Annotated in this window: 46 protein-coding genes, 3 tRNA genes, 1 other RNA gene and 2 pseudogenes (2 of these 52 cut by a window edge); 32 read left to right on the top strand and 20 right to left on the bottom strand. The window is 55.8% G+C overall.

Annotated elements, in window-relative coordinates:
* The 6 genes from CLU84_RS13510 to CLU84_RS13485 all read left to right on the top strand — a co-directional run.
* Positions 1 to 1,156: the 3' portion of an efflux RND transporter periplasmic adaptor subunit gene (locus CLU84_RS13510; RefSeq protein ID WP_099737607.1), read on the top strand. It extends 53 nt beyond the left edge of the window; only the last 1,156 of its 1,209 coding nucleotides appear in the window; the start codon falls outside the window, past its left edge; it ends in the stop codon at positions 1,154 to 1,156.
* A gap of 4 nt (positions 1,157 to 1,160) precedes the next feature.
* Complete coding sequence (locus CLU84_RS13505; protein WP_099737606.1) at positions 1,161 to 4,250, top strand: efflux RND transporter permease subunit; 3,090 nt, start codon at positions 1,161 to 1,163, stop codon at positions 4,248 to 4,250.
* A 143-nt stretch (positions 4,251 to 4,393) separates the two neighbouring features.
* Positions 4,394 to 4,729: a P-II family nitrogen regulator gene (locus tag CLU84_RS13500; protein WP_099737605.1), complete on the top strand. Its 336-nt coding sequence runs from the start codon at positions 4,394 to 4,396 to the stop codon at positions 4,727 to 4,729.
* Positions 4,730 to 4,878: 149 nt separating this feature from the next.
* Positions 4,879 to 4,954 (top strand) — tRNA-Ala (locus CLU84_RS13495).
* Between the two features lie 46 nt (positions 4,955 to 5,000).
* Positions 5,001 to 5,076: transfer RNA gene (locus CLU84_RS13490), tRNA-Glu, on the top strand.
* Between the two features lie 48 nt (positions 5,077 to 5,124).
* Positions 5,125 to 5,201, top strand: a tRNA-Asp gene (locus CLU84_RS13485).
* Positions 5,202 to 5,319: 118 nt separating this feature from the next.
* Here the strand turns inward: CLU84_RS13485 and CLU84_RS13480 are convergent.
* Both CLU84_RS13480 and CLU84_RS13475 read right to left on the bottom strand, forming a co-directional pair.
* Positions 5,320 to 6,078 (bottom strand): 3-hydroxyacyl-CoA dehydrogenase, encoded by a 759-nt coding sequence (locus CLU84_RS13480; RefSeq protein ID WP_099737604.1) that lies wholly within the window; start codon positions 6,076 to 6,078, stop codon positions 5,320 to 5,322.
* A gap of 258 nt (positions 6,079 to 6,336) precedes the next feature.
* On the bottom strand, positions 6,337 to 6,885 hold the full coding sequence (locus CLU84_RS13475) for a phasin family protein (RefSeq protein ID WP_099737603.1): 549 nt from the start codon (positions 6,883 to 6,885) through the stop codon (positions 6,337 to 6,339).
* A gap of 371 nt (positions 6,886 to 7,256) precedes the next feature.
* On the opposite strand from CLU84_RS13475, the gene CLU84_RS13470 reads away from it, so the two are divergent.
* The 7 genes from CLU84_RS13470 to CLU84_RS13440 all read left to right on the top strand — a co-directional run bounded on the left by CLU84_RS13470 (position 7,257) and on the right by CLU84_RS13440 (position 15,505).
* Positions 7,257 to 7,736 (top strand): thioesterase family protein, encoded by a 480-nt coding sequence (locus CLU84_RS13470; RefSeq protein ID WP_233210052.1) that lies wholly within the window; start codon positions 7,257 to 7,259, stop codon positions 7,734 to 7,736.
* A gap of 230 nt (positions 7,737 to 7,966) precedes the next feature.
* On the top strand, positions 7,967 to 9,238 hold the full coding sequence (pncB, locus tag CLU84_RS13465; RefSeq protein WP_099737601.1) for a nicotinate phosphoribosyltransferase: 1,272 nt from the start codon (positions 7,967 to 7,969) through the stop codon (positions 9,236 to 9,238).
* 114 nt (positions 9,239 to 9,352) lie between these two features.
* Positions 9,353 to 10,741 (top strand): sodium:proton antiporter, encoded by a 1,389-nt coding sequence (locus tag CLU84_RS13460; protein ID WP_099737600.1) that lies wholly within the window; start codon positions 9,353 to 9,355, stop codon positions 10,739 to 10,741.
* Between the two features lie 150 nt (positions 10,742 to 10,891).
* A complete protein-coding gene (locus tag CLU84_RS13455; protein WP_099737599.1) occupies positions 10,892 to 11,884 on the top strand; it encodes a D-glycerate dehydrogenase in 993 nt (330 codons plus the stop codon).
* Between the two features lie 144 nt (positions 11,885 to 12,028).
* Positions 12,029 to 12,436, top strand: a complete 408-nt coding sequence (locus CLU84_RS13450; protein ID WP_099737598.1) for a tautomerase family protein — start codon at positions 12,029 to 12,031, stop codon at positions 12,434 to 12,436.
* 244 nt (positions 12,437 to 12,680) lie between these two features.
* Complete coding sequence (rmuC, locus tag CLU84_RS13445; RefSeq protein WP_099737597.1) at positions 12,681 to 14,315, top strand: DNA recombination protein RmuC; 1,635 nt, start codon at positions 12,681 to 12,683, stop codon at positions 14,313 to 14,315.
* Positions 14,312 to 15,505 (top strand): MFS transporter, encoded by a 1,194-nt coding sequence (locus CLU84_RS13440; RefSeq protein ID WP_099737596.1) that lies wholly within the window; start codon positions 14,312 to 14,314, stop codon positions 15,503 to 15,505. The genes rmuC and CLU84_RS13440 overlap by 4 nt, the downstream gene beginning before the upstream one ends.
* Positions 15,506 to 15,560: 55 nt before the next feature.
* On the opposite strand, the gene lapB is transcribed toward CLU84_RS13440, so the two are convergent.
* The 9 genes from lapB to gyrA form a co-directional block, all read right to left on the bottom strand.
* Positions 15,561 to 16,718: a lipopolysaccharide assembly protein LapB gene (gene lapB, locus CLU84_RS13435; protein WP_099737595.1), complete on the bottom strand. Its 1,158-nt coding sequence runs from the start codon at positions 16,716 to 16,718 to the stop codon at positions 15,561 to 15,563.
* Complete coding sequence (locus CLU84_RS13430) at positions 16,708 to 17,040, bottom strand: lipopolysaccharide assembly LapA domain-containing protein (RefSeq protein ID WP_099737594.1); 333 nt, start codon at positions 17,038 to 17,040, stop codon at positions 16,708 to 16,710. Before CLU84_RS13430 ends, lapB begins: the two co-directional genes overlap by 11 nt.
* A 111-nt stretch (positions 17,041 to 17,151) precedes the next feature.
* Positions 17,152 to 17,472: an integration host factor subunit beta gene (locus CLU84_RS13425; protein ID WP_099737593.1), complete on the bottom strand. Its 321-nt coding sequence runs from the start codon at positions 17,470 to 17,472 to the stop codon at positions 17,152 to 17,154.
* Between the two features lie 108 nt (positions 17,473 to 17,580).
* Complete coding sequence (rpsA, locus tag CLU84_RS13420; RefSeq protein ID WP_099737592.1) at positions 17,581 to 19,263, bottom strand: 30S ribosomal protein S1; 1,683 nt, start codon at positions 19,261 to 19,263, stop codon at positions 17,581 to 17,583.
* A gap of 186 nt (positions 19,264 to 19,449) precedes the next feature.
* The gene (locus tag CLU84_RS13415) at positions 19,450 to 21,483 is read right to left on the bottom strand and encodes a bifunctional 3-phosphoshikimate 1-carboxyvinyltransferase/cytidylate kinase (RefSeq protein ID WP_099737591.1); all 2,034 of its coding nucleotides are present in this window, start codon (positions 21,481 to 21,483) and stop codon (positions 19,450 to 19,452) included.
* A gap of 88 nt (positions 21,484 to 21,571) precedes the next feature.
* Complete coding sequence (locus tag CLU84_RS13410; RefSeq protein WP_099738020.1) at positions 21,572 to 22,459, bottom strand: prephenate dehydrogenase/arogenate dehydrogenase family protein; 888 nt, start codon at positions 22,457 to 22,459, stop codon at positions 21,572 to 21,574.
* A gap of 17 nt (positions 22,460 to 22,476) precedes the next feature.
* Entirely contained in the window at positions 22,477 to 23,577 is a 1,101-nt protein-coding gene (gene pheA, locus CLU84_RS13405; RefSeq protein ID WP_099737590.1) for a prephenate dehydratase, read from the bottom strand.
* Between the two features lie 137 nt (positions 23,578 to 23,714).
* A complete protein-coding gene (gene serC / locus CLU84_RS13400) occupies positions 23,715 to 24,824 on the bottom strand; it encodes a 3-phosphoserine/phosphohydroxythreonine transaminase (RefSeq protein WP_099737589.1) in 1,110 nt (369 codons plus the stop codon).
* A 112-nt stretch (positions 24,825 to 24,936) separates the two neighbouring features.
* On the bottom strand, positions 24,937 to 27,639 hold the full coding sequence (gene gyrA, locus CLU84_RS13395; RefSeq protein ID WP_099737588.1) for a DNA gyrase subunit A: 2,703 nt from the start codon (positions 27,637 to 27,639) through the stop codon (positions 24,937 to 24,939).
* Between the two features lie 229 nt (positions 27,640 to 27,868).
* Between gyrA and ompA the strand changes: the two genes are divergently transcribed.
* The 8 genes from ompA to CLU84_RS13355 all read left to right on the top strand — a co-directional run bounded on the left by ompA (position 27,869) and on the right by CLU84_RS13355 (position 34,573).
* Positions 27,869 to 28,516 carry an outer membrane protein OmpA gene (ompA, locus tag CLU84_RS13390; protein ID WP_099737587.1) on the top strand — a complete coding sequence of 216 codons (648 nt, stop codon included), beginning with the start codon at positions 27,869 to 27,871 and terminating at the stop codon, positions 28,514 to 28,516.
* Positions 28,517 to 28,598: 82 nt separating this feature from the next.
* On the top strand, positions 28,599 to 29,312 hold the full coding sequence (gene ubiG, locus CLU84_RS13385) for a bifunctional 2-polyprenyl-6-hydroxyphenol methylase/3-demethylubiquinol 3-O-methyltransferase UbiG (RefSeq protein WP_099737586.1): 714 nt from the start codon (positions 28,599 to 28,601) through the stop codon (positions 29,310 to 29,312).
* A 5-nt stretch (positions 29,313 to 29,317) separates the two neighbouring features.
* Positions 29,318 to 29,977 (top strand): HAD-IA family hydrolase, encoded by a 660-nt coding sequence (locus CLU84_RS13380; RefSeq protein ID WP_099737585.1) that lies wholly within the window; start codon positions 29,318 to 29,320, stop codon positions 29,975 to 29,977.
* A gap of 18 nt (positions 29,978 to 29,995) precedes the next feature.
* Positions 29,996 to 30,372: a transfer-messenger RNA gene (ssrA, locus tag CLU84_RS13375) on the top strand.
* Positions 30,373 to 30,577: 205 nt separating this feature from the next.
* Positions 30,578 to 31,795 (top strand): integrase arm-type DNA-binding domain-containing protein, encoded by a 1,218-nt coding sequence (locus CLU84_RS13370; protein ID WP_099737584.1) that lies wholly within the window; start codon positions 30,578 to 30,580, stop codon positions 31,793 to 31,795.
* 333 nt (positions 31,796 to 32,128) lie between these two features.
* On the top strand, positions 32,129 to 32,803 hold the full coding sequence (locus tag CLU84_RS13365) for a hypothetical protein (RefSeq protein WP_099737583.1): 675 nt from the start codon (positions 32,129 to 32,131) through the stop codon (positions 32,801 to 32,803).
* A gap of 272 nt (positions 32,804 to 33,075) precedes the next feature.
* Positions 33,076 to 33,294 carry an AlpA family transcriptional regulator gene (locus CLU84_RS13360; RefSeq protein WP_099737582.1) on the top strand — a complete coding sequence of 73 codons (219 nt, stop codon included), beginning with the start codon at positions 33,076 to 33,078 and terminating at the stop codon, positions 33,292 to 33,294.
* A 286-nt stretch (positions 33,295 to 33,580) separates the two neighbouring features.
* Positions 33,581 to 34,573 carry an inovirus-type Gp2 protein gene (locus CLU84_RS13355; protein ID WP_099737581.1) on the top strand — a complete coding sequence of 331 codons (993 nt, stop codon included), beginning with the start codon at positions 33,581 to 33,583 and terminating at the stop codon, positions 34,571 to 34,573.
* A gap of 422 nt (positions 34,574 to 34,995) precedes the next feature.
* Here CLU84_RS13355 and CLU84_RS13350 read toward each other — a convergent pair whose 3' ends face one another.
* The 3 genes and pseudogenes from CLU84_RS13350 to CLU84_RS13340 form a co-directional block, all read right to left on the bottom strand.
* Positions 34,996 to 35,373, bottom strand: a complete 378-nt coding sequence (locus tag CLU84_RS13350; protein ID WP_099737580.1) for a hypothetical protein — start codon at positions 35,371 to 35,373, stop codon at positions 34,996 to 34,998.
* Between the two features lie 62 nt (positions 35,374 to 35,435).
* Positions 35,436 to 36,368 (bottom strand): annotated as a pseudogene (locus CLU84_RS13345) (IS5 family transposase).
* Positions 36,369 to 36,394: 26 nt separating this feature from the next.
* Positions 36,395 to 36,592, bottom strand: a pseudogene (locus CLU84_RS13340) (IS3 family transposase); the annotation flags it as partial.
* Positions 36,593 to 36,901: 309 nt separating this feature from the next.
* On the opposite strand from CLU84_RS13340, the gene CLU84_RS13335 reads away from it, so the two are divergent.
* A complete protein-coding gene (locus CLU84_RS13335; RefSeq protein WP_233210050.1) occupies positions 36,902 to 38,686 on the top strand; it encodes a methyl-accepting chemotaxis protein in 1,785 nt (594 codons plus the stop codon).
* 23 nt (positions 38,687 to 38,709) lie between these two features.
* On the opposite strand, the gene CLU84_RS13330 is transcribed toward CLU84_RS13335, so the two are convergent.
* Together CLU84_RS13330 and CLU84_RS13325 are read right to left on the bottom strand one after the other, a co-directional pair.
* Positions 38,710 to 39,450 carry a response regulator gene (locus tag CLU84_RS13330; protein ID WP_099737579.1) on the bottom strand — a complete coding sequence of 247 codons (741 nt, stop codon included), beginning with the start codon at positions 39,448 to 39,450 and terminating at the stop codon, positions 38,710 to 38,712.
* Between the two features lie 2 nt (positions 39,451 to 39,452).
* On the bottom strand, positions 39,453 to 40,079 hold the full coding sequence (locus CLU84_RS13325) for a response regulator (RefSeq protein WP_099737578.1): 627 nt from the start codon (positions 40,077 to 40,079) through the stop codon (positions 39,453 to 39,455).
* Positions 40,080 to 40,153: 74 nt separating this feature from the next.
* Here CLU84_RS13325 and CLU84_RS13320 point away from each other — a divergent pair, with 74 nt between their 5' ends.
* The 10 genes from CLU84_RS13320 to CLU84_RS13280 all read left to right on the top strand — a co-directional run bounded on the left by CLU84_RS13320 (position 40,154) and on the right by CLU84_RS13280 (position 52,302).
* Positions 40,154 to 40,534, top strand: a complete 381-nt coding sequence (locus CLU84_RS13320; RefSeq protein WP_099737577.1) for a response regulator transcription factor — start codon at positions 40,154 to 40,156, stop codon at positions 40,532 to 40,534.
* 2 nt (positions 40,535 to 40,536) lie between these two features.
* A complete protein-coding gene (locus CLU84_RS13315; protein WP_099737576.1) occupies positions 40,537 to 41,298 on the top strand; it encodes an HD-GYP domain-containing protein in 762 nt (253 codons plus the stop codon).
* A gap of 98 nt (positions 41,299 to 41,396) precedes the next feature.
* Positions 41,397 to 42,116: an ABC transporter substrate-binding protein gene (locus tag CLU84_RS13310; protein WP_233210049.1), complete on the top strand. Its 720-nt coding sequence runs from the start codon at positions 41,397 to 41,399 to the stop codon at positions 42,114 to 42,116.
* Between the two features lie 8 nt (positions 42,117 to 42,124).
* Positions 42,125 to 42,970: a hypothetical protein gene (locus tag CLU84_RS22485; protein WP_233210048.1), complete on the top strand. Its 846-nt coding sequence runs from the start codon at positions 42,125 to 42,127 to the stop codon at positions 42,968 to 42,970.
* A gap of 74 nt (positions 42,971 to 43,044) precedes the next feature.
* Positions 43,045 to 44,268: a HAMP domain-containing sensor histidine kinase gene (locus CLU84_RS22480; RefSeq protein WP_233210047.1), complete on the top strand. Its 1,224-nt coding sequence runs from the start codon at positions 43,045 to 43,047 to the stop codon at positions 44,266 to 44,268.
* The gene (locus CLU84_RS13300) at positions 44,265 to 46,046 is read left to right on the top strand and encodes an ATP-binding protein (RefSeq protein WP_099737574.1); all 1,782 of its coding nucleotides are present in this window, start codon (positions 44,265 to 44,267) and stop codon (positions 46,044 to 46,046) included. The genes CLU84_RS22480 and CLU84_RS13300 overlap by 4 nt, the downstream gene beginning before the upstream one ends.
* Before the next feature lie 667 nt (positions 46,047 to 46,713).
* Positions 46,714 to 49,215 (top strand): EAL domain-containing protein, encoded by a 2,502-nt coding sequence (locus CLU84_RS13295; protein WP_099737573.1) that lies wholly within the window; start codon positions 46,714 to 46,716, stop codon positions 49,213 to 49,215.
* A 32-nt stretch (positions 49,216 to 49,247) separates the two neighbouring features.
* The gene (locus CLU84_RS13290; protein WP_099737572.1) at positions 49,248 to 50,858 is read left to right on the top strand and encodes a PAS domain-containing methyl-accepting chemotaxis protein; all 1,611 of its coding nucleotides are present in this window, start codon (positions 49,248 to 49,250) and stop codon (positions 50,856 to 50,858) included.
* A gap of 106 nt (positions 50,859 to 50,964) precedes the next feature.
* The gene (locus CLU84_RS13285) at positions 50,965 to 51,306 is read left to right on the top strand and encodes a DUF3024 domain-containing protein (protein WP_099738018.1); all 342 of its coding nucleotides are present in this window, start codon (positions 50,965 to 50,967) and stop codon (positions 51,304 to 51,306) included.
* An 84-nt stretch (positions 51,307 to 51,390) separates the two neighbouring features.
* Entirely contained in the window at positions 51,391 to 52,302 is a 912-nt protein-coding gene (locus CLU84_RS13280; protein ID WP_099737571.1) for a restriction endonuclease, read from the top strand.
* A 203-nt stretch (positions 52,303 to 52,505) separates the two neighbouring features.
* Here the strand turns inward: CLU84_RS13280 and CLU84_RS13275 are convergent, their stop codons facing one another.
* The 4 genes from CLU84_RS13275 to CLU84_RS13260 form a co-directional block, all read right to left on the bottom strand.
* Positions 52,506 to 55,511 carry a glycosyltransferase family 2 protein gene (locus CLU84_RS13275; protein ID WP_099737570.1) on the bottom strand — a complete coding sequence of 1,002 codons (3,006 nt, stop codon included), beginning with the start codon at positions 55,509 to 55,511 and terminating at the stop codon, positions 52,506 to 52,508.
* A 43-nt stretch (positions 55,512 to 55,554) separates the two neighbouring features.
* A complete protein-coding gene (locus CLU84_RS13270) occupies positions 55,555 to 56,340 on the bottom strand; it encodes a glycosyltransferase (protein WP_099737569.1) in 786 nt (261 codons plus the stop codon).
* Positions 56,337 to 57,128: a radical SAM protein gene (locus CLU84_RS13265; RefSeq protein WP_199173733.1), complete on the bottom strand. Its 792-nt coding sequence runs from the start codon at positions 57,126 to 57,128 to the stop codon at positions 56,337 to 56,339. Before CLU84_RS13265 ends, CLU84_RS13270 begins: the two co-directional genes overlap by 4 nt.
* 452 nt (positions 57,129 to 57,580) lie before the next feature.
* Positions 57,581 to 57,671 carry the end of a hypothetical protein gene (locus CLU84_RS13260; RefSeq protein ID WP_099737567.1) on the bottom strand. The gene runs 536 nt beyond the window's last position, so 91 of the gene's 627 nt are visible here — the last part of the coding sequence; the start codon falls outside the window, past its right edge; its stop codon occupies positions 57,581 to 57,583.

Raw genomic sequence — 57,671 nt, 5'->3', positions numbered from 1 at the left:
GCTGGCATTGGCTGGACTTGCCACGCTGACTTTGACGGCATGCGGCAAAGATGACTCAGCGGCTGCCGCTGTGGCAGCTGCCAATACCCAGGCTGAGCTGGACCCTATGGAAGTCAAAGTCTCTGCCGAGATGGCGACTAGCTTCAAGACGGCTGCTGTGACTCAGTCTGACGTGGCGTCTGTGCTGGAGATTTCCGGGCGCATTGAAGCCAATGAGCGCAAGGTGACCCGTATCGGTGCCGCAGTGACCGGTCGCGTGACGGATGTGTTGGCCGAAACCGGTGATCGCGTGAAGCTGGGGCAGACCCTGGCACGTGTGGCCAGCCCTGAGCTGACAACTGCCCAGCTGGCCTATATGCGCGCCAGCGCCACCGCGACACTGGCCGAGCGCTCTGCTGAGCGTGCGCGTCAACTGATTGCGGCGGATGTGATTGGTTCTGCAGAACTGCAGCGTCGCGAGTCTGAAGTGCAGATCGCTCGCGCTGAGCTACGTGCGGCGGGTGATCAGCTCAAGCTGATGGGTCTGTCATCTGATGCGTTGACGAGTCTGCGTGTGCAAGGCAGTGTGGCTCCCAATGCCGCCATTACCGCCTCCGCTTCTGGCATCGTGATTGAGCGCCAGATCAGCCAGGGGCAGGTGGCGCAGCCCGGTGATCCTTTGTTCACGGTGGCGGATCTGTCCAGCGTCTGGGTGGTGGGTGCTTTGCCTGAACAAATCGCGCGAAGCGTGAAGACTGGCCAGAACGTGCAGATTGATGTGCCTGCGCTGGGTCTGACGGTTGAAGAAGCAACGATTGCCGGCAAGATCATTTATGTGGGCGATACCGTGTCGCCCGAGACCCGAACAGTGACGATTCGTACCCAGGTCGACAACAAGGATCTGGCACTCAAGCCACAGATGCTGGCCACCATGAAGATTCAGGGTGCGATGGAGAAGACGCTGGCTATTCCTGTTTTGGCCGTTGTGCGTGAGAACGACAAGGACCACGTTTACGTGAAAAAGGCGGAGAACCACTATCGCCTGACGCCTGTGGAGCTGGGTGCTGCCAGCGGTGAGTTGCGACCTGTTATCAAGGGCCTGAGCGAAGGCACGCAGATCGTAATTGAAGGTGCTTTCCACCTGAACAACGAGCGCAAGCGCGCTGAGCTGGAGTAAGCCCATGATTGCCTCCATGATTCGTGCCGCGCTATCGCAGCGGCTGGTGGTGATTGTGCTGGCGCTGGTTGTCTGTGGATTTGGCCTGCGTGCTGCCATGAATCTGTCGGTGGATGCCTTCCCCGATGTGACCAATGTGCAAGTGCAGGTTGCCACCGAAGCGCCCGGACGCTCTCCCGAAGAAATTGAGCGTTTTGTGACTGTGCCTCTCGAAATCGCCATGACGGGCTTGCCCGGTCTGGCCGAGATGCGCTCGCTTAACAAGAGCGGTCTGTCCATCATTACGCTGGTGTTTACTGAAGCGACTGATGTTTACTTCGCACGCCAGCTGGTGACAGAGCGCCTGATCGAAGTTACACCGCGCATGCCTGAAGGCATCGTGCCGGTGCTGGGTCCTGTGTCTACCGGTCTGGGTGAGGTTTACCAGTACACGCTGGATCACCCCGATGATGGTGAGCGCGCGCTGACTCAGGAAGAGTTGACCGAGCGCCGCACCATTCAGGACTGGGTGGCGCGCCCGCTGCTGAGATCCATTCCTGGTGTGGCTGAAATCAACTCTCAGGGTGGCTACGTTAAGCAATACCAGGTGCTGGTCGATCCCGGTCGTCTGCGTCACTATGGTTTGACAGTGCGCCAGGTCGTTCAGGCTGTGGCAGATAACAACGCCAATGCCAGCGGCGGCATTCTGCCGCAGGTGACAGAGCAGTATCTGATCCGCGGCGTGGGCATGATCCGCTCGCTGGAAGATATTGGCAATATCGTGCTCAAGGAGCAGGGCGGGGTGCCTGTCTATGTGCGTGATGTGGCCAAGGTGCAGATTGATGCCGAAGTACGCCAGGGCGCGATCATCAAGGGGGGTTATACCGAAGGCGTTTCCGGCATTGTGCTGATGATGCGCGGCGGCAATGCCAAGGAAGTGGTGACCCGCGTGAAAGAGCGCGTGGACGAGATCAATACCAAAGGCATGCTGCCCGGTGGCTTGCAGATCGTCTCTTACTACGACCGTACCGATTTGGTGGACTCGGCTTTGTGGACCGTGGGCAAGGTGCTGATTGAAGGCATCTTCTTGGTGGTGATCGTGCTGTTTGTCTTCCTGGGTGATGTGCGCTCCAGTCTGATCGTTGTGGCGACGCTGATCATTACGCCGCTCACGACCTTCATCATGATGAACAAGTACGGCATCTCGGCCAACTTGATGTCGCTGGGAGGGCTGGCCATCGCCATTGGCCTGATGGTGGATGCGACCGTGGTGGTGGTGGAGAACGTCTTCCACAAACTGGGGCAGGCAGGCGATTCACGCGGTGAGCGCATTCGCACTGTGCTGTCTGCCACGGTGGAAGTGGCTACGCCCACGATCTTCGGTATCGCCATCATTATTTTGGTGTTCTTGCCGCTGATGACTCTGCAAGGCATTGAGGGCAAGATGTTTGGCCCGCTGGCGCTGACCATTGCCATGGCTCTGGCGATTTCGCTGGCCGTGTCGCTGTTCCTGTCGCCCGTGCTGTGCTCGTACTTCCTCAAGGGCGGTGCGGACCACGATACCAAATTGATTGGTTTCCTTAAACGTCACTACCTGAACCTGCTCGATGCTGCTACCGCACGCAATCGATTGACTCTGGCTGTGGCGGTGGCTCTGCTCATCGGCTCGCTGGGTTTGTTTCCCTTGCTGGGCAAGTCTTTCATGCCCACCATGAAGGAAGGGGCCTTGACGCCGCAGATCAACCGCGTGCCAAGCATTTCTCTGGATGAATCCATCCGCATGGAAATGGCTGCCATGAAGGAAGTGGCGCAGGTGGCTGGTGTGAAGTCTGTGGTGTCCAAACTAGGTCGCGGGGAATCGCCTGCTGATCCTGCCGGACCTAATGAGTCTGACCCTATCGTGCTGCTGGACCCCGAGTCTGAACGCACACAGGATGAAATCGACGAAGAGATTCGTCAGCGTCTGTCCAAGATTCCGGGCGTGCAGATTGTGCTGTCGCAGCCTATTTCTGAGCGCGTGGATGAAATGGTGACCGGCGTACGTTCGCAGCTGGCCATCAAGGTGTTTGGCGATGAGCTGAATGAACTCAAGGATGTCTCCGAGCAAGTGGCGCGTATTCTGAAAAGCGTCTCTGGTAGCACGGATATTCGTGTTGAGCGTCTGTCGGGTCAGCAAGCTTTGACGGTGGATATTGACCGCAAGGCAATTGCACGCCATGGCCTCAATGTGGCAGATGTGCAGAGCGTTCTGGAATCCGCCATTGGCGGCAAGGATGTGACCACGCTGTATGAAGGTGAGCGTCGCTACTCCGTAGTGGTGCGCTTCCCCGAGGTCTATCGAGGCTCGGCTCAGGCCATTGGCGCAACTTTGTTGACGACCTCCGCTGGCGCGCAAGTGCCGTTGAGTAGTCTGGCCAAGATTGAACTGGTGGACGGCCCTGCGCAGATCAGCCGCGAAGGCGGCAAGCGCCGCGTGGTGGTGGGTGCCAACGTGGAAGGGCGTGACCTGGCAGGTTTTGTGGCCGAGGTCGAGCAGCGTCTCGAAAAGGAAGTCAAGTTGCCTGATGGCTACTACTTCAAGTTCGGTGGCCAGTTTGAGAACATGGAGCGCGCCATGGGTACGCTGCAGGTGATCGTGCCATTGACCATCGTGGCCATCTTCTTCCTGCTATTCCTGTTGTTCAACTCCATCAAGATCGCCAGCCTGATCATTCTGGTGCTGCCATTCGCATCGATTGGTGGCCTGATCGGTTTGTTTGTCACGGGTGAGTATGTGAGCGTGCCAGCCTCCGTGGGCTTTATTGCTCTATGGGGTATTGCCGTGCTCAACGGCGTGGTGCTGGTCTCCAGCATTCGCCAGCTGCGACAGGATGGAATGGATGTGGCGCAAGCTGTGCGTGAAGGCTGTATTCAGCGATTCCGCCCGGTGATGATGACCGCGACAGTTGCATTGCTGGGTCTGGTGCCGTTCCTGTTTGCGACAGGTCCTGGTTCTGAGGTCCAGCGCCCATTGGCGATTGTGGTGATCGGTGGTCTGATTACCTCGACTCTGCTGACGCTGGTGGTGCTGCCTACGCTGTACCGCTGGTTTGATGAGAAGCCGACTGAGGCCTAAGTACCTCCTGAGGCGCTTTGCGCCTTCCCCCTCTCTTTTGGGGAGGGGGACAACAGCTTTACTGAGGCGGCCGCCCTTGTTTGCTGCTTCTTGCGTGAGGAGCGTCAGTTTTGACGCGTGAATACTAAAAGGAGAGTGAATCTATGCCGATGAAGGAAATCCGGGCCATTGTGAGGCCCAGTCGCTTAGAGCGCCTGCGCACTGCGCTGCGTGCCATTCCTAACTTTCCCGGCGTGACCATTTTCAAGGCTGAGGGCTTTACGGCTCCTGCTGCGGTGGACAAGCGCACCGTCAAGGATGAGTTGACTGACTTTTCGGACAAGCTCATGGTCTGCGTCATCGTGGATGAGTCCATGGTGGAGCCGATTCGCGAAGCCATCGTGATGGCCTGCCGCACTGGTCAGATCGGTGATGGTTTGGTCTGGACGGTGGACATTGGCGAAATGCACCGTATCCGTGATGGTGGCGCTGTGAGCTAATGCGCTTGATATGCTGAAGTGAAAAGGGATGCTTGTTGCCTCCCTTTTTTATGTTCACGATAAATTGTTGAGCGTTTCCCCTGAAGCAGTAAAAAGCCTGTGCTACAATTTTTGCATTGCAGCAGAAAAACACTTGTTTCTTTGCTTCAGGGGGTATAGCTCAGCTGGGAGAGCGCTTGCATGGCATGCAAGAGGTCATCGGTTCGATCCCGTTTACCTCCACCAAAAAGTTATTGACGGCTGATTAAAAAATCAGAATCGTTCTAGGATTGACCCTATCGTCTAGAGGCCTAGGACACTACCCTTTCACGGTAGGTACCGGGGTTCGAATCCCCGTAGGGTCGCCAAGTTTGAAGCACTGGTAGCTATACATTGTGTAGCGAAGCTTCCTGCCAGGAGTGGTAGTTCAGTTGGTTAGAATACCGGCCTGTCACGCCGGGGGTCGCGGGTTCGAGTCCCGTCCACTCCGCCAGATTTTAAAAGCCGCAATCAAAAAATGGTTGCGGCTTTTTTTCTTGTCTGGAAAGTCAATGTATGCAAGAAAAAAGCCTCGCAAGGAGGCTTTTGAGTGATGAGATGACTGGTTAGATTTATTTGGGGCCCATGCGAATAGCGCCATCAAGGCGAATCACTTCACCGTTGAGCATGTCGTTTTCAAGAATGTGCTTGACCAGCTTGGCGTAATCCTCGGGTTTGCCCAAGCGGCTGGGGAAGGGGACGCTTGCTGCCAGCGCATCTTGCACTTCTTGCGGCATGGTGAACAGCATGGGTGTGCCAAAGATGCCGGGGGCAATCGTCATATTGCGAATGCCGCTGCGGGCCAGGTCGCGGGCAATGGGTAAGGTCATACCAACGACGCCGCCTTTGGATGCGGCATAGGCTGCTTGGCCAATTTGTCCGTCATAGGCCGCTACGCTAGCGGTTGAGATTAGCACGCCGCGTTCGCCCGTGGTTTCGGGCTCGTTTTTGCTCATGGCATCAGCAGCCAGGCGAATCATGTTGAAGCTGCCGACCAGGTTGACCATGATGGTCTTGGTGTAGGTGGCAAGGTTGTGCGGGCCATTTTTCCCCACTGTTTTTTCGGCGGGTGCAATACCGGCGCAATTGACCAAGCCGACCAACTTGCCAAGACTGGTGGCTTTTTCCACCACGGCCTGGCCATCGGCTTCGTTGCTGACATCGCAGCGCAGATAGACGCCGCCGATTTCCTTGGCCACACTCTCGCCGCGCTCTGCATTCATATCGGCAATGACGACTTTGCCTCCGTTGGTCGCCAGCATGCGCGCAGTGCCTTCGCCCAAACCCGATGCGCCGCCAGTCACGATAAACACGCGATCCTGAATCTGCATGAACTGTCCCCTTTGATGTTACGTTGACGTAAACGTCAATTATGCAGAAGGCGGAAACAAATTCGAATTGCGGAAAGCGCGCATAAAAAAAAGCCCAATCATGAAGACTGGGCTTTGAAGGGATCCGTGAAACGGGGGTTTCAGGAGGATCCAAGGAGACAACTTGTGCGGATCAGCATCCATAAAGGCGCTGACCTGACATGATGACAATTATAGGGTAAACCCTTGAAAATTGCCAGTCATGCGAATAACCATGTTTTAGCGCTTGACTGCAACTGTCGACTTGACGGCTTCAGTGGCTGTCTTGGAGGCAGCGTTAAAGTTGGCTTCGGCCATGTCGGAGGCTTGCTTGACAGCCTTTTGCACGGACTCGAAAGCGTTGTTAGCGGCAGAGACAGCGCTCTTGACCAGAGCCACAGCAGATTCAGAACCTGCGGGGGCGTTTTGAGTGGTGGTGTCCAGCAAGGAGTTGAAGTTCTTACGGGCTTCGGCGGACTGGACTTCCAGTGCCTTGTTGAACTCGCTGGCAGTGTTGCTGGCGATGTCGTACAGGTGGCGGTTGTAGGAAGCAGTCTTTTCAGCCAGAGGCTGGAGAATGCTGGTTTGCAAAGTCAGCAGGGACTGGGCATCTTTCACATTCAGGACGGCTTGCGTGTGCTGAGCGGCTTCGCTCAAAGCTGCACGGGAAGCAGTAACGTTGAGTTCCACCAGCTTTTCCACGCCTTCAAAAGCTTTGCTCGTCAGGCCGAACAGGGTTTCGAGGTGAGCTTTGTGTGCGCTCAGGATTTGGTCAGGGGTCAGGGACATAGCAATTCTCCAAAATTACGAAACTAACAAGGGCATCGGACCGGAGTGAACGTCTGCTCTGACATGATCGCTAGTGGTTAACTAGTTGTATGTTGCAGTGCAGCATGGGTGCATTGTGGAAGAGTTTTTTGGGCAATGCAAGCATTAATTGTTGCGTTGCAACAAATAAATGAATGACACTTTTGTTTCTGTAAGTATTTGATTTTTAAAAACTTTGTTATGTCTGATAACTGACGCAAAAATGCATGTGCGTGCTTTTGTGCATTGAGCAAGACGTTGATGACAGTGCTTGGTAAGGACTGACTCAGGGTCAAAACAGGCGCTGTCGCCGTGGTGCTGGTGGTGTTGATACAGGTTTGCACAATGACGCAATGAATGCATCACACACAGCTGCCCAGCCCGCACGAGCCATGTCCCAGGCACGTGATTCCTATGCCGTTTTTCGTGAAATCAGCACGCGCTGGTCAGATAACGATGTTTATGGCCATGTCAACAACGTCATTTACTACAGCTGGTTTGATACGGCGGTGAATGCTTATTTGATTGAGCAGGGGGCTCTGGATATTCATGCGGGGCAGACGATTGGGCTGGTGATAGAGACTCAGTGCAATTACTTTGCTTCTCTGGCCTTTCCACAGCAGGTCGAAGCGGGTATTCGCGTGGCGCATCTCGGCAGCTCAAGCGTGCGCTATGAGGTAGGGCTGTTTGCGCAGGGTGAGGCGCAGTCCGCTGCGGCGGGACATTTTGTTCATGTCTATGTAGACAGACAGACGCGCCGACCCGCACCGTTGCCCGCCGCTTTGCGCGTGGCGCTAGAGCCTTTGCTGAGGCAAACTGATAGTCAAAAATAGAAGAATTTGATAGCTGCTTGCGCTTTTATATAAAGGGCTTGAGGGTGATTTGTAGTCAATCGATCAAACTACGGCCCAAGTTTCAGTAAAGGCGAGGCGGTTATGGCGCTGAGCAGGGCGCAGAGTGTGGAATCGCCTACACTCGGAAACCTTTGTTGAGGCTGGCGCTGCATGCGCTTTGGGCCAGCCTTGTTCTATGACTGAACGGACCGCCAGGCCCACCGTCGTCCATGATCATCACCAGCCTGCTAGATACCGACCTGTACAAATTCACGATGATGCAGGTGGTGCTGCATCAGTTTCCGGGCGCACAGGTGGAGTACCGCTTCAAGTGCCGCAACCCCGGCGTGCAATTGGCTCCCTACGTCAATGAAATCCGTGAAGAAATCCGCTCGCTGTGCAAGCTGCGCTTTCAGGATGCGGAGCTGGCCTACTTGAGTTCTCTGCGCTTTATCAAAAGCGATTTTGTGGATTTTTTGAGCCTGTTTCAGCTCAACGATAAATACATCACCGTCACGGCGCTGCCCAGTGGCGAGATTGACATCAGCATCAAGGGTCCGTGGCTGCACACGATTCTTTTTGAGATTCCGGTGCTGGCCATCGTCAACGAGGTGTATTTCCGCAATACCCAGCCCGTACCTAACTTTCTGGAAGGGCGCAAGCGCTTGGACGAGAAGATTGAGCTGCTCCAAGGGCCGGGGCTTGAGTCGCTCAAGATTGCTGATTACGGCACGCGCCGCCGCTTTTCCAAGGCCTGGCATGAAGAGGTTCTGCGCGTGCTGTGCGCAAGACTCGGTCATGCTGGCTCGCGCATCGCCGGGGCAGGCAATGCTCAGCGCAAGGGGCAGCTTGCGGGTACCAGCAATGTGCTGTACGCCATGAAGCTGGGCCTGATACCGCTGGGCACGCTGGCCCATGAGTATCTGCAGGCCTGCCAGTCACTGGGCCCGCGTCTGCGTGATAGCCAGATTTTTGGCTTTGAATCCTGGGCGCGTGAATATCGCGGGGACCTGGGCATTGCGCTGTCTGATGTCTATGGCATGTCCGCCTTTCTGCGTGACTTTGACTTGTATTTCTGCAAGCTGTTTGATGGCGCACGCCATGACAGCGGCGACCCATTTGACTGGGGTGAGCGTCTGATTGCGCATTACAAGGCCAACAAGATTGATCCGCTGAGCAAGGTGCTGATCTTCAGTGATGGGCTGACGATTCCGAAAACCATTGAGCTGTTCAAGCGCTTTAATGGCCGCTGCCAGTTAGCCTTTGGTATCGGTACCAATCTGACCAATGATCTGGGCAGCCCGCCTGAGCATGTGCCACTGCAGATCGTGGTCAAGATGACGCGCTGCAATGGTCAGCCGGTTGCCAAGCTCTCAGACACGCCTGGCAAAAGCATGTGCGATGACGAAAAATATCTGGCCTATCTGCGCCAAGTGTTCAGTATTGAGCCACCAGAAGCTGCGCAGACCATGCTGTCAATGCAGCAGGCCTTAAAAAATTGAGAAACGATGGGCGAGCGTTAAGCGCCCATAAAAAGATAGATAAGCGAGGGTGAGCGTTTGAACCACAAACTTTGGATAAATATCGCGAAGGTCACCGCGTCAACGGCGCTGGCGATGACCGCAGGTGCCGCACAGGCCGCAGAGATGGATGGCGCGGCTATGTCTGTGGCCTGGGGCATTCCGTTTGTGGGCATGCTGCTGTCAATTGCACTTTTGCCGCTGGTGGCCCCAAATTTCTGGCACCACCACTTTGGCAAGGTCACGGCGGGCTGGGCGCTGGCCTTCCTGCTGCCCTTTGCGCTGCTCTACGGCATGGGCGCCGCCGGGGTTAATCTGGCGCATGCCTTGCTGGCGGAATACCTGCCCTTTGTCATCTTGCTCACCGCGCTTTACACCGTGGCTGGCGGCATTTATGTGCGCGGCAATTTGCGTGGCTCGCCGGGGCTGAACACCGTCATCCTCGCCATTGGCGCAGTGCTGGCCAGCTTTATGGGCACGACGGGTGCCTCCATGCTGCTAATTCGCCCTTTGCTGCGCGCCAACGACAACCGCCGTCATCAGGTGCATGTGGTGGTGTTCTTCATCTTCATCGTCTCCAACGCTGGTGGCGCACTCACACCGCTGGGGGATCCGCCGCTGTTTCTGGGCTTCTTGAAGGGTGTGGACTTTTTCTGGACGGTGCGTCATATCTGGCAGCCCATGCTGTTCCTCACGCTGGCGCTGCTGGCTATCTTTTATGTGATTGACCACAAATTGATGGGCGAAAAGGGTGAGACCGATTTGCCCGATCCGACCCCCTGTGTGGATGTGACGGGTGCGCAAAGCCGTCTCGGCTTTGACGGTCGTGTGAATTTTGTTCTGCTGGGCGTGGTGGTGGTACTGGTGCTGATCAGCGGCATCTGGCGCACGCCTGTGGGCTTTGAGATTGCCGGCACCCACGTGGGTTTGCCCGGTCTGGTGCGCGATGTGGGCTTGATTGTTGTGGCCCTGCTGTCCCTCAAGATCACGCCTGCTCGCGTGCATCAGGCCAATGATTTTGGCTGGGGACCCATGCAGGAAGTGGCCAAGCTGTTTGCAGGCATCTTCCTGACCATCATCCCCGTCATTGCCATGCTCAAGGCCGGTGTGGATGGCCCGTTCGGTGCCGTTGTGCGTGCTGTGACCAATGGGGACGGTACACCTAACCCCGCCATGTACTTCTGGGCCACGGGTGTGTTGTCGTCCTTCTTGGATAACGCGCCCACTTACTTGGTGTTCTTCAACACCGCAGGTGGTGACCCTGCGCATTTGATGACCGATATGGCGCTGACGCTGGCGGCTATCTCGGCAGGCGCTGTTTTCATGGGCGCCAATACTTATATTGGCAATGCGCCCAACTTGATGGTCAAGGCTATTGCAGAAGATCGCGGCGTGAAGATGCCGGGATTTTTTGGCTACATGATCTGGTCGGTCTGCATTCTGGTGCCCCTGCTGGTGCTGATGACGCTGATCTGGTTTAAGTGATTGAATTGGCTGCCTCCCTCTGAGCGGCTTTGCCGATTCCCCCAAAGGGGGACGGTATCCCCGCTGCGGGGCGGCCCTTGCTGCCTCGCATGCGAAATGCGCCCAATATTGGTGATGCTTTCAAAAATAGATTGAAGAGGAGACCAAGTGATGAGTACCAAGTCCCGCATTCTGATTGCCCGTGCCATTTCGCCTGAGGTGGTAGAGCAGTTGAAGCAGCACTTTGACGTGCAGTCCAATCAGGACGATGTGGTGTGGACGCCTGAGGAGCTGGCTCAGCAATTGCAGGGCAAGGACGGGGTGCTGACCACCGGCTCGCAGCGTATTGATGCGCAGTTGCTCGCGGCTTGCCCGCAGCTCAAGATCGTGGCCAATATGGCGGTGGGCTACAACAACTTTGATGTGCCCGCCATGACTGCCGCAGGCGTGCAGGGTAGCAATGCTCCCGACGTGCTGACTGAGACCACGGCGGATTTTGGCTTTGCACTGCTGATGGCCACGGCGCGCCGCATTACCGAGAGCGAGCATTACCTGCGCGCAGGGCTGTGGAAGGACTGGCACTACGACCTGTTTGCGGGCGCTGAGGTGCATGGCTCTACGCTGGGCATTCTGGGAATGGGGCGTATCGGCCAGGCCATTGCCCGCCGTGCGGCCTATGGTTTTGGCATGAAGGTGATTTATCACAACCGATCACGCCTTGATACAGCCATGGAGGCGGAATGCAAGGCCGCCTATGTGAGCAAGCAAGAGCTGCTGGAACGCGCTGACCATTTGATGCTGGTGTTGCCCTTTACGCCCGAAAACCGCCACACCATTGGCGCGGCAGAGATTGCGCAGATGAAGCCCACCGCTACCCTCATCAATATTGCGCGCGGCGGTATCGTGGATGATGCGGCTCTGGCGCAGGCATTGCGTGAAAAACGCATTGCTGCGGCCGGTCTGGATGTGTTTGAGGGCGAGCCCGCCGTTCACCCCGATCTGCTCACGGTGCCCAATGTGGTGCTGACACCGCATATCGCCAGCGCCACCAAGGGCACGCGCACGGCCATGGCGGCTTTGGCGGCAGATAACCTGATCTCCTTTTTCGCCGGTAAGGGCGCGTTGACGCCGGTTAATCTGCTGGGTGGTTCGGGTCTGCACTAGGCTTGTATTAGGCCGCCTCACGTCACATCAGTTTGAGGATTGACGTATGGTCTGGCAGCCTTGCTGGATTTGATAATTTGAGCCCGCTTGCGCCGCAGCCATTGCATCAGCGCGGCGAGCTTTTATTTTCTACAGAGACAGCACATGCCTTTCATCCGCACCAGCGTCCACAAGGACACCACGCCCGCCCAGCGTCAAGCCATCGTCAACGGTATTCATCAGGCACTGATCGACGGCATCGGCATGCCTGCCGACGAGTTGTTCAACATGGTTGACGACTATGACGAGCAGAAGTTCTTCTTCAGCCGCACCTTCAACGGCTACCGGCGCTCGGATCGCGTGGTCGTGATTGAAATCACCATGCGCCGTGGCCGCAGCGACGCCATGAAACGCGCCCTGTACGCCAACATCGCCGCCAATCTGGAAAAAGACGCTGGCGTGGCACCTAGCGATGTGTTCATTTTCACGCATGAAAACGACTACTCTGATTGGTCCGTAGGTGGCGGCAAGTTCGCCATGGCCATTGCCCAGCAGGTCGGCCCAGACGCCTGAGGCTGCGGCCTGAGTCACCAAGGCGGCAGGCCGCCGCGCCACTTTTGACGGGATTGATTTCACCGGGACGGTGTGGACTGATAATTTGCAGGCGCGCGAGTGCTTGCAAACGTCAGTCTGCAGCTTCTGTGCGCACGAAAATCAATACAAATAATGGCTGTAGCGCTTATTCATAAGGCGCTGGCAGCTATTAAAACAAGAGTGCGAAAGGCGTGGCAAAACAGTGACTACGTGGTGGCTTGGGTTGGCGGCAGTGGCCGCATTGATCGTGGTCTTGCTTCTGGTGCTGCTGTGGTGGCTGCAGGGCTTGCGCCGACAGACAGAACTTGCGCTGGGCCCGGATGCCATGCGGCTGCAGGCCCAGTTGCTGCAAGGCTTGCAGGCATTGGACGTGCGGCTGCAGCAGCTGGAGCGTAGCAGCCAGAGCACGCAGCTTACAGTGGCCAAAAGCGATGGTGCGCTGGACCGCGTGACCCAGCATGTGCAGACCCAGCTGGCTCAGACCCAGCAAGATGCACTGGCCGCAAGGCGCGAGCAGGCCACGGCATTGACTGCTTTCCGTGAAGAGGTTGGGCAGCTGGCGCAGCGCTTGACGGCGGACAGCCAGCAGGCACGCACCGCATTAGAACAAAGCAGTGCCGAGCAAACGGCCCATGTGCAGCGGCGCTTTGAAGCGCTGGCCGAAACCACACGGGGCACGCTGGACTCGCTCAAGGGCGATATTCAGCAGCAGCTCACCCACATGAGCACCAATATGGGCGCTGCGCTCAAGGATCAGCTGGGCAGCAATGGCGAGCAATTGCGCCATCAGTTTGCGGTGCTGCAAGATGCGGTGAGCCAGCAACTTGGCGGATTGGCGCAAGGCCAGCAAATCTCCGCAGAGCAGTTGCGCGGCACACTGAACGAGCGCCTTGCCACCATTCAGAGCGATAACGCAACCAAGCTCGAAGAGATGCGGCGCACCGTCGATGAAAAGCTGCATGCCACGCTGGAGCAGCGATTGGGCGAGTCCTTTAAACAGGTCAGCGACCGGCTGGAGCAGGTGCACAAGGGCTTGGGAGAGATGCAGACGCTGGCCGGCAGCGTAGGCGACCTCAAGCGCGTGATGACCAATGTGAAGTCGCGCGGAACCTGGGGCGAGATGCAATTGGGCAACATCATCGATAACGTGCTCACCCCCGAGCAATACGCCAAGAACGTCAAGACCGTGCCGGGCAGCGATGAGCTGGTGGAGTTCGCCATTCGCCTGCCGGGCCGTAGCGGCGAGCAACCGGTGTGGCTGCCCATGGATGCCAAGTACCCGGTAGAGCATTACCAGCGCCTGCAGGATGCGCAGGACGGCGCAGATCGCTTGGCCATAGTGGCTGCGGGCAATGCGTTTGAGACCTCCATCCGTGCCGAGGCCAAGAAAATTGCCAGCAAGTACATTGCACCGCCATTTACGACGGACTTTGCTGTGATGTACCTGCCCACCGAGGGGCTGTTTGCCGAAGTGCTGCGCCGCCCCGGACTGGTTGAAGCCCTGCAGAACGAAAGCCGCATTGTGGTTACCGGCCCCGCCAATCTGGCGGCCATGCTCAACAGCTTGCAGATGGGCTTCAAGACGCTGGCGATTGAAAAGCGTTCTTCGGAGGTCTGGGGCGTGCTCGGTCAGGTCAAAACCGAGTTTGGCAAGTTTGGTGATGTGGTGGATGCCGCACGCAAATCCATTGACGCAGCAGCGCGCAAGTTTGATCAGGTCGGGGTGCGCACGCGTGCCATTCAGCGGCAGCTGCGCGATGTTCAGGCTTTGCCCGATGCGGGGCAGGAAGAGGGCGCATTGCAACTCCCAGCCGTACCCCTGAGTAGCGACCAGATCAGTGCCGAGGACGAAGAATGAATGCAGCCTTGCTGCGCCTGATTTTGGCGCAAGTCTGCATTCACGGCAGCATGACGGGCATGCGCATGGCCACGCCACTTCTTGCGCTCAAAGAAGGCTATAGCGCTGCGGCGGCGGGCATGCTGCTGGCGCTGTTTGCGTTGACTCAGGTGTTTCTCTCGCTGCCCGCAGGCCGTTATGCAGACCGCCATGGACTCAAGCGCCCGCTGATCATTAGCGTGGTGGCGGCTTGCTCGGGGGCGGGACTGTCGGCTATATTTCCGATCTATCCGGTGATGTGCCTGAGCGCGCTGCTGACGGGTGGTGCGGCAGGCACGGCCTTGATTGCTCTGCAGCGGCATGTGGGCCGCATGGCACATAACAAGGATGATCTGCGCAAAGTCTTCAGCTGGCTGGCCATTGGCCCGGCTTTCTCCAATTTTCTGGGGCCGTTTGCAGCGGGATTGCTGATTGACTATGCGGGCGGAGAGGCCGCCAGCGAGACAGGCTTCAGAGCTGCGTTCTTGCTGCTGGCCCTGATGCCGCTGGCCGCCTGGTTCTGGGGGCGCACGGTGCCGGAGTTGCCGTCCAAAGATGTGGCTCGCAGCGATAAAAAAGCGACGGCTTGGGATCTCGTGCAAAACCGTGGCTTCAGGCGTTTGCTGTTGCTGAACTGGGCGCTGTCATCGTGCTGGGATGTGCACACCTTTGTGGTGCCGATTCTTGGGCATGAGCGGGGCCTGCCCGCTTCGGTCATCGGTACGATTCTTGGCGCATTCGCTATCGCCGCTGCGGTCATTCGCATGCTCATGCCTATCATCACGCGTCATCTGGCCGAGTGGCAGGTGGTGCTGGGTGCCATGGTTGCTGCCTGCTCTCTGTTTATCCTTTACCCCTTCATGCCCGGTGCGTGGAGCATGGGTGCTTGCTCTGTCGTGCTGGGCATTGTGTTGGGTTCGGTGCAGCCCATGGTGATGAGCATGATTCACCAGATCACACCCGCCGAGCGCCATGGCGAAGCGCTGGGCCTGCGCATGATGGCCATCAATGGCTCCAGCGTGCTGATGCCCGTACTGTTTGGCTCGCTGGGCGCGGTGGTGGGAGTTTCTGCCTTGTTCTGGGCGGTAGGCGTTCTGGTCGGTGTTGCAACACGGCTGCCCTGGCTGATTGGGCGTGAGGACATGCCCAAGGGAGAGTGGGAGCAGCATTAGCTTTTGCTGCACCAACAAAAAGAGCGCTCAAGGGCGCTCTTTTTGATTTCAGCTTTTACAGCTCTTCTACTCTGCGGGCCGGGTAACTGTCCCAGCTCTGGCAGCCGGGGCAGTGCCAGAAATGGGTGCGTGCCTCAAATCCGCAGGCCGCGCAGCGGTAACGGGTCAGCGGCTTGGTGGCATGGTTCAGGGCTTTTTGCACCGTGCCGTGGTATTGCTCCTCGGACAGTGTTTCGCCTTCCAGCCATTGCGCTGCGGCCACCAGGGACGATTCGCGCTCCAGGTGGTTGACCAGGCGCAGGCGGCCAGGTGCATCGGGCTGGCTGCTTTTCTTGTCCAAAGCCACCAAGGCCTGTAGCAGGTCAAGCGACGGAGCCTGCTCATAGTGCTTGAGCAGCAGTGCGCGTGTTGGCTCAATCTCGCCAGTGGCTTCGGCTACTTCCACCATCAGGCTGGCGGCGAGAGGGAGTGCTGCGGGGCTGTTTTGCGCCAGTGCTTGCAAGCTGGTCAGTGCTTGTGCTGACTGGCCTTGACGGTGTTGCAGCTGTGCCAGTTCAAGGCGTGGGCGTGGGGCTTGTGGTGCGGTTTCAAGCGCTTGCTGCAGCTGCGAAAATGCTTTGTCGAGCTGGCCATGTGCGACTTGTGCTTGTGCGTCTTCACACAGATAGTGGGCGAGACGGGTGCTGAAGTCGCCCTGAGCGGCAGCCTGCATTTTGCGCACGATGGCTGCGGCTTGTGTCCAGTCACGTGAGCGCTCGTAGATGGCCAGCAGGGAAAGGCGTGCTTCGGCCTCGTATTGCGTGCCTTCAAGGCGGTTCAGAGCCTCTTCGGCGCGGTCCAGCAGGCCGGCCTTGAGAAAGTCCTGCGCCAGAGCATGCTGGGCACGGTCACGGTCGGGGCGGGAGAGGTCAGCGCGGCTTAGCAAGTGCTCGTGCACTCGCACGGCGCGGTTGTACTCACCTCGGCGGCGAAACAGATTGCCCAGTGCAAAGTGCAGCTCGGTCGTATCGGGGTCGTTTTGCACGGCCTCGATAAATGCATCAATGGCCTTGTCCTGCTGTTCGTTGAGCAGAAAGTTCAGGCCTTTGAAATATGCCTTAGGTGCCTGACGGTTGTCGGCGCGCACCTGGCGTAAATCCCAGCGAGAGGCCAGCCAGCCCAGTACAAAGGCAACGGGCAGGCCCAGCAAAATCCAAGTCAGATTAAATTCCATGAATGTCGCTTGGCGAAAGGGTCGAAGAAGAACTCTGCTCTGCGGCAGCCGGTGCTGCTGGCATGCTTGCTGCGGCTTGTTGTGCCTGCTTGGCGGCATGCGCTTCGCGGGCTGCTGCACGGTGCTTGAGCCAGCGCGGCACCATGCCCAGTACGCCAACAAATAATCCCAGCGTAAATGCCGTCAGCACCACCAGTACCAGGGGTGCAGTCCAGGCCGTGCCAAAGAAAAAATGCACGGTGCTGTCTTGCTGGTTGTTGAGTGCGAATGCAAACAGAGTGAAAAAAATGGCTGCCTTGAGCAGCCACAGCAGGTATTTCATGCTTCCCCTTGTGCCTCTTGTATGACGGGGAGATTTTAGGCCAGCCTGTGTGCAGACTGGTCAACAGGCAAGAGAGTCAGGCCAGACAGGTGCAAAAAGGCACCTGCTGCTTCAGGCTGTCTGTTGTGGTGAAGGTGTTGGGTCGTCGGTCTTCAAGTTGTCCACGGCTTCGCGCAGGGCTTTTCCTGGCTTGAAGTGGGGAACGCGCTTGGAGGGGACTTGCACAGATTCGCCGGAGCGGGGATTGCGGCCGATGCGGGGCTGGCGGTGATTGATGGCAAAACTGCCAAAGCCGCGAATTTCAATGCGGTGGCCGCGCACCAGTGCATCACTGACGGCATCCAGAATGGTTTTGACGGCCTGTTCGGCATCACGTTGGTTGAGTTGGCCAAATTGGGCGGCAAGTTCTTCTACGAGATCGGATCGGGTCATCGGGCAGCGGAAACTAGGTTGAAAACAACAACGGGCGCACAAGGCGCCCGTTGTCTTTGACGCTTAGCGGTCGATCAGGCTAGCTGACCGACCAGCTGAGGCAAGTGATTACTTGTCTGCGTCCAGCTTGGCGCGCAGCAGAGCGCCCAGGCTGGTGGTACCAGCGTTTTCCTTGGAGGACTGAGCCGACAGAGAAGCCATGGCTGTCTGCTGTTCAGCGTGATCCTTTTGCTTGATCGACAGCTGGATGTTGCGGCTCTTGCGATCCACGTTCACCACCACTGCAGTCACTTCGTCGCCTTCCTTCAGGACGGAACGAGCGTCTTCCACGCGGTCCACCGAGATTTCGGAAGCGCGCAGGTAGCCGATGATGTCCTCGCCCAGGTCGATTTCAGCGCCCTTAGCGTCCACAGTCTTGACCTTGCCGGTCACGATCTGGCCCTTGTCGTTCACGGTAGTGAACGTGGTGAAGGGGTCGCTGTCCAGCTGCTTGATGCCCAGGGAGATGCGCTCGCGCTCAACGTCCACGGCCAACACGATGGCTTCGACTTCTTGGCCCTTCTTGTAGTTACGAACAGCGGCTTCGCCGGTTTCGTTCCAAGACAGGTCAGACAGGTGCACCAAGCCGTCGATACCGGCAGCCAGACCCACGAACACGCCGAAGTCGGTGATGGACTTGATAGGACCCTTCACGCGGTCGCCGCGCTTGGTGTTCTGAGCGAAATCTTGCCAAGGGTTAGCCTTGCACTGCTTCATGCCCAGGGAGATGCGACGCTTGTCTTCGTCGATTTCCAGAACCATGACTTCCACTTCGTCGCCCAGGGACACGAGCTTGGTAGGAGCAATGTTCTTGTTGGTCCAGTCCATTTCGGAAACGTGCACCAGGCCTTCAATGCCGGGTTCCAGTTCCACGAATGCGCCGTAGTCAGCAATGTTGGTGACCTTGCCGAACAGACGGGTGGCCGATGGATAGCGGCGAGCAACGCCCATCCATGGGTCGTCGCCCATTTGCTTCAGACCCAGAGACACGCGGTTCTTTTCGGTGTCGAACTTCAGGATCTTGGCAGTGATTTCTTGACCAGCAGTCACCACTTCGGAAGGGTGACGCACACGGCGCCATGCCATGTCGGTGATGTGCAGCAGGCCGTCGATACCGCCCAGGTCCACGAACGCACCGTATTCGGTGATGTTCTTGACCACGCCTTGAACAATGGCGCCTTCCTTCAGGGTTTCCATCAGCTTGGCGCGTTCTTCGCCCATGGAGGCTTCCACCACAGCGCGGCGCGACAGCACCACGTTGTTGCGCTTGCGATCCAGCTTGATGACCTTGAATTCCAGGGTCTTGTTTTCGTAAGGAGTCAGGTCCTTGATAGGACGTGTGTCGATCAGCGAACCGGGCAGGAATGCGCGGATGCCGTTGACCAGAACGGTCAGGCCGCCCTTGACCTTGCCGGAAGTAGTGCCGGTCACGAATTCGCCGGACTCCAGAGCCTTTTCCAGCGACAGCCAGGAAGCCAGACGCTTAGCGGTGTCACGGGACAGGATGGTGTCGCCGTAGCCGTTTTCGATGGAGCCGATGGCCACGGAAACGAAATCGCCCACTTGGACTTCAACTTCGCCCTGGTCGTTCTTGAACTCGTCGAGGGGCACGTAGGCTTCCGACTTCAGGCCAGCGTTCACCACCACGAAGTTGTGCTCAACGCGCACGACTTCAGCGGTGATAACTTCGCCGGGACGCATTTCGGTGCGTGTCAACGACTCTTCAAAAAGGGCGGCAAAAGATTCAGACATGTATTTCCTTGACCGCAAACAGGTTTCCGTCAGCACTATTGCCAAACGTTTTTAAGACTGAATGCGGAGGGTGCGGGTTTTTAAGGCCCACGGGGTTAAAGGTTAACAACCTTGCTGCCGGTTCTGCGATCTGCAGAGCCTGACACCAAGGGCCAACAAGTCAGCTGCGGGGCTATGCCTGATAAATCAAGCGCGGCCAAACAGCTGACGTTCTTGCCACCACGACAGCACCTGGGCAACCACTTCTTCAATGGTCATCTGGGAGCTGTCGAGCTGCAAAGAATCTTCGGCGGGCTTGAGAGGCGCAGTGGCGCGATTCATATCGCGTGCATCACGTGCTTCAAGGTCTGCCAAAAGGGTAGATATATTAGCTGAAATCCCTTTGGAAATCAACTGTTTATGACGGCGCTCTGCGCGGCACTGGGCGGAGGCCCATAAATAGACCTTCAGCGGCGCATGGGGAAAGATGACGGTGCCCATGTCTCTGCCATCAGCCACCAGGCCGGGCAGGTGCTGAAAGGCCAGTTGCAGATCGACCAGCGCGCTGCGTACGGCGGGCAGGGCGGAAACGCGTGAGGCATTCATGCCCGCTTCTTCGCTGCGAATGGCGAGGCTGATGTCTTCATCGCCCAGCCACACGCGTTGCTGGGCGTCAAAGCGCACAGGCATTTCCAGTGCCATTTCGGCAATGGTTTCTTCGTTGGATTCGTCAAGCGACAGGCCGGCCCGCGATGCGGCCAGGCCGGTGATGCGGTAGAGCGCGCCCGAATCCAGCAACTGGTAACCCAGCGCCTTGGCCACTTCGGCCGCAATCGTGCCCTTGCCCGAGGCGGTGGGGCCGTCGATGCAGATCACGGGAATGCGCTCGCGCTCTGTTTCGCAGATGGAGAACAGCGCTTCAAAGTAGTCGGGGAAGGTCTTGGCCACGCACTTGGGGTCTTCAATGCGCACCGGCAGCTTGGCGGGGTTGAAGGCGGCCAGCGAGAAGCACATGGCGACGCGGTGGTCGTCATAGGTGTGAATGCTGGCGGCCTTCCACGCTTGCTTGCTGGCAGGCGGGGTGATGCGGATGTAGTCCGCGCCTTCTTCCACCGTGGCACCCAGCTTGCGCAGCTCAATCGCCATGGCGGCGATGCGGTCGGTTTCCTTCACGCGCCAGCTGGCGATGTTGCGCAGCGTGGTTGTGCCGTTGGCGTACAAGGCCATCACGCCCAGCGTCATGGCTGCGTCGGGGATGTGGTTGCAGTCGAGGTCGATGGCCTTGAGGGGCCATGTGCCGCGGCTGACTTGCAGCCAGTTGGGGCCGCTTTCGAGCTGTGCACCCATGGCCTGAGCCGCTTCGATAAAGCGGATGTCACCCTGAATCGAATCTTTGCCAACGCCCAGAATTTTGATGCTGTTTTGCTCTGTAGCGTCTGCAGTGATTGCGCCAAGTGCTATGAAATAACTAGCGGATGAGGCATCGGCTTCTACGTGGATGCTGCCAGGCGACTGGTAGCGACTGCTTGCGGGAATTACAAAGCGCTGCCATTGCTCGTTTTTGACAGCAATGCCAAAGCGGGCCAGCAGCTCCAGCGTGATGTGGATATAGGGCTTGGAGATCAGCTCGCCCACCACCTCGATGGTGATGTCGCGGTCCTTGGCCAGCAGGGGCAAGGCCATGAGCAGCGAGGTCAGGAACTGGCTGGAGACATCACCGCGTACCTTGATGGATTCGCTGCTCAGCTGGCTGAAGTCGGGCTGGCCGATTTTGAGCGGAGGAAAGCCTTCGTCCTTCAGGTAGTCGATTTGGCAACCCAACTGGCGCAGCGCATCGACGAGATCGCCAATCGGGCGCTCGTACATGCGGGGTACGCCCGTCATCTCGAAGTTGCCGCCCAGTACCGACAGTGCTGCCGTCAGCGGACGCATGGCCGTGCCTGCGTTGCCCAGGAACAGCGTTGCCGTGGTGCCTGCAGGCAACTGGCCGCCAATGCCAGTGACTTCAATCGCCTGGCCGGGGGTGACGGTATCTGGCGTGATGCGGCAGCCCAGCTGCTTGAGGCCAGCCAGCATGACCTGCGTGTCGTCAGAGTCCAGAAGGTCGTGGATGGTGGTTGTGCCCTGGCTCAGCGCGGCCAGCAGCAGAACGCGGTTGGAGATGCTTTTGGAGCCGGGCAGGCTGACGGTGCCGTTGGCAGAGTCCAGCGCGGGGATATCCAAAAATTCAGTATTAAACATGGCGATCCATCAGGTCGTAAATTTGCTCTGAAATTAGTAGCTTCTAGCGCCTATTCAGTAAGCGCTAGAAGCATAAAAGGCTTGATTTTCAGAGCCCAGAGCCACGCTTGGCACCCATCTTCCAGTGGGCGCGGGCGGCGCTGGCCAGCGTCAGGCGATCTTGCAGGCCTTGTCCATCTTGCGCTTCCATCAGGCCTTCGAGCTGCTCCAGCGCCTGGCGGAACTGGCGGGACTGGGCCAGCACCTGTTCGCGGTTGGCCAGCAGCACATCGCGCCAGAGCTGGGGGTCGCCAGCGCCGATGCGGGTGAAGTCGCGAAAGCCGGGGCCAGCCAGCGACAGCACTTCATCGGCCTTGGGCTGGTTCAGCACGCTTTGCATCATGGCAAACGCCAGCAGGTGGGGCAGGTGGCTGACGGTGGCCAGTGCGCCATCATGCGCCTCTGGCGACATGGCTTGCACATGGCTGCCAAGCGCCCGCCACAGAGCTTCAGCGCGGTGCAGGTGTGCGGTGAGCGTGCGTTCTGTGGGGGTGAGAATGACTTGCGCGTTGTGGTACAGATTGCCGTCGGCATGCTCCACACCCGCCACTTCCTTGCCGGTGATGGGGTGGGCGGGCACAAAACTGCCAATCTGGTCGCGCAGCGCCGTGCGGGCCGCCTGCACGACATCGACCTTGGTGGAGCCCACGTCCATGATCATCATCTTTGGGGTGACCAGGTGCTTGATGGACTTGAGCGTGGCTTCGGTGGCGGCCACAGGCACAGCCAGCAATACCAGGTCGGCGCCTGCTGCAGCCAGCAGGGCCGAAGGGGCTTCCACATCAATCACGCCCATCTGGCGGGCGCGCTCTGTGGTGGATGGCGATTTGCTGTAGCCCACCACGCGTTTGACCAGACCCGCCTTTTTGAGCGCCAGCGCAAACGAGCCGCCCATGAGGCCGCAGCCAATCAGGCCCAGCTGCTCGAAGGGCTGCATTTTCTGCTCAGTCGTCATTACTTGCTCACCGGGTAGGTGCCCAGCACCTTGTAGAAGGCGCACAGTGATTGCAGCTCCTGCAGCGCGGCGGCCACATTGGCTTGTGCGGGGTGGCCTTCCACGTCGATGTAGAAGTAATACTCCCACTGGCCGGTACGTGCCGGGCGCGACTCAAAGCGAGTCATCGATACGCCGTGGTTTTTGAGCGGCACCAGCAGGTCATGCACGGCGCCAGCGGTATTGGGTACGGAGACGACGAGGCTGGTGCAGTCAGAGCCACTGGGTGCAGCCGTGGCCAGCGTGTGCGGCAGGCAGATGACGGCAAAGCGTGTGCGGTTGTAGGCGTCGTCCTGAATGGCATGGCTGACGATGTGCAGGCCAAACTGCTGCGCCGCACGTTCGCCAGCAATGCCAGCCCAGTTGGGGTGCAGGGCGGCCAGGCGCGCGCCTTCAGCATTGCTCTCCACCGGGCGGCGCTCTGCATGGGGCAGGTGCTTGGATAGCCAGCCCTGGCACTGGGCCAGCGCCTGGGGGTGGGCGGCCACCACTTCAATACCGTCCAGCGAGTTGCTGGTGCGCATCAGGTTGTGGCGGATCAGCATGCTGACTTCGCCCACCACATGGCAAGGCGTGTGCAGGAACATGTCCAGCGATCGCGTCACCACGCCTTCGTTGGAGTTTTCAACGCCCACCACGCCGTACTGGGCGCTGCCTGCGGCGGTGGCGTGAAAGACTTCTTCAAAGCTGTTGCAGTACATCAGGTCGGCAGCGCCGCCAAAGTACTGAATGGCGGCTTCTTCGCAGAAGGTGCCAGCCGGGCCGAGCACAGCCACGCGTTGGGGAGACTCCAGCGCAAGGCACGCGGACATAATTTCGCGCCAGATGGCGGCTACATGCGCGCCCTTCAGGGGGCCGGGGTTGTTGCGCTTGATCTTCTCGATCACCTGCGCCACGCGGTCGGGGCGGAAGAAGGACGAGCCTTCTTTTTTCTTGAGCTCACCCACCTGTTCGGCCACATGGGCGCGCTGGTTGACCAGGTCCAGCAATTGGCGGTCCAGCGAGTCGATCTGGTTGCGTAGCGTCAGCAACTCGGGGCTGGCTTGTGGGTCTTGGCTCATGGGTTCCTCAAATTTTGTAGCTGCTTGCGCCTGATTCTTAAAGCTTTCAGGGGGTTATGGCCCTGAAAGCTTTTAGAGGTGAGCGCTGGCAGCTCATTTTGTATGGTGTGCGTACGGTAGGCGTGAGTTAGGCGGGCTTAAGCCTGGCGCTGCTCAAAGTCTTCCATATAGGAAATCAGCGCCTGCACGCCTGCGATAGGCATGGCGTTGTAGATGCTGGCGCGCATGCCGCCCACCGACTTGTGGCCCTTGAGCTGCAGCAGACCGGCTTCTTTGGCACCCGCCAGAAAGGCGTCGTTGCGCGATTCATCACGCAGGAAGAAGGGAATATTCATGCGCGAGCGGCAGTTCTCTGCCACCTTGTTCACATAAAAGCGCGACTGATCGACATAGTTGTAGAACAGATCGGCCTTGGCGATATTGCGCGCCTCCATGGCGGCCACGCCAGTCAGCGTGCCTTCGGTTTGCTGCTTGAGCCATTTGAAGGTCAGGCCTGCCATGTAAATGCCCCAGGTCGGGGGCGTGTTGTACATGCTGCCGTTGTCGGCCACGGTCTTGTAATCAAAGGCGCTGGGGCAGACGGGCAGGGCGTGGCCCAGCAGGTCTTCGCGCACGATGACGATGGTCAGGCCTGCAGGGCCAATATTCTTTTGCGCGCCGCCAAAGGCCAGGCCCACGCGGCTCCAGTCGATGGAGCGCGATGCGACGTGCGAGGAAAAGTCGATGACCAGTGGCGCGTCCGAGCCCAGCGCTTTCAGGTCGGGCAGCTCTTGAAACTCCACGCCGTGAATCGTTTCGTTGCTGCAGATGTGCACGTAGCTTGCGCCGCGGCTCAGGTTCCAGCTGCTGGCTGCGGGGATTGTGGTGTAGTCGCTGTCCTTGCCCGTGGCAATCACATTGGCTTCGCTGGCGTACTTGACGGCTTCTTTGGCCGACTTCTGGCTCCAGCTACCGGTCACCACAAAATCGGTCACGCCAGCGCGCGAAAGGTTCATGGGCACGATGGCGTTTTCGGCCAGGCCGCCGCCTTGCATGAACAGAATCTTGAAGTGGGCGGGCACGGCCAGCAGCTCGCGCAGATCGGCTTCTGCGGCTTCGTAAATGCTGATGAATTCCTTGCCGCGATGGCTCATTTCCATCACGCCCATGCCAGAGCCGTGCCAGTCCAGCATTTCGGCGGCTGCGGTTTGCAGCACTTCTTCAGGGATAGCGGCGGGGCCTGCGGAGAAGTTATAGGGGCGGTTCATCAGATTTACGCTCAAAACATGTGAAAGCGCTTGCCTGGCTTGCGCTTTCAGCTATCAAAAACATTGCGCCACGGCCTGGGGCAGGCGCGTGGCGGCTTTCCTGGGCAGTCGCTTAAGAGGCGTCGCCTGGCTCTGCCGAGCCTTCAGCGGCACCGTCTGCAGCGGTATTGCCTTCGGCTTCGTCAACGCTGCCTTCGGCGTCGTTGGCATCATTTTCCACAATGCGCTGCAGGCCGATGAGCTTGGCGCCTGCGTCCAGGTTAATCAGTGTCACGCCTTGTGTGGCGCGGCCCAGTTCACGGATTTCCGCGACGCGGGTACGCACCAGCACGCCGGTGTCGGTGATCAGCATGATCTCGTCTTCAGGTGCGACCAGAGTGGCGGCCACCACGTTGCCGTTGCGCTCGGACTGCTGAATGGCAATCATGCCCTTGGTGCCACGGCCGTGGCGCGTGTATTCGCTGATGGCGGTGCGCTTGCCATAGCCATTTTCGGTGGCGGTCAACACGCTTTGCGAGCCTTCTGCCACATTGCCCGTGCCGTCGTCGGCCTCGGCAACCAGCATGGCGATGACGTTCTGGGTTTCGTCGATGTTCATGCCGCGCACGCCGCGGGCATTGCGGCCCATGGGGCGCACATCGTTTTCATCAAAACGCACAGCCTTACCGCCGTCGCTGAACAGCATCACGTCGTGCTTGCCGTCGGTCAATGCCGCGCCGATCAGGAAGTCGCCCTCGTCCAGGCCCACGGCAATAATGCCGGCCTTGCGGGGGTTGCTGAACTCGGTCAGCGCTGTCTTCTTGACGGTACCCATGCTGGTGGCCATGAAGACGTAGTGATCTTCAGGGAAGCTGCGGTTTTCACCGGTCAGCGGCAGCACCACGTTGATCTTCTCGCCGTCTTGCAGCGGGAACATGTTGACGATGGGGCGACCGCGCGAGCCGCGCGAGCCCGATGGCACTTCCCAGACCTTGAGCCAGTACATGCGGCCACGGTTGGAGAAGCACAGCAGGTAGTCGTGCGTGTTGGCGATAAAGAGCTGATCGATCCAGTCGTCTTCCTTGGTGGCGGTGGCCAGCTTGCCGCGACCACCGCGCTTTTGGGCGCGGTATTCGGACAGGGGCTGGCTCTTGATGTAGCCGGTGTGCGAGAGCGTCACCACCATGTCGGTGGGCGTAATCAGGTCTTCGGTGGACAGGTCTTGCGCGCTGTACTCGACGGTAGAGCGGCGCTCGCCCTTCTTGGTCTGGCCGAATTCGGCCTTCACGGTGTTCAGCTCTTCGCCAATGATGACAGAGACGCGCTCGGGCTTGGCAAGAATGTCCAGCAGGTCTTCGATGACCGACATGATGTCCTTGTACTCGGCCACGATCTTGTCTTGTTCCAGACCTGTCAGGCGTTGCAGACGCATCTGCAGAATTTCCTGCGCCTGCGTCTCGGACAAGCGGTACAGACCGCTTTGCTGCATGCCGTATTCGACCTCCAGGCCTTCGGGGCGGTAGTCGTCGGCATTGATCACGCCGCCGTCTGTGCGCGTGCGGGTGAGCATTTCGCGCACCAGCTTGCTATCCCACGACTTTTCCATCAGCGCAGCCTTGGCGACGGGGGGCGTGGGCGCGCTGCGGATGATGGCTATGAAGTCGTCGATATTGGCCAGCGCAACGGCCAGACCTTCCAGCACATGGCCGCGGTCGCGGGCCTTGCGCAGCTCGAACACGGTGCGGCGTGTCACCACTTCGCGGCGGTGCTGCAGGAAGACTTCGATCAAGTCCTTCAGATTGCACAGCTTGGGCTGACCGTTGATCAGCGCCACCATATTCATGCCGAAGGTGTCTTGCAGCTGGGTGAGCTTGTAGAGGTTGTTGAGCACAACCTCGGGCACTTCACCGCGCTTGAGCTCGATCACCAAGCGCATGCCGGATTTGTCTGACTCGTCCTGAATATGGCTAATGCCTTCGATTTTCTTCTCGTGCACCAGCTCGGCCATGCGCTCCTGCAGCGTCTTTTTATTGACTTGGTAGGGCAGCTCATCAACGATGATGGACTGGCGCTGGCCGCGGTCGATGTCCTCGAAGTGGCATTTGGCGCGCATCACCACACGGCCGCGACCGGTGCGATAGCCTTCCTTGACACCGTTGATACCGTAGATGATGCCGGCGGTGGGGAAGTCGGGTGCGGGCACGATTTCCATCAGGTCATCAATGCTGGCTTCGGGGTTCTGCAGCAGATGCAGGCAGGCGTCAACGACCTCATTGAGGTTGTGCGGCGGAATATTCGTGGCCATACCCACGGCAATGCCCGAAGAGCCGTTGACCAGCAAGTTGGGCAAGCGGCTTGGTAGCACCAGAGGCTCGCTTTCAGAGCCGTCGTAGTTGGGGCCGAAATCAACGGTTTCCTTGTCGATGTCGCCCAGCATTTCGTGAGCGATCTTCGAGAGGCGGATTTCCGTGTATCGCATGGCAGCGGCGCTGTCGCCATCCACCGAACCGAAGTTACCCTGTCCGTCCACCAGCATGTGGCGCAAAGAGAAGTCCTGGGCCATGCGCACGATGGTGTCGTAGACCGCGCTGTCGCCGTGAGGGTGGTACTTACCAATCACGTCACCGACGATACGCGCTGACTTTTTATAAGGGCGGTTCCAGTCGTTATTGAGTTCGTGCATGGCGTACAGAACGCGACGGTGCACGGGCTTGAGGCCATCACGCGCATCAGGAAGCGCCCGGCCCACGATCACGCTCATGGCGTAATCGAGATAACTGCGACGCATCTCCTCTTCAAGGCTGATGGGCAGAGTTTCTTTAGCAAACTGGGTCATGTCTAGTGATACTTTGACGGCTGGAAAGCAAGCATTTTAGGTCGAATGGCGTGTGGCAGCAGAGCAACATAACTTAGGAATTACGCAGCTCTCCTACTTGTTGGAGCTTAGTTGACAACACTCTTGCATGTTACGTATGGCACAATCGTTTCAACGTTTTTGGTGATGGTCACTGATGACGTCCACAGATTCGCAGCCCTGCTGCGGCTTTTTCCCCAAGAGGAGAACCATGAAGAAACTGAACAAAGTGGCGATGCTGTTTGCCTCCGCTGCCCTCGTGACGGCCGCTGGCGCACAAGTTAAGGCTGCAAATGGCGGCAACGTCATCGACAACTGGCAAAACGGCACCAGCGAGCTGGTGTGGAAGAACGGCACAAACGAACTGTGCTGGCGCGATGCCAACTGGACTCCTGCTACTGCCGCTGTTGATTGCGACGGTGCACTGAAGGCTCAAGTTGCTGCTCCTGCTCCCGCTGTTGTTGCTCCAGCTCCTGTTGCTCCAGCTCCTGCAGCTATTGCTTCCAAGGTCACTTACTCTGCTGACGCCTTCTTCGACTTCGACAAGTCGGTTCTGAAGCCCGCTGGCAAGGCTAAGCTGGACGACCTGACCGGCAAGATCAAGGACATCAACCTGGAAGTCATCATTGCCGTGGGTCACACTGACTCCGTCGGTTCCGATGCATACAACCAGAAGCTGTCGGTGCGTCGCGCTGAAGCTGTGAAGGCTTACTTGGTGTCCAAGGGCATCGAAAAGAGCCGCGTGTACACCGAAGGCAAGGGCGAAAAGCAACCCGTGGCAGACAATAAGACTGCTGCTGGTCGCGCTCAAAACCGCCGCGTGGAAATCGAAGTTGTGGGCACCAAGGCTGCTCAGTAATCTTTGATTGCTACATAAAAAGCCCCGGTAACGGGGCTTTTTTTATGCCTGATTCATTGCGGTAATCGCGGACAATTGCACCATGAGCAACACTATCAATGCCGATCCGGCAGAACTGGAAAAGTTCTCCAGCCTAGCCCATCGCTGGTGGGATCCCGAGAGTGAATTCAAACCACTGCATCAAATTAACCCCCTGAGACTCGACTGGATTAATGCCCAGGTGCCTCTGGTGAATCAGCGAGTGCTTGATGTGGGTTGTGGTGGCGGCATTCTTGCTGACTCCATGGCGCGCAAAGGGGCTAAAGTTGTGGGTATTGACCTGGCAACCAAGGCCTTGCGAGTGGCGCAATTGCATGCGCTTGAGACTTCAACACCCAATATTCAGTATCACGAAGTCAGCGTAGAGCAGCTTGCACAAGAACAGCCAGCCAGCTTTGATGTGGTGACCTGCATGGAGATGCTGGAACATGTGCCTGACCCTGCTTCCATCGTTTGCGCCTGCGCGGAGCTGGTAAAGCCCGGTGGCTGGGTGTTTTTTTCCACCATCAATCGCAATGCTAAGGCTTTTGCACTGGCGATTGTGGCGGCAGAGTACATGCTTAAAATGATTCCCAAGGGTACGCACGAGTACGCCAAGCTGCTGCGCCCCAGCGAGCTGGCCCGCTTTGCGCGTGAAGCAGGGCTGGATCTTCAAGGCAGCAAAGGGCTGGAGCACAACCCCATCTCGGGTCGTTACTGGTTGAGCAACGATACCTCGGTCAATTACATGCTGGCAACTCGCCGCCCACAGGAGTAATGAGTATGTGGAAGCATGTAAAAGCAGTGCTGTTCGATCTGGATGGCACATTGATCGACAGTGCCCCTGATTTGGGCGCGGCTGCGGACAAAATGCGCGTGGACCGAGGAATGCCGTCGCTTCCTCTGGATGCCTATCGCCATATGGCTGGCGCTGGCGCACGTGGAATGCTGGGTATTGCCTTTGGCATGACGCCTGAATCAGCAGGCTTTGCGGAAATGCGAGAAGAGTTTTTTCGCAATTACGAGCAATGCATGACTGAGCGTACTTACGCCTTCGATGGCGTGCCTGAGCTGATTCAGACGCTGGAAGCTGGATCACTCCTGTGGGGCATTGTCACCAACAAGTCCATGCGCTTTACCGATCCATTGACTCAGCAAATGCCTTTGTTCTCCAAGGCCGCTGCGGTGGTGAGCGGAGATACGACACCCCATGCCAAGCCGCATCCTGAGCCGTTGTTTGAGGCGGCTCGGCGTATGAATATTGATCCGGAGCATTGCATTTATGTCGGGGATGACGAGCGCGACATTCAGGCTGGTGCTGCTGCAGGCATGAAAACAGTGGCCGCCTGCTACGGATACTTGGGTGCAAAGACCGATACAGCACATTGGGGTGCAGATGCACACATCAAATCTCCCCTTGAGTTGTTGAAGTTACTTGGATGAGGCTAGAATAGGAAGTAAGGGGCTGTCCTGGTTTCGACGTGGGTTCGGGATCGGTGCGGTGCATGTCGAGCTTGAGTGACGCTCGTAAATCTCCATTCAAAAAACTAACTGCAAACGACGAACGTTTCGCACTCGCCGCTTAATCCGGTGAGCCTTACAACAGCACGCTAGTGGGCTGGGCAAGGGGGTAGCAATATCTCCAGGCTGTAAGGGAATTTTCATTAGCTGGCTGGGTATCGGGCTTCTTGATACCTGGCGAGATTTTAGGAAGCTGGCTAACCAAGTAGCGTGTGCCTGCGGGGCTTGGGTGGCGAGATTTAAATCAGAGCACTAAACATGTAGATCTGTCCGGCGAAGGCTTGCGGACGCGGGTTCAATTCCCGCCAGCTCCACCACCCACCTGTACAAAGGGGTTCAATGAAGTTCATTGAACCCCTTTTTCTTTTGGTAAATCAATGACTTGCGATGTAATGCCGTCTAACGGTGTCTAACCGCTGCCAAGAGTATGTCGGGGAACAAGCCGGGGAACAAACGGGGTAAAGTACAAATTCCTGGGGGTTGTTCCCCGTTTTTTGTAGTTTTCCCTCTGTAGAGCTCCTGATGCTGACCGAAAAAGAATGCAAGAACGCTACTTGTCCGCCCGACAAAAAAAGAACACGTTTCACTGATGCTGCGGGTCTGTACCTGGAGGTAAGTCCCAAGGGGTCTAAGCGTTGGTTTTTGAAAACTTACGGGGATGGGAAGGAGAGTCGCTTGGCACTTGGTTCATATCCAAAGGTGAGCTTGTCAGCCGCCCGTTTAGCCAGAGATCGAGTGAAGGTGGATAAGGCAGAAGGCATTGACCCAATTGAAGCTCGACGCCAAGCAAAAAAGAAGACTGAGGCAGTAGAGCCTGGCTCCACGTTCAAGGCTATTGCTGATGACTGGTTCGGAAAACAACGAAAAATGTGGAGCGAAACCCATGCGGATCGCTGCTATCGACAGTTAGAGCGTGATCTTTTTCCTTGGTTAGGAGGCATGGCATTAAAAGAAATAAAAGCCCCAAAGCTGCTCGATGCAATTCGTGTCATTGAAAAGCGAGGTGCTTTTGAGACGGCGAGCCGTGCTTTGATGCTTTGTAGCCAGATCTGGCGCTATGCAGCCGCTACAGGTGTTATTGAGCGTGATATCACTGCTGATCTAAAAGGCGCATTAACACCTTACAGAGGAAAACACTTTGGCGCAATAGTTGAACCAAAGGAGTTTGGAAAGCTACTTCTGGCTATAGATAACTATCACGGTGGAGTTGTCGTTAAATCTGCATTAAAGCTCGCACCTTTAGTCTTTCAACGACCTGGAGAGCTTCGCGGGGCAAGATGGGACGAAATTAATTTCGAGGCATCGACCTGGACAATTCCTGCTCAAAGAATGAAGCGCGGTCTACATGGCAAAGAGTATGGTGATCCTCATGTCGTTCCACTATCCAAGCAGGCTTTAGAAATTTTTAAATTCCTTCATCTTTACACCGGAACAGGTGAGTTTTGCTTTCCATCACCCAAAAGCAAAGATAGGCCTATTTCAGAAAACAGTGTAAGGACTGCTCTTTTAGCGCTTGGCTACACTTCAGATCAGCATACGTGGCATGGATTTAGAGCTTCAGCAAGAACTATGCTTGATGAGCAGCTTGAAGTGGATATCCTTGTTATTGAGGCGCAACTTGCTCATGCTGTAAAAGATGCTAATGGCAGAGCTTATAACAGAACAAAATACTTAAAGCAAAGAACTGAAATGATGCAGCTTTGGGCTGACTATATCGATGTTTTGAGGGGGAGGGTGTGAATTTTGAAGAGTAAAAACATATACCAAAAACTAAATGACTGCTTTGAAGGTCATCAAAGTAGATTGTTTGATTTAGAGGTCGAGAGTTATAGGGTGAAACTTAAATTCCTCTTTGAATCATACATGTCACTGTCTTCAAGAGTTAGGATAGGAGAGAAAGGTATTGCTGCTTTTGATAGGGAAATATCTGAAATATAAAGATTTGAAGTTTTTATTTTATTTTTTAACTCTTTTTCTAAATCATTATTAAAAAATGGTAATAAATTAAAGTTAAGAGTTTTTTGGAGTGAATTTAATTTTGTTGAGAAAATTTTAAGAGTATTTAATGATGATTTGAGCGATATTGATGTTGATTCATTATGCGAAAAGTTTTCGTTTATTAAATTTCACCCATGTTTTAAGTTTTCAAAGCTTCTGGATGTTGGTTTTGAGGGGTTGTTGAAGTTTCTATCAAATGCAAATTACAAGAAAAATGAGAAGAATTTCTTTAAAGGACTGGAAGAAGGACAAAAGAAAATTTATCAATCTTTGATTGAAGGATTAGCGGTTCATGAAAAGCTTTTGATCGTTCCATTGGATGTGGTGGTGAAATTTGAAGAAGTTGATTTAGATGCTTTAAAAAGCGATGTGGATCTGTTTATTAGAAGAATAAAATTTGATAAAAGATTTGGAATGAACTTAATTTCATCCTTCATTAAGATTCAAACAAGAAGTTTATTCATTAATGATGCCTCAATTCCTGTTGCAAAGTTAGCTTTGGTTTTTTCATTTAAAGGCGGTAGATTTAAATATTTTAATTTTGAATTAAGCAATTTTTGCTTGCAGGAGAATTTTTCTTCATGCGTATTTGAGCCAAGGTTTATGAGCCATGTTGATGTCTTAAGTGGTTTTAATGCGTTTGTTTTATCTTCATTAAACTTTGAAAATTTAAAAATATGGTCTGAGAAGTTCCTCTTTGATAGGAATTTCTGTTCTGCGACTAGTAAAAAATTTTTTAATCATTTTTAAATTTTGAGAAATAAAAAACTTCTGATTTCTGAAAAAGTTAAGTAGTTTTCTGTCGAAGTTCTGTCTGATTTTCCTACGTGTCAACTAGTTCATCACCAACCATGAACAAGATGTATTGCTTTCTGATTGGCAGTAGACAGCGTTTGATTGAATAGAGCTTTCAATGGGCATTGTGGATTTTTTACTTCGTGACAGATGTTTTGTCACGAAGGTCTCGCGTTGAGCTCTTTGGATGACTTGCCATCCCTGATGGTCAGAATCCTTGAAGAGAAATGGCTAAAAAACCTTATGTGCTTTTGCGCATGGATGATTTATGTGAAAAATTGCAGCTGTCTAGGGCAACGTTATATAACTTGATGAGGGAAAGTTCAAAGTACTACGATCCAAGTTTTCCAAAACATGTAAAACTTACTTCAAATTCGGTTGCTTGGATTGAAGATCAGATTGACGAGTGGATTGAGTCCAAGATGAGTGCTGCTCAGTCATCTTGAGGACCTAACTTGCCAGCCACGTGCTGGCTTTGTTTTGTGCAGAAAACTTGTGTGAATGACTGGTGATTCTGATCAGTTATGATGATTTAAAGCCTGAAGTGTTTTGGGAGCTTATGTTATAAAGATTAATAACAAAGATGACTTAAAGAATAGTACATCAATTAACTGATGAAATATACACAAGCAGTTCTCTTCACGAGATGATTGCTTGTGTAATGAAGGAATAAAGAGATCTGATCTCACCATCTTAGCTTGACCCTAAGGTGGTCAAGCTTCTGGGTACTGTATGAAGTTTGAAATTGAGAAAAGTTCTCTTGAGCTGGAGGCTCTGCTTTATGAGCTGCAGCTAGCTTCTTGGATGAAGTTGGCTGATGAAGTGGCTAGAAGAATCTATTCTTCTTTGAAATCGAATTTGAAGCTGAGGCTCAGTAGGAAGCTGAGAGTTCTGCTTCAGGCCTTGGATAGTGAGCTTCCTAGTCCTGATGATGAATTCTTCAAGGAGATAGTTTGCAAGGTTTATACATCTTTCTCTGTATTCAAAGCTCTTATGGATACTAGGGCTGAGTGGAATTGCGCTGATGACTTTGAAGGAATACTTTTTTATAACTTAATAAAGAGGATTGGATCTAAGGGGTTTCACAACGCCTATCAAGAGGAAGATAAGATCCACAAGCGTAGGGCAGAGTCTTTGTATGACTATATTTATGATTTAAAAATAGCTCATAGCAAGATCATGATCGTAAGGCTTGATCTTTACTATCATCAGGAACTTTTAGATTCATTAAAGTCTCAGCAGAACGTTATAGATGATTGGAGTCGGCTGCTTGCTTTTGCACGCAAGAACTATAAGCAGAATTTTCTTGGCTATGCGATGAAGATTGAGTTTGGAGATGATAGAGGGGTGCACATTCACTCTATCTTTGTTTTGAATGGCTCAAATCTCAAACGAGATGTGAATGTAGCAAGGAGTCTTGGTCATCACTGGGTTAAAGACGTTGTCCCATGCATTGGAAGGTACTTCAACTGTAATGAAAAGAAGCATCAGGAAAAGTACAAGTGGAGGGCGGTAGGTACTTTTACAAAGATGGATGAAGAATTCCAAAGTGGCGTGAAGGCCATGTCTGTCTATGTCACCAAGCCTGATCCACTTCCGCGTCTAGTGGTTCATGGATTAAAGAAGAAATTTCGTAAAGGAGAACTCAACGAAAGGCAAAAAGAGCGCGTGAGACGTCGCAAAGAGGCTTTCAAAGTCTTGCGTGATTTAGATACAGTGATGTAGTGGATAAGGTTCTTTAGGAGAGAGCAATGACTTACAGCGAATTGGAACTACGACGTTGGACTAATGAGTTGTCCCGTACGTTTGGTTGTACAGCCGCTTTGCTGCGGTTGCTATCGCTCAGTTCGGCCGGCGGTACTGCCGCTGGCAGGAGTCCAGCCGTCATTGGGTTCGGACGTTCGGTGCTTGTTCTGGCTGCTTCCTGAGGGGATACGGTCGTAGCTCTCTTAGTTCCTTGCTCTCACCGCATGAGCGGTCGTTTCCTCGCCGCGTGAATTGGAAGTCTCGGCGGCGGATTCAACCGGTCGATGCAACACACTATGACCCACCCAGGTCAAAGGAGTGTTGCAGATGAAGTACCGGACACGAACCTATTACACCGACAGTCAAAAGGCGGGGATGCGGATAAAAACTTGGACTGGTTTTTATGCGACTAGGCCAAGTTCTTGTCGGTATTCCACTGGACTTAAACGTCCCAGAGATACGTGACCAGCCTCCCAGTCTTGAAAGCCGTCGCCTTCGGCGGCCAGCTTGTTGAGTTTGTAGTCGCCGACCTGACGGTGTTTATTGGACAGACGAATGCCCGCTTCGATCACGCCCCGGCCGATGGCGCGCGCCCGAGTGACATCCACAGGCTTTGCGGACCGCGTAGTGACGCCATTCCCAAGGGCTCCAACAATGCCAGCGGGCCGACCGTGCTGGTATGTCGCAGTCTTTGCCAGCCCTTCCAGTTGGTAAGCCAGGCTGAAGAACGACAGGAAGATGGCAGACTCGACAAAAGGAAGGCTCAGCTTGGCCTTCATGATGGCCGGGGCGTTGTTGCATAAATCAGCCCCAGGCCAGATTTCCCCAACCCCAGACGTGGCTACGCCACAGCCACCGTCTGCGGGCAGCCCAGTTCAGTAAACCAATTGAGGATTGCGGCTCGAATGTGCAGTTCGTTGACCTGCCGCTCGAACGTGCGTGACATCACTCGTTCACCCAGCCGTTTGATGCAGTTCATCTTGGTCTCTACCAGACTGCGCCGGTGGTAACCACTCCAGTTTTTCCATAGCTTGCGACCGAAGCGCCTACATGCGGAGATAGCCGCATTGCGGTGCGCAAAGGCATCGCCCTTGCGCATCCTGGCATTCTTTCTCGGGGGAATGATGGGCGTGGCATTGCGCTGCATGACCGCCGCATGGACGGGCTGCGTGTCATAAGCACCATCGCCTGTCACTGTCAGCAGCGGCTCCTCGGCAGGAACTTGATTCAGCAACTGCGGCAACACTGCGGCGTCAGTGACATTGTTCGAAGTAACGCAGATGGCTCGTACCTGTAGCGTTTGCGCATCAATGCCGATGTGCAGCTTGCGCCATTGGCGGCGGCGCTCTGGCCCGTGCTTTTTGCACTTCCACTCGCCTTCGCCCAGGAACTTGATGCCAGTGGAGTCGAGCAGTAGGTGCAGGCCGGCTGCGCTAGAGCGGTACGCCACCTGGACATCCAGACTGCGTTGGCGACGACACAACGAGCTGAAGTCGGGAACTGGCCACAGCAGTCCAGACAACGCCAGTAGTGACTGAACAAAGCCTGTGGTCTGCCGCAAGGCCAATCCGAAGAGGTTCTTGATGGTCAGGCAGAACTAGATCGCTGCATCCGAGAACTGCGGGCTGCGCCCGCGTTTGCCGCTGGCAGCGGCAAACCAAGACATGCCCCTGTTCAGCCAGATGGTCAGTGAGCCCCGCGCTTTGAGCGCTGCGTTGTATTGCTTCCAGTTGGTGGTGCGATAGCGAGGTTTGGACTGCGGGGACTGACTCATTGCACGAGGCTACCTGACCCTAGCCTGCGATTTATGCAACAACGCCGAGCCGCACCTATCTCTCCAAGGTATGAGTTATATCTGCGGCGTTTGGGCTTGGCCACGATCAAGCCCTCCTGCTTCATCAGCCAACGAACCACCTTCTCCGAGATGCCCCTGCACTCCTTGAGCAGGGATGCCTGCACTCTGCGATATCCATAGCAGCGGTAGTTGTTGTCGAAGATAAGCGATGGACCGTGTCCGGGGATTCAGGGGCTATCTCACGGGGATGTCTACCTGCCTAGGGCAGTCCACAAAAGCAGCGGCAGCGGAAGAACTGCGAGCGAGTGCTCAACACCAGCTCGCAGTTCGTTCACCTGGAATTCTTAGCCTGGCTTCGGCGGAGATCGCGAATAGGGAAAATCATTTATAGCAAATAATTTGCCAGAAATGATTTTATTTTTTATACTAGTTACAAATTGATTATTTTTATCAAAAACTCATACCTTGCTCTGCACTTCAGCATCTCTTTCCTTCTTGATCGAGAAGACATCATGAACTTCCAAAATATGAAAATCTGGGCACGCCTTGCACTAGGCTTTGGTATCGTGGCCCTATTGATCGTCATCAAAAGCTCCGTGGCACTGTGGGAAACCAGCAATCTGCAAAAGGACTTCCGCTCTGTCGCCTATGACCAGTACCCCAAGATCAGCGAGCTACACACCATCAAGGACCTACTGAGCCGCAACGAAATTGCTCTAAACAGCATGCTGCATCACCAAGACGACAACACCAGCATCGCTAAAGAGACTGCTACGATCCAGCAAACACGTCAGCAAATCAGCGGTCTGCTGAAGCAGTTGGAGACACAGGTCACAACGGATGGCGGCAAGGCAGCTCTGGAAGCCTTCAAGGATCCACGCAACAAATACATCGCTGCGCAAGACCGCTACATGGATGCCATCAAGGTTGGTCGCACGCAAGATGCCCGAAGCCTTCTGCTCCAGGACATCCCTCCTGCCCGCACCAGATACCATCAGGCACTCGATAGAGTGATCACATACCAGAACCAACTGATGGACGCCTCTATCAGACGCGCTGCTGGTGCCGTGCGCAGCATCCAGATAGCCATCCTGACGGGTACTAGCATCGCATTGGTCATCGCCGTACTCATGGCGCTGCGGATCATCCGCTCGATCACGAACCCAATCGCCCAAGCGGTGCAGGTGGCCAATGCCGTAGCAGCGGGAAAGCTGAACAACACAATACACGTGAAAGGATCGGATGAAACCGCACAGCTGCTTCAAGCGCTCCAAATCATGCAGCAAGGCCTGGTGCAGGTGGTCAGTAAGGTGCGCGAGGGCTCGGAAAGCGTGGCCACCGCCAGCGAGCAAATTGCACACGGGAACCAGGACCTTTCCTCGCGCTCCGAAAGCCAGGCGAGTGCGCTACAGCAGACCGCAGCCTCCATGGAGGAACTCAACTCTACGGTGCGACAGAATTCAGACAGCGCGCAGCAGGCCAACCAGTTTGCACAGAATGCCTCGGCCGTTGCCGCACAGGGAGGCGAAGTAGTTGCCGATGTAGTGCGCATCATGAAGGAGATACATGACAGCTCCACCCAGATCGCCAACATCATTGGTGTTATCGACTCGATTGCCTTTCAAACCAACATCTTGGCTCTCAATGCCGCAGTGGAAGCGGCGCGTGCAGGAGAGCAGGGCCGGGGCTTTGCAGTCGTTGCCACGGAGGTGCGCAGCCTTGCAGGCCGCGCCGCCCAAGCAGCGCGAGAGATCAAGGACTTGATCGGCGTCAGTGTCGATCGCGTGGAAAGCGGCGCGGCACTCGTGGACCAAGCCGGCAAGACCATGACGGAAGTGGTCAATGCCATCCAGCGCGTCACAAACATCATGGGCGAAATCAGCGCTGCCAGCTCCGAGCAGAGCCTGGGGGTGGCTCAGGTGGGCGAAGCCGTAACCCAAATGGACCATGTAACCCAGCAGAACGCCGCCCTAGTGGAGGAAATAGCGGCCGCCGCTTCGAGCCTGAGCGTTCAAGCGCAAGAGCTCGTCGATACGGTGGAAGTGTTCCAGCTGGGCGCTACCTCTGGCACCCTAAACCCTATGAGTGCAAATAGCGCCCGGGGCATCATGCACGCCAGCGCTGCCCAGCCCGCACCGCAGGCGGCTGCGGCACGTGCGGCCATCGCGCCCTCCCGGCGGCCGGCGCCTGCAGTCAACGCAGTGGTTGCGCGTGCCGTCCAACCCCGGGCCCAGCAATCAACACGCCCAGCACCCGTTCACAAGGGCGCGTCAGACTCTGACTGGGAATCCTTTTAAGAAGCCTTAAGCAAAGTGCCGGGTCAACCCGGCAGTCGCTCCACGATGCATGCCCGAACCTGCTGACGCAGCCTCTGCCAGGATGCCCGCATAGGCTCTATCATCCCCTGCTCTGCATGGTCTTCGGTACTGCGCGCCAACTGCGCGGCATGCTCCCAGCCCAACATAGAGAGCGCCGACTTGAGGTTGTGGGCCACGCGCCGCAAGACCCGGGCATCGCTCGCTCGCACGGCTAGGTCACCTGCGTCCAAATCCTTGGGAAACTGCGCCAGACAGGCGCTGCGGTAGGCCTCGTACAGGCCTTGGTTGCCGCCAAAGAACTCCGCCACAGGATCGGTGCCATGCTCTGCCGGCAAGGCCCATGCGACCAGTTCATCACTGTCCTGGTGAGCAAGAACCTCGCGCACGCAGGCCTGCAACTGGCCTAGCGGCACTGGCTTGTGCAGCACCCGCCAAACCTGCAAGGCCTGCAACTGCTTCTGCACGGCGGTATCGATGCCACCGCTGAACACCACGGTGCGGCAAGCGGCGAGCGCTTCTCGCCGCTGTAGCCATTCCAGTAAATCCAGTCCGGAGCCATCAGGCAAGTACAGATCGAGCAAGACAAGCGCCACCGATGAGCCAGCAAGCACCTGCAAGGCCTCAGACAAGCGGGAGCAGACAAGCAGTTCCACAGCCACATCCTCTAGCGCCAACTCCATGAAACGACGCACACCTGCATCGTCTTCCAGTAGCAGAACACGTGGGCGGGGCATGTCGGACATGCTTACTCCTTTCGCTTTAAAGCTACAGCCAGGAGGGCTGGCAGTTCCTGCACCAAGCGTGGCTTATGCACTACCGGCAGACCGGTCAACGCGAAGGCATAGGCGCTGCGCTGGGTCTCGTCCAGTGACGTCAGAACGAGCACGCGAGTACGCTGAAACTGCGGGTGCGAGCGCATTCTGGCAATTAGGGTAGCACCGTCGATGCCGGGCAGCAGTATGTCGACGATGAGCACATCGGGCTGCAACTCACCCGCCATCGCCAGACCGACGATACCGTCTTCAGCCACACACAGTTCGACCTCAGGAAAATCGTGCGCCATCAGCATTCGCACCAGGTTTTGAAAATGCGCGGAATCTTCGATCAACAAGACTCTTAAACGGGCGTGCATAGATGCAGAGGACACTGGCGCTGCCTCCTGCTCCTGCTGCTGACTCCAATCCTGGTGCCGCGCAAGCCAGCTCTCGACCGAAGCGCGTGCGATGCGCCTGTGGCCACCCGGCGTTTTCCAAGCGTCCAGCTCGCCACGATCCACCATGAGCTGCACAGACCGCACGGCCAAGCCCAGCACCCGCGCTACATCCCGAGTGCTGCAGTTGTCAGGCAGGGAGTTCAACAAACTATTTTCCATTGTGAAATTTTATCATTATCAAAAAAGATAAAAATGATACAATTGGTAAATCAAATCATCACTACCCATGCGATATGAGCACACGCATACTGATCGTCGAAGATCACGCGGATATCCGCAAGCTGATCCATATGACGCTGGAGTTCGAAAACTATGAAATTCATGAGGCTTCGAACGCGCAAGATGGACTGGAGGCGGTGCAGCGCCTGCGCCCTCAGTTATTGCTTCTGGATGTGATGATGCCCGGCGCCATGAACGGACTCGATCTGTGCCGCCGCGTCAAGAGCGACCCCGCGCTGGGCGCGCCCCAGGTGGTTTTGCTGACGGCACGCGGGCAAAGCCAAGACATCGAGGCAGGCATGCATGCCGGTGCCGATGCCTACCTACTCAAGCCCTTTAGCCCGCTCAAACTGATTGAGACCATCGACCACCTGATTTTTCCCGACATCGGCTAGCCATGAACCAGGCAATCATTGAAACCACGCAGTTCGATCCGGCAGCGGCAGTTCAGATGGAGAAGATCATCTCCGACCTGGGCCGGATGTACCAAGAGCGTAACGAAGCTCTTCAGGAAGTCGCTCGAGCCCACCATGAAGCCTTGTTCCTTCTTACCCTGGCCGCTGAATACAAGGATGATGACACGGGCGTGCACATCGTTCGCATAGGCTTTTTGGCCGAGGCTCTTGCGCTGCTGCTCGGCCAGAGCAAAGCCTATGCCGAGCTGTTGCGTAAGGCGGCGCCCATGCACGATGTCGGCAAGATCGGTATACCCGACAGCGTACTGAAAAAGCCGGGCGCATTCAAGCCCGAAGAGCGGGAGATCATGAACCGCCACCCGAGTATCGGCGCAGACATTCTGGGTAAGTCACGCATCGCACTGTTTCAGCTGGCCGCAGAAGTGGCGCTCACACACCATGAACGCTGGGACGGGACAGGTTATCCCAGGCAACTCGCCGGCACGGACATCCCCTTGTCAGGTCGCATTGTCGCGGTAGTGGACTGTTACGACGCGCTGACCATGGATCGGGTCTATCGCCCAGCCCTCTCGCACGAAGAAGCTCTGGACATAATCATCGCGCAACGCGCCACAGCTTACGATACAGATGTAGTGGATTGCTTCACACGCAACCATGAAGCGCTGCGCGCGCTACGTGAACGCATCACCGAGCGCCGCATGACTTTTGCCGACCTAGTCGAGTCCGAGCACCCCATCCTATGATGTACTCCAGCACTCGACAGACCGCCCGAACTTGGGCCGCATGGCTGTTGCTATGCCTCGCCAGCGCATGTTGCAACCTGGGGGCCCAAGCAGGCACAGTGCTCGAGCGCGTTCAAGCCAGTGGCAAACTCAAGGTCTGCATCTGGCCCGCCTACCAAGGCATTAGTTGGCGCGACCCGCGCTCCGGCCAACTGAGCGGCCTGGATATCGACCTTGCTAGAGGTCTGGCGGCCGATTTGCGCCTGACATTGCAATTCGTCGACTCTTCCTTTCCGTCTCTGGTCCAGGATCTGCTGAACGACCGCTGTGATGTGGCTATGTTCGGCATCGCCATGCTGCGCCAGCGCATGGAAAAACTGCAGTTTTCCACCCCCTATCTGCAAAGCGACATCTATGCCATCAGCACACGTACCAGCCGAGTCGTGCGGCAATGGAGTGACATAGACCAACCGGGCGTATTGGTGGGTGTTCAGGCAGGAACCTTCATGGAGCCCGTCATGCAGCAACGGCTGCGCTACGCCCGCTTGGTGAGCATTGAGCTACCGCGAACCCGCGAGCGGGAGCTCCATGCTGGCCGCGTGGATGTTTTCATGACTGACTATCCCTACGGCCGCACACTGATCGACAGCACCGATTGGGCCTTGCTGTTGACACCGCCCGAACCCTTTTACCCAATGCCCTATGCCCATGCGAGCAAACCCGGGGATCTCCAGTGGCAAGCTGTTCTGAACACCTTTGTGGCACGCATCCAGCAGGACGGTCGGCTGGACACAGCGGCAAGACGCCACGGCCTGCTAGACATAGTGGTGCGCAAATGAGTGCCGGCATGCTGCGTACCTGGTTACAGACTTTGCGCCCGAAGTGCCTCCCACTGGGCCTAGCCAGCCGGCGGGTGCTTGCCAGCGGCCTAACACTGACCCTGGTCGTGCTCGCAAGCGCCATGGCACTGATGTGGCGAGAACTAGGATATGCGCAGCAGCGCAAGCTCCAACAACTCGAAATGCTCGCCAGTGTGATGGAGTTCCATGCCAGTCAGGTGTTCGATAGTGGCCTGCTGGCGCTGGACAATCTGGCGGCGAGCCTGACACAGGATCCTCTGTCACTGGAAGCAATGGAAGCCAAGCAAACTTACTATTTGCAGAGCCTACCATTTCTGCGCAGTCTGGCACTGGTCAGCATGCAGGGCCAGGTGCTAGTCTCCTCCACGCCCAATGACCGAGGCGGTGCTGTTGATCTAAATCGTCTGGCACCCAGCGGCGTCACTGGAAAGCAGGTAATGATTGGCCCGTGGATACAAGGGCGCGCGCTGGTGGCAGAGGCTTCTGCTGGGAGAACTCCCACCCACCTGGGTTTCATCCCCCTGATACGCCGGGTACAGCTCGACACTGAACGCAGCGTCTTGCTAGTGGCGCAGCTCAACCCCGACGCGCTGGCAACCTACCAACAGCAACTGCTGGAAGTGAGCGGCCCCGGTACCCGTGTGATGTTGACCCTGAGCGACGGCAGCCTGCTCTCCCAGGTAGGCCTGCATACCCCCCCGCAGACAGCAGCCTGCGCTCGCGCGCCCTGTTCCTCTCCATTCCGTCAGAGCACAGGGGCAGCTATGGCCCCCTGCAAAACGTTGATGGATACGTGCTGGGCGCATGGCACGCCTCCGCCAACCTGCCTCTAGTAACGATTGTCGAACAACCTTACGCAACCACACAGCAAGAATGGTTGGCGGCATTGCGAGGACCACTGATCTTCATGTCTCTGGCGCTGGTACTGATTGGACTGATGACGTTCAGCGCCTGGCGCAACGCCCTCGCACGCGAAGTAGCCCAGCACGAGCGCAATGAAATCATTCAGGACACTGCACGGCGAGAGCAAGAACAGCTAGCCCTTACCAGCCAGCTACTCGAATCCAACCCTCTGCCGATCTGTATGACTGATATGCACGGGCGTTTTCTGACAGTCAACGATGCATGGGAGCAGTTCATGGGTCTGCCGCGCGAGCGCGTTCTAGGCCTACGCAACAGCGAATTCCTGCCAGCCCAGGAGGCCAAGGCCTATGACTCCCACAACGAAGCTTTGCTGCTCTCTGGCGGCCAAGTGCGCTATGAGGAACGCCTGTGTCGCCCCGATGGCAGCGTGTGCGATGTCCAAGTGACCAAAGTGCGTCTGGAATCTCGTCAGGGCCAACCCCTTGGCCTGCTGATCGTCAAGATGGACATAACTGCTTTTTTGGCAGCCCGTGATCTAGCAGAGCAAGCTTCGCGCGCCAAGAGCGAGTTCGTGGCAAATATCAGTCACGAGCTGCGCACGCCGTTGCAGTCTATTTTGGGCTTTTCCGAGCTAGGCATGCTGCGCGCACGCCAGCATGACAAGCTGATCGACATGTTCGGCGATATCCATGCCGCAGGTGAACGCATGCTCGCGCTGGTCAATGACCTACTGGACCTGAGCAAGATGGACACACTCATTGGAGCCTTTCAATTCGAACGCCACGACGTGCGCCCTATTGTTCTGGAAGTGGCCAGCGAGCTCGGCCCTCAGCTTGAGCAAAAGCGCCTGGTGCTGGAGCTGCAGTTGGGCAGCGATCCGCTGATTGCCAAGGTGGATCGTACGCGCTTTGCACAAGTGGTGCGCAATGTGCTGATCAATGCAGTGAAATTTTCCTCCGAAGGCCGATCCATCAACATCACCGCCGCACTGGAGGATACGTCCAGAATCCATCTGACAGTGCGTGACCAAGGTCCGGGCATCCCGCTCGCGGAGCTGGAAGCAGTATTCCAGGCCTTCGTCCAATCGAGCCAGACTAGTGACGGCTCGGGGGGCATCGGCCTTGGCTTGGCAATCTGTCAGAAGATTATGGTCTCCCACGGCGGAAGCATATATGCCGCCAACGCGCCCGAGGGCGGCGCAATTTTCCACATCATCCTGCCCATCGCAGAATTCACCCACTTCGAGCCTGCCACTACCGTCTCATGAAGCTGATTTCTCACATTCGACACTGGCGCACTAATCAGACGCTAATGTACGTCGTCGGTGTCTGCCTCTTCAGTGCTACCGTACTGCTCGGAGGTTGGATCACTGTTGCCACCATGCTGCACTCGCAATGGCAGGAAACACTGGAATCCGAAATGCGCCAGAACACCAATACGGCGCTGGCGCTGAAGGAGCACACACTGCGCATCCTAGATACGGTCGATCAGGCGATGCTGCGACTTCAGGAACATGTGAGCGAGGGGGCTTTTAACAGCGAAGAAATCGTGCGTATCGCCAATGAAACCGGCATGACTCCACACATTTTGACGCAGCTTTCATTCGTGGACGCGGCCGGCAATTTCCAGAGCTGCAACCTAGATCCAGACGGCTCACTCAGCCGCCATATCAACCTACTAGACCGGGAGCATATCCGCGTACACCTACTAGACACATTCCCTAAATCCTCAAGCAAGCTACAAGATGGCCTGTTCATCAGCCACCCTGTGCAGGGAAAGGTATCGGGAGTCTGGACGATCCAGCTGTCGCGTAAGATCACTGCCAGCGATGGAGGCACCCTGGGAGTCGTCGTGGCTTCCCTAAATCAGCGTCACTTTGCAGACGTCTACCAAGGCGTGCGTCTGGGTGAACAGGGTGGCGTGGTGCTAGCAGGGCTGGATGGCGCGATCCGCGCGCGTGTGATTGGCGGTCTCAGCACCGAAACGCAGCAGCAGCTTCCTGAGACGCTGATGCATAAGTTATACCAAGGGGTCTCAGGCGCTACCCTGACCTCATCATCAGACGGCATACCACGCATCGTAGGCTACAGCCGTGTCGGCGACTATCCATTGTTCGTGCTCAGTGGCACCTTCCAGGATGAAGCATTCACCGCATGGCGCGCCGCCCGCAACACGGTCATACTGCTGATGGTATTGCTGAGCTTGGTCGTAATGGGCTTTGGCGCCATGGCCGTGACCCGGATCAGGCACATGGCCAGCAGCCACGCTGCCTTGGCCAACAGCGCTGCCGAAGCCCTTCGGGCCAATGAGGCCAAGAGCGAATACCTGGCAGCCATGTCGCATGAGTTGCGCACTCCGCTAACTAGCATCCGGGGATTTGCCGAATTGATGGAGCTACGCAGCAGTGACCCGAGGGTGCGGGAGCAGTCAGGCCTGATCCGCCAAGGCGCCGAGCATCTGAATGCATTGCTCACAGAAGTCCTGGACTTTGCCAAGATCGAGGCCGGCGCCATGCCCACGCATCTTGAATCGGTAGAGTTACTCACGCTGGCACGTGAGCTGACGGATCTGTTTCGCGTAAGCGCCATGGCGAAGGAGCTGACGCTACAACTGCTCACCCCTCCATCGATAACCACCATCATATTAATCACGGACCCGCTCAAGCTCAAACAGATTCTGAGCAACCTGCTGTCCAACGCTATCAAGTTCACGCCACAAGGTAGCGTGAGTCTAGAGATAGTGCACAACCCAAACGCCCATCAGGTGCAATTGCACGTTACCGACACAGGCCCGGGAATTCCCGAGGAGCTGCACCAGCGAATCTTCGAAAGATTTCACCAAGGGCATTCGCGCATCAACCACCAATATGGAGGCACCGGCCTAGGACTATCGTTGTCGCGCTCTCTCGCTGGCCTCCTTGGAGGCACCCTAGTTGTATCTCCTTCCCCACACGGAGGCGCGCGATTCACCCTGTCCCTTCCCTGTCCACAGTTGTTCGCATCACCGGCGCGCAAGGAGCGCCTCGACATGATGGAAAACTCCTAGAGCTCAGAGGTAGGAGGTGCGATAGAGCAAGGCTTTGTAAAAGTAGAGCCAGTTGGAAGCCGCTGAAGTCAGTGCCAGTTTGTTCGTGCGGCACGACAGCACTAAGCAGACGACTGGCAAATACATAGATGTGAATTGGGATTCACAGGTAGGCACAGAACGTATCTTGCTCAGCGCAACTCTATTTCAGGAGACCGACCAGCTAGCACTGTATGAAGCCATACACCCTTAAATAGGATCGCTTTTAAAGATGCTGGCCACATTTGAGATGAGCAGCCCTTCACGCCGACGTGACTTTGTGACACATCAAGTCTGCAAGCTGTCAGGCGATGAAACAAAACCTATTTGCAGAACTACCCCAATTCGGCCCTCAATTAGCGCGGAATCATTACTGAGTATTCGGCGACAGCACTTATGTCAGTTAGATGGCATTAAAAAGTCCAAGGCTGTGTAGGTTCACGACCTCAAGCTCCCGTTTGTACGCGAGAGCCGCAAAGTGGATGAAGCATAACGGGTGAGGAACAGCAATAGATCTGAGCATTAGCCGTTGAGCGGCAGTAGACCGCATAAAACTTGATGCGCATTAAATCGCATGCATCCACAGGTCAGAGTCTCGAAAGTTGCATCCAATAACATTGTTCTTCTTCAAAGAAAATGAGAAAAACCCTTGACAGAAACCTCCCAAACTTTCCAACGCCGTAAAGATTTTCTCTGCCTCACCGTTCAGGATGAGCATGCCATGCGCAGTCTGCACGACGCCCTTGGCACCCAGGCACACGGCTTCGTGGAAGGCTTCTACCGTCACCTGCTTTCCTTTCCTGAGATGCGTGCACTGCTGCCGGACGACGAGGCACTGCACAGGCTCAAGACGCTACAAATGCGTTACTTTCTCAGGCTCACAAAAGGCACCTATGACGAGGCCTATGGAGATGAGCGCCAACATGTGGGTTTGGCTCATGCGCGTATTGGACTGTCGCCCGGCTGGTATCTGGGCGCCTACAGTCACTACCTCACCGAACTCCTGCCGCGAATCACCAGGCTGCCCGGACTGACGCCAGAGCAGCGCAATGATGCAATCCAGGCATTGATCAAAGTGGTCTTGCTGGATATCGGGCTGGCTATCGATAGCTACATCACACATCGCGATACGCTGATCACCGAACTTCGAGACTACGGCGCAGCTTTCGCGCACCTGCCCCACGGCACGCTTGTGGTCACGGATGAGCTGAATGTGGTGTTTGCCAACCAGGCCTTCGCACAACTCGCAGGCCAAACACCAATGGCGCTAGCGAAAGGAGACCCGCTACCGGCCTTTATGGATGTAGGCAGCTTACCTGCACTGGTGAAGCAAGCGCTACAGCATCAACATGCCAAGGGAAGGTCGCAACTGCATTTCCACGCTCAAGCATTGGCGATCCCGGTTTCCATCACCGTCCACTCTCTGCAACAGCCCGACGGCCACGCGCAGCCACGGCTGCTGATCACCGTCGAAGATCTGCGCAAGCAGGAGCAACTCAATCGTGACTTGCTCAATGCCCAGGAGGTGGCCAACATCGGTACCTGGCTCTCATACTTTGACGGCAAGCCTTCCCTCACGCCTCAAGCGGCACGTATCCTTGGTTGGCCAGTAGGCCAGCCTTTCGAATTTGCCGATTTACTTGGCTGCGTGCATGCAGAAGACCGCGCATACGCAGATGCACAATGGAAAGAAGGGCTTGCCACCGGCCGTTACGCGTTCGAAATGCGCATCCAGGATGGAACCAGCGTCCGCTGGGTGGATGCGCTGGGCACGATCGAGCGTGACGCGACCGGCAAGCCGGTCCGGGGCTACGGCACGCTACTCGACATCACGGAACGCAAACGGACCGAACAGCGCATGAAGAAGCTGGCATTCTTTGATGCGCTCACAGGGTTACCTAATCGCTTTCACGGCATAGATTTGGCTCAACGCCTGCTCGACATCGCAGGCCAACGAGGTCAGCAGGCCACGGTGCTGTTCGTTGATCTCGACCGCTTCAAGGAGATCAATGACTCTCAGGGCCATTTAGTGGGAGACGACTTGCTTGCTGAAGTGGCAAGGCGGTGCGAACGCACGCTCGGAGGAGACGGTGTGGTGGCTCGCCTGGGTGGCGATGAATTTATGTTCGTGCGCACACTAGCCGAAGGCAACGATGCTATGGCTTTGGCCCATGAATTCTGCTCAACATTGGCAAGCCCCTTGAGGGTGGACGATCTTTGCTTTGAAGTAAGGGCAAGCGTCGGAGTAGCCCTTTACCCCATGCACGGTCACAGCGTAGACGAGTTGCTCCAGCGTGCCGATATCGCAATGTACCAAGTCAAGACGCAAGGCGGCGGCAATTGCCAACTCTACGATGCACAAATGGGCCACCGGCTCCAGCGGCGCATCGCACTTGGAGCAAAGCTGGAGGAGGCTCTCGCGCAATCACGCTTGGAATTGCACTTCCAGCCCAAGATAGCCATAGACTCGTATGCGTTATACGGCGTGGAAGCGCTCGCACGTTGGCACGACGAAGAATGGGGCTGGGTGAGCCCTGCCGAGTTTATCCCCGTCGCTGAGGAGCGCGGCCTCATCATCGCGCTCGGCGACTGGAGTTTGGACGCAGCAGCTCGTCAGTGGCGTGCCTGGAGTTCTGCCGGCATAGCGCAGCCCCCTGTGATTGCTGTCAACGTATCGGCTGCGCAGATGATGAGTGACGCCTTCTCCGAGCGTGCCTTGGCGATCATGCGCACGCACGACGTGAGCCCACGATTTATCGAATTGGAGATTACTGAATCGGCTCTGATGCATGACCCAGCCAAGGCTAAGCGTGTTGCCTCCCAGCTAGTGGAACAGGGCTTCACGCTATCCATCGACGATTTCGGAACTGGCTACTCCTCCCTGGCGCGACTACAGAGCTTTCCCGTTTCTCGGCTCAAGATCGACATGTCTTTCGTGCGCGGCATGCTCAGCGAGCCTGGCAGTCTCGCCATCGTGACAGCGGTAATCGGCCTAGCCCATGCGCTGAAGCTACGGACGGTGGCCGAAGGTGTGGAAACACAAAGCCAACTCGAAAAACTGCGCGACCTGCACTGCGATGAAGTGCAGGGCTATCTTTTCTCGAAGGCTGTTCCAGCAGCCGAGTTGGCGCGCGACTGGCTGCCCCTTTAGTCCTTCCAAAAAACCATAAAAAAGAATGCCTTATGCGGATCAATTTGCCCGCCACAACCAATGAGTTCACGTTTCCAGAGAGAAGCACTCTGGTCTCAGTCACGGATACCAAAGGTCGTATCACTTACTGCAACCCCGCATTCGTTCACGTGAGCGGTTTCGCACACGAGGAGCTACTGGGCCAGCCCCACAACCTGATCCGCCACCCTGACATGCCTGCTGAGGCCTTCCGCGATTTGTGGCAGACCATATCGACAGGCCTTCCTTGGACGGGCCTCGTGAAAAACCGCCGCAAGAACGGAGATTTTTACTGGGTACAGGCTAACATCACGCCATTGCGTGACGGCGAGCAGATCACGGGTTTCCTGTCGGTGCGCACGCTTCCTGTGCGCGAACATGTGCTTGTCGCAGAAAGGCTCTATGCCACCATGCGTGCCGAGGCGGAAGCTGGATGTGCCGTCCATACGCTACACCATGGTGTCGTACTGCGCCAGAATCTGAGTGGCCGCTTGAAGCGGCTACTGGCTCCTTCTACGTTTGTGCGCCTGCTGCTGGTACTGATGCTAGCTGTAATGCTTCCGCTACTGCTCACGTGGCTGAATGTCCCCTGGCTAGTCACGGGCAGTGCGGCCTTGTTGGCAGTGGCTGTGTCGTCTTTTCTGACTCACTCGCTGGCTATCGCGCCGCTGCAAGAACTTGTGCACGATGCCAATCAGCTGGCATCTGGAGACCTGTCGCACGCAGTGCGTACAGGTGCCAGCGGCAGTGTCGGAAATCTTCAGCGCGCACTGTTTCAACTGAGTGTGAACTTGCGCACTGTGGTGAGCGACGTGCGCCAGGAGGTAGGGCACCTGGAGATTGCCGTGCAGGAAATCGCCAGCGGCAACCACAACCTGTCGTCCCGCACCGAAACTCAAGCCAGCAGCCTGGAGCAGACTGCCGCATCCATGGAGCAGATTAATGGCACAGTGCATAACAGCGCCCTAGCCGCCAGCCGTGGCGCCTGTTTTGCAGAAGAAGCTTCGAGCATCACACAACGCAGCAACGATGCCGTGCAGGCCGTGGGCCAGACCATGCTGGGCATCGCTGAATCGTCACGACACATTGAAGACATCGTGCACCTCATCGAGGGCGTGGCCTTCCAGACGAATATTCTTGCGCTGAACGCAGCCGTAGAAGCTGCGCGTGCGGGAGGGGCTGGGCGGGGCTTTGCTGTGGTGGCGTCGGAGGTGCGCACGCTATCTGCACGCACCGCTCAGGCAGCGCGCGATATTAAGCAGCTCATCGGCGACTCGGCCGAGCGCGTGGCATCGGGCGCCACCGCTACAGGCGAAGCGCGCGAGCGCATGGCCGAAGCATTGTCAGCGGTGCAACGCGTAAGTGCTGTGCTGGGTGAAATTAGTACCGCAGCCATAGAGCAGCAAACCGGTATCTCACAGGTCAACGCTGCTGTGGCGCACATGGACTCGATCACCCAACAAAACGCTGCGATGGTGGAGGAACTGGCCGCAGCCGCGCAATCGCTGCGAGGTCAAGTAAACAGTGTGAGCAACTCAATGCGCCTATTCCGTCTCGAGCGCGGCGAAGCGCCTTTGTCGCAAGCCAATGCCGTAGAACTGCAGCGAATAAATCGGCTTCGTTAAATGAAAGAATAGCTAGGGTTTGTCTATCTGCCTTGATGTTCAGTCCCACAGGGCGTTGTTGCATAAATCGCAGCTAGGTGTCAGGTCATGGCTCTTGGGAGGGGGCATGGCCTTTAGTGAGTTTGAAGTACGAAGAATCATCAAAGTTGTTGCAGGTTTTGTCGAAAAGCGTAGACCACCTGCATATGTGCGTGATCAGTTAGATCTGATGTTTTCGATTGAAGGGCAGTCTGTTTTACTGCGGCAGAAAAGGAGGCTCATGGATGGGGAGGTGATTGAGCGCCCATTTGCCAAAGCTACCTGGGTCAAGACGCAGCAAGTTTGGAAGCTGTACTGGCAGCGTGCAGATCTTAAGTGGCACAGCTATGAGCCTGCAGCTGCTGTATCCACCATTGAGGCATTCTGTGATGTGGTGGACAAAGATCTCTACAGGTGCTTTTGGGGATAGGTGCACCCATGTGAAGCAGATATCGCATGACTGTCTGCTTCTGTGCTGCAGCTTGTAATCTTTTGTTGCAGGTATGCTTGGCGTATGGCGATTCCAGACTATCAAACCTGCATGCTTCCGTTCTTGTCGTACTTGGCTGATGGGTGCGAGCATTCGTTGCGAGAAACAGAAGAGGCACTGGCTAAGCAGTTTGGCCTCACACCCTCAGAGAGGGCTGAGCTACTACCAAGTGGTCAGCAAGGCGTATTCAAGAATCGGATTGGATGGGCAAGAACCTACCTGAAGAAGGCTGGACTGATTGAGGCTCCCAAGCGAGCCGTCTTCAAGATTACGGCTCGTGGCCAAGAGGTCTTGGCCTCCAAGCCAGTGCGTATCGATTCGAAGTATTTGGAGCAGTGGCCAGAATTCATAGAGTTTCGTGACTTCTCCAAAGATAGTGCCGGGCCATCCAAGGTTGCAGAGCCAACGCAATCATCCAGTACCCCTGAAGAAGCGATTGAGGAGGCATACCAAGGGTTGAGGGAGCAGCTTGCGCAGGAGCTGCTTGCCAAGATCCTGTCTTGTTCGCCTAGTTTTTTTGAGCAGCTTGTTGTGGAGTTACTGGTCAAGATGGGCTACGGTGGCTCACGCAAAGATGCGGGTGAGCGAATTGGTCAGACTGGCGATGGTGGTATCGACGGGATCATCAAAGAGGATCGTCTTGGGCTGGATACGATCTTCATTCAGGCTAAACGCTGGCAGGGCTCAGTAGGTAGGCCCGAGATCCAAAAGTTTGTCGGGGCACTTCAAGGTCAGAGAGCTAAAAAGGGGGTGTTCATCACGACCTCTTACTACACGGTGGATGCGATTGACTATGCATCGCGCATCGACACCAAGGTGGTTCTGATTGATGGCAAACAGTTGGCTGCACTGATGATGGACTTTGATGTTGGCGTTGCCGCATCAGCAGCCTACGTGGTCAAAAGAATTGACTCGGACTATTTTGAAGATGTGTGATGTCCTTTCGTTGATGAGATGGACTTCTTGCAAAGCATTTCAACAGGGGTTGAGACCAGGAAAAGCGATGAGACGCTTTTCATTGAGTGGCTGCTTTGCAGCGATTGCGGCTGCTCATTTCATTACGTTGAGCTACCGGTCATTGCCACATTGCGCCCATCCAGAGCAGTTAGGCATGTCCACAGGCCAATTAATCCCCTACCTCATGTATCCCTGCGTTGAAACATAGGTTGACGAGCAGCTAACCATTGCTTTGCTTCGTGCTCCATGACCTTTCGCTCCGTCGAGTAGGGTATCCGCTGATGAAGACAAGCATAACCTTCATCAACCCACATCGGTCGCCGCGACATTTCTGCCATGGGCACCATCATCAGGTAGTCGCTGAGCGCATCAAAATATTCATTCGGAAGATCCCATTCCGCAGCAGGTACTGCCATGAACAGAGATTTTCGAAAGGCACGGAGATGCGCCCAGACATTGCCTCCGCCTTTCAATCTGGGGGACGTATAGTCAGGTGTGTAGCGACGCAAAGGCTTTTCTGGTCTGAACATAGGTGCATGAATCATGTCCGCGCCATCTGTCCAACGCGCCCTCAGTGACTCAACAACGTTTGGACTCATGAGCGCATCATCTTGATCAAGCACAACAACCAACGTATCTGACCTTAAACAGATTTCTTCCACTGCCAAACGGAAGTTTTCGAGGTAGCCCTGTCTTTGAGAATGACGAACCAGCGTGGTGCGATTCTTCAGCGAACCTAGTGCAAACGGCATTTGTTGGCTGAACCAACTCTCACTTGCATCGTCGACGACGATAACCCCAAACTCTTGGTCGGTTTGTGCTTGTAGTGATGTGATACATCGTTGAAAAAGTGATAGTGGTGTTTTTCTCCCAAGGAGCAGGAACACGATATCCTCGCCACGTTTTGGATAATGCCAATCCAAAGATATGTCCAAATCCCACTGCTCCGCTTGACGTAGAGGATATTTCCCCTGCCCAACCATGTCGCGCACCAATATTAGCCTCGGGTCATGCTTATCGAAGTTCATCGGATGAATGTAAAAACTTCGGCTATCTCCCCCGCGCAGGCTTCGCATCCCACTTTGTCTCTGCTCTAGCTCTAGAGCTCGATGCCACATTAGCGTCAACTTTCCATCAATAACTGGGTTTACGAACGGTCTACGAGATCGAATTCGTCTGAGGTCAAGTAGTCCCAACCGGATCTCAGGAGCGAAGCCTTCCTCGCGCGCCGTGTAGGGGTGGCTTCCGTTCAGGGCCTTTGGAATGTTGAAGCCAACGCACCAAACGTCATCAGGTCTCATCGCATTGAGCATGTCGCTCACGTAGTCATGCTCGGCATCCTGGCGACCTACAAGAACATCACAGTCCACCTGAAGCACATAGCGAGTGACCACCTGATCAAAGGCCCATACCTGAGATGTCACTGGTGCCCCCATGAGAGTGTGCGTCGAGAGACATGTGCCGGAATCGAACCACCGAGCATTGACCTGCGATACGCTATGCGGGTCCTTCGGCGCAATCCAAACTTCGTCGATCCAAGACTCAGCTTGCAGGCGATATGCAATTTTGAGCACGGCAGGGAGATTGCCTTTACCGAACTCACGCAGGTACGGCCCTTCGAATGGGTCTACTGTCAGAATCCGTCGCTCAAATCGTGTCTGTCCTGCCAGTGTTCCAACGATGTGCATCACCTGATCTCTCAAGCTGTCTGCATCCTGCGGACAGCACTTAATCAAAAGGCTGACATCGTCGTGCGTGTGGACTGGGGATGAAGCGACTGCTGGCGATGCTACCAAAGGGTGCAACTCGTTGATAAGGTTGCCGTAGAACCTTTCGAAGCCTGGCAAATCAGCCAGCACTTCTTCTTCACGACGTGTCGTTAGTCGGCGTGCTAACTCAAAGTCAGACCACTCAAGAATCAGTACAGCGTAAGCCCTTGCCGCGCAGTCCATGAATCGCGAAACGCTAAGCGGCACAATATCTGCGCCGATATCAATGTACATCAACAGCCCTTCGGTGCTGAGACGCAGGTTGTCACGTCTGATGTTGCTTACAACAACTTGGGACCGCCACAGGGCTAGCAAGAACTCTCGCAACACACTCGTCGTCACAGATCCGCTGATGACTTCTGTTGGCTGTCCTTTATAGCGTGTGACGCAGGCTCCGTCTTTGCTTGGAAGAATTTCAAACTTAACGATGTGCTTGGGACAGGCAGCGGCTAGTCGCTGTACTGCTTCCAGTTGCTCTAGTTGGATTGTCCATGGGTAGAATCTTTTATGAATGTGGCCATCCTTATTCCAAACGATGCCTTCCATACCGTGACCAAGCACATCATCAAAGTTTTGAAGCGTCTCGTACCAAATTGCAAAGGCTTGCGCAAGCCGCGTTCGAGTTTGGTGCCACTCTGTCGAATCGCGGTTCTGTTGCGAAGTCGAACCGTCTAAACGATATGTACAGTAGACCGGATAAGGAACAATTGCCGCTTCCGATAAGCGAAATAGCAGCAAGGATGAGACCAACCAGTGATCCTCTGCGCTGCGTATTATTGGATAGCGGACTCCTTGTCTTGCTCGAAGAACCAGATTGCAGGATGGCAGCTCGAATTGGGAGCGTTGGTGACAGAACGCCTCAATGAACTCCAGCAGTTGCTTTGGATCGCTCAGTGCGACTGGGTCGGCAATATTGCTCTGAGGCAAGTGCTTGTCGTTGAGTAGGAGATGATTACTTCCGAGAACAAAGCTTGCTCCAGTGCGTTCCCCCTCGTCGGTCATCACTTGTAATACATTGGGGGATGCGAAGGTGTCGTCAGCATCCAATCGCGCAACCCACTTCGCCGAAGGGAGGTGCAGGTCAACAAGATCTAGCAGTGCATTACGTGCATGCGCTGCGGAACCACATATGCCGTGTGCAATGACAACACGTGGATCAGCCAAAAGGACATGCGCCGTTTCGCGCCAATTGTCAGAAGACTGATCATCGAGGATCAAGACAGCAAGTTTTCCAAGTTCAATGTTTTGCCCTAAGGCACTGGCGAGCGCTGAAGATAGATAGGCTGCTTGATTCCGAAGTGCCATCACCACGACGATCTGAGCTTGCTGGGTCTGTGGGTTCGGGGCTTGTGAGAAATGCAAACTGCGCGCTGAAAGCGACACAGCCATTTTTAGAGGGGCTCGTTCTTGAAAGTTCATCAGCGACGCATGAGAAAAAATGGGCGGTACGTGCCGAAAGTAGTCACGCCTCTGGATTGATGCCAAACAATTCGATCGCCCGGTTAACAGCACACCGAAGTTGCGAGTCCGTCATTCTGTGTTTGTACATTTGATGAAATTGACGCAGACCCAAGCGCTTATCCTCACTCCCATAAGTAGAGATTGCGTCGGGCTGTTTGCCGAGATGCCAAGTTGCGGTCATCTGTTTCGTGAATGCGAAACGCACATTAGCCTGATCAAGAACCCGTATCGCTAGATCTCGATCGTTGGCGCTACGTAGGCCGGACGTGAATCCACCTACACGCTGGAGTAGTTCCAGCTTAGCGAACGTGTTTGACCCTTGCCAGCCAGGATTGCCGACGAGGAAATCATCCACACGAACAGCATTCAGGGGTTGGCGCGGTAGTTCTATTCCTTCGCGAATAACGCGCAGCCCGGAAATCACCACATCAGCATTTAGTTCCTGCTGTCGGGCAGCGGATTGACATGCTTCCAAGTGAATACTGTCCCATTCGTCATCGTCGTCGAGTAACGCGACGTAGTCTGCAAGTTTTAGATGGGATATTGCACTCAGTCCAGAGTTCCAGGCTGCGGCAAGTCCTGCTCCTTGCACATCAGGCAGGTGGTGCAATGGAATATCGTTTAAGGCCGCTCTGCAGTGCAGTACTTCATCATCTGTCAAGGGCCTAGCATCGGGCACCAGCACAACGACATCAGGAGGCTGGCTTTGTCTGAGAATGCTCGGTAGTGAGGTACTGAGCAGGCATTTAACGCGGGGACGAGTCGCAATTAGTGCGGCAACCTTCATTCTTTTGTCGCCAAGTTCTTATTCTTTAACTCTGACCAGTTCAGGTAGATTTTCTGCCAACTTTGCGAGGTGAGTTGCTCATCAAGAGGAGGTCGCAGGTTGTACGGAACGAAGTAGCCATCACGAAACCGTCCACATAGACGGCATGCACGATTCATCAAATCTCGCATATTGTCGTCTTTAGCAGGTAAGCGTTCCCGACCGTTACCTTGACGCGTGACACGATCAATCCCTCCAGCCACTGCGCATGGGTAATAGCCAGTTGGAGTCAGCCCCATGCCACACTCTTGCGGAATACTGCAACCATGGCGATAGTCAACCCATCGGTGCCACCATGTATCTTGCGGCGCAAGATTGAAGGGTCCGAAATGCGGTTGAATATTGCCTTGCTTGGACGAATTCTCCACCCAGATATTTTTAGGAAGCGCTTGCAGCTTTCGGCGGACTTTTTCCCCATAGCCGTTGGAAACCACCTCGATTTTCATATCTGGGTAGAGTGACCGTAATGGGTCTAGGATGCCAAACACCTCCTCAAATTGAGGGTGCAGTGTGGGCTCTCCACCCAAAAGACGGATCCTTTTCCATTTGCGCCCCTGTTCAATGCTGTCGACAACGAACTGCCGCAGTTGCTCCAACTCAAGATGCAAGGACTCTGGGGCCTGTGCGCTAGAGCGGTTGCAGTTATTGCAGCGGAGATTGCACAGATAGGTCAGGTCAATTTCGATCTGATCTTGTGCCGGCGCAAAGTGATATCCCAGCGGGTGATGCATGAACTTCAGTACACGCAAGGATCTCCATGCCTGACGCAGATGAATCAGTACACGTGCAAGTCGAGGAAATCGGATATAGCGACGCGGCTCTCGTCGAAAAGATGAGCGTGATGATGACACGTACAAGACAGTAAACAGTTGAAGAAAAATGCGGTCATCTAAAGGAACGCGCGCGAGCTACTCTAAACCGGTAAGCGGACGAAAAGTAGCGGATGCTGTTGATCGCGGACGTAGCCGCAATGTTAGCTTCCCGCACATTATTGTTAAATCGACCAGCTTTTCCTATATTGCTTTCAAGCCTTGAGCAGACATCTGAAGAAGTCTCAACTCAATGACTGCTCTGAGCATAAGCAGTCATTGGTATTTTTAAGTTGAACGACTGCAACCAGCCTAATGCAGCCATCTGGAAATACCACACTGCATTCGATAACGCGTGACCGCCTAGTTTCTATCGCGGCAGTGTGGTCGTTTTATCCTTTGGCATAGGCTTCGGCAGAGATGTCGCCAAGTTGCTCTTCATTGGGTTCTTTCCCCTGCTTCTTTGCTAGCTTTTGAAGAAAC

Origin of the sequence: Comamonas sp. 26, assembly GCF_002754475.1 — a bacterium.
Classification (GTDB): domain Bacteria; phylum Pseudomonadota; class Gammaproteobacteria; order Burkholderiales; family Burkholderiaceae_C; genus Comamonas.
Note: the sequence above shows the minus strand (reverse complement) of the source record. Positions and strands in the feature narration are given on the sequence as shown.

What these genes read in the sequence shown, in the direction of transcription:
- CLU84_RS13505 (WP_099737606.1), top strand. Translation starts at nt 1,161, where the DNA reads ATGATTGCCTCCATGATTCGTGCCGCGCTATCGCAGCGGCTGGTGGTG.
- CLU84_RS13500 (WP_099737605.1), top strand. Translation starts at nt 4,394, where the DNA reads ATGCCGATGAAGGAAATCCGGGCCATTGTGAGGCCCAGTCGCTTAGAG.
- CLU84_RS13480 (WP_099737604.1), bottom strand. Translation starts at nt 6,078, where the DNA reads ATGCAGATTCAGGATCGCGTGTTTATCGTGACTGGCGGCGCATCGGGT.
- CLU84_RS13475 (WP_099737603.1), bottom strand. Translation starts at nt 6,885, where the DNA reads ATGTCCCTGACCCCTGACCAAATCCTGAGCGCACACAAAGCTCACCTC.
- CLU84_RS13470 (WP_233210052.1), top strand. Translation starts at nt 7,257, where the DNA reads ATGAATGCATCACACACAGCTGCCCAGCCCGCACGAGCCATGTCCCAG.
- pncB (WP_099737601.1), top strand. Translation starts at nt 7,967, where the DNA reads ATGATCATCACCAGCCTGCTAGATACCGACCTGTACAAATTCACGATG.
- CLU84_RS13460 (WP_099737600.1), top strand. Translation starts at nt 9,353, where the DNA reads ATGACCGCAGGTGCCGCACAGGCCGCAGAGATGGATGGCGCGGCTATG.
- CLU84_RS13455 (WP_099737599.1), top strand. Translation starts at nt 10,892, where the DNA reads ATGAGTACCAAGTCCCGCATTCTGATTGCCCGTGCCATTTCGCCTGAG.
- CLU84_RS13450 (WP_099737598.1), top strand. Translation starts at nt 12,029, where the DNA reads ATGCCTTTCATCCGCACCAGCGTCCACAAGGACACCACGCCCGCCCAG.
- CLU84_RS13440 (WP_099737596.1), top strand. Translation starts at nt 14,312, where the DNA reads ATGAATGCAGCCTTGCTGCGCCTGATTTTGGCGCAAGTCTGCATTCAC.
- lapB (WP_099737595.1), bottom strand. Translation starts at nt 16,718, where the DNA reads ATGGAATTTAATCTGACTTGGATTTTGCTGGGCCTGCCCGTTGCCTTT.
- CLU84_RS13430 (WP_099737594.1), bottom strand. Translation starts at nt 17,040, where the DNA reads ATGAAATACCTGCTGTGGCTGCTCAAGGCAGCCATTTTTTTCACTCTG.
- CLU84_RS13425 (WP_099737593.1), bottom strand. Translation starts at nt 17,472, where the DNA reads ATGACCCGATCCGATCTCGTAGAAGAACTTGCCGCCCAATTTGGCCAA.
- rpsA (WP_099737592.1), bottom strand. Translation starts at nt 19,263, where the DNA reads ATGTCTGAATCTTTTGCCGCCCTTTTTGAAGAGTCGTTGACACGCACC.
- CLU84_RS13415 (WP_099737591.1), bottom strand. Translation starts at nt 21,483, where the DNA reads ATGTTTAATACTGAATTTTTGGATATCCCCGCGCTGGACTCTGCCAAC.
- CLU84_RS13410 (WP_099738020.1), bottom strand. Translation starts at nt 22,459, where the DNA reads ATGCAGCCCTTCGAGCAGCTGGGCCTGATTGGCTGCGGCCTCATGGGC.
- pheA (WP_099737590.1), bottom strand. Translation starts at nt 23,577, where the DNA reads ATGAGCCAAGACCCACAAGCCAGCCCCGAGTTGCTGACGCTACGCAAC.
- serC (WP_099737589.1), bottom strand. Translation starts at nt 24,824, where the DNA reads ATGAACCGCCCCTATAACTTCTCCGCAGGCCCCGCCGCTATCCCTGAA.
- gyrA (WP_099737588.1), bottom strand. Translation starts at nt 27,639, where the DNA reads ATGACCCAGTTTGCTAAAGAAACTCTGCCCATCAGCCTTGAAGAGGAG.
- ompA (WP_099737587.1), top strand. Translation starts at nt 27,869, where the DNA reads ATGAAGAAACTGAACAAAGTGGCGATGCTGTTTGCCTCCGCTGCCCTC.
- ubiG (WP_099737586.1), top strand. Translation starts at nt 28,599, where the DNA reads ATGAGCAACACTATCAATGCCGATCCGGCAGAACTGGAAAAGTTCTCC.
- CLU84_RS13380 (WP_099737585.1), top strand. Translation starts at nt 29,318, where the DNA reads ATGTGGAAGCATGTAAAAGCAGTGCTGTTCGATCTGGATGGCACATTG.
- CLU84_RS13370 (WP_099737584.1), top strand. Translation starts at nt 30,578, where the DNA reads ATGCTGACCGAAAAAGAATGCAAGAACGCTACTTGTCCGCCCGACAAA.
- CLU84_RS13360 (WP_099737582.1), top strand. Translation starts at nt 33,076, where the DNA reads ATGGCTAAAAAACCTTATGTGCTTTTGCGCATGGATGATTTATGTGAA.
- CLU84_RS13355 (WP_099737581.1), top strand. Translation starts at nt 33,581, where the DNA reads ATGAAGTTTGAAATTGAGAAAAGTTCTCTTGAGCTGGAGGCTCTGCTT.
- CLU84_RS13350 (WP_099737580.1), bottom strand. Translation starts at nt 35,373, where the DNA reads ATGAAGGCCAAGCTGAGCCTTCCTTTTGTCGAGTCTGCCATCTTCCTG.
- CLU84_RS13335 (WP_233210050.1), top strand. Translation starts at nt 36,902, where the DNA reads ATGAACTTCCAAAATATGAAAATCTGGGCACGCCTTGCACTAGGCTTT.
- CLU84_RS13330 (WP_099737579.1), bottom strand. Translation starts at nt 39,450, where the DNA reads ATGTCCGACATGCCCCGCCCACGTGTTCTGCTACTGGAAGACGATGCA.
- CLU84_RS13325 (WP_099737578.1), bottom strand. Translation starts at nt 40,079, where the DNA reads ATGGAAAATAGTTTGTTGAACTCCCTGCCTGACAACTGCAGCACTCGG.
- CLU84_RS13320 (WP_099737577.1), top strand. Translation starts at nt 40,154, where the DNA reads ATGAGCACACGCATACTGATCGTCGAAGATCACGCGGATATCCGCAAG.
- CLU84_RS13315 (WP_099737576.1), top strand. Translation starts at nt 40,537, where the DNA reads ATGAACCAGGCAATCATTGAAACCACGCAGTTCGATCCGGCAGCGGCA.
- CLU84_RS22485 (WP_233210048.1), top strand. Translation starts at nt 42,125, where the DNA reads ATGCTGCGTACCTGGTTACAGACTTTGCGCCCGAAGTGCCTCCCACTG.
- CLU84_RS22480 (WP_233210047.1), top strand. Translation starts at nt 43,045, where the DNA reads ATGTCTCTGGCGCTGGTACTGATTGGACTGATGACGTTCAGCGCCTGG.
- CLU84_RS13300 (WP_099737574.1), top strand. Translation starts at nt 44,265, where the DNA reads ATGAAGCTGATTTCTCACATTCGACACTGGCGCACTAATCAGACGCTA.
- CLU84_RS13290 (WP_099737572.1), top strand. Translation starts at nt 49,248, where the DNA reads ATGCGGATCAATTTGCCCGCCACAACCAATGAGTTCACGTTTCCAGAG.
- CLU84_RS13285 (WP_099738018.1), top strand. Translation starts at nt 50,965, where the DNA reads ATGGCCTTTAGTGAGTTTGAAGTACGAAGAATCATCAAAGTTGTTGCA.
- CLU84_RS13280 (WP_099737571.1), top strand. Translation starts at nt 51,391, where the DNA reads ATGGCGATTCCAGACTATCAAACCTGCATGCTTCCGTTCTTGTCGTAC.
- CLU84_RS13275 (WP_099737570.1), bottom strand. Translation starts at nt 55,511, where the DNA reads ATGAACTTTCAAGAACGAGCCCCTCTAAAAATGGCTGTGTCGCTTTCA.
- CLU84_RS13270 (WP_099737569.1), bottom strand. Translation starts at nt 56,340, where the DNA reads ATGAAGGTTGCCGCACTAATTGCGACTCGTCCCCGCGTTAAATGCCTG.